General features: G+C 72.5%; 54 protein-coding genes and 1 pseudogene (1 of these 55 only partly in view). 31 read left to right on the top strand and 24 right to left on the bottom strand.

The window, feature by feature from the left end; genetic code table 11:
* Positions 1-1,265 carry the 5' portion of a carboxylate--amine ligase gene (locus tag ABT034_RS27330; RefSeq protein ID WP_502973068.1) on the bottom strand. It extends 76 nt beyond the left edge of the window, so the window shows 1,265 of its 1,341 coding nt (coding positions 1-1,265); it begins with the start codon at positions 1,263-1,265; its stop codon lies off the left edge, out of view.
* A 275-nt stretch (positions 1,266-1,540) separates the two neighbouring features.
* Here ABT034_RS27330 and ABT034_RS35350 point away from each other — a divergent pair, with 275 nt between their 5' ends.
* Positions 1,541-3,238 (top strand): glycoside hydrolase family 26 protein, encoded by a 1,698-nt coding sequence (locus ABT034_RS35350; RefSeq protein ID WP_502973067.1) that lies wholly within the window; start codon positions 1,541-1,543, stop codon positions 3,236-3,238.
* Between the two features lie 32 nt (positions 3,239-3,270).
* Here ABT034_RS35350 and ABT034_RS27320 read toward each other — a convergent pair whose 3' ends face one another.
* The 8 genes from ABT034_RS27320 to ABT034_RS27285 form a co-directional block, all read right to left on the bottom strand.
* Positions 3,271-4,419, bottom strand: a complete 1,149-nt coding sequence (locus ABT034_RS27320) for a GNAT family N-acetyltransferase (RefSeq protein WP_502973066.1) — start codon at positions 4,417-4,419, stop codon at positions 3,271-3,273.
* Positions 4,416-5,108, bottom strand: coding sequence for a YveK family protein (locus ABT034_RS27315; RefSeq protein ID WP_351219695.1), 693 nt, complete (start codon positions 5,106-5,108; stop codon positions 4,416-4,418). The genes ABT034_RS27320 and ABT034_RS27315 overlap by 4 nt, the downstream gene beginning before the upstream one ends.
* A 41-nt stretch (positions 5,109-5,149) precedes the next feature.
* Complete coding sequence (locus tag ABT034_RS27310) at positions 5,150-6,295, bottom strand: glycosyltransferase (protein WP_351219694.1); 1,146 nt, start codon at positions 6,293-6,295, stop codon at positions 5,150-5,152.
* Complete coding sequence (locus ABT034_RS27305) at positions 6,292-7,095, bottom strand: polysaccharide deacetylase family protein (protein ID WP_351219693.1); 804 nt, start codon at positions 7,093-7,095, stop codon at positions 6,292-6,294. Before ABT034_RS27305 ends, ABT034_RS27310 begins: the two co-directional genes overlap by 4 nt.
* Positions 6,992-8,761: a murein biosynthesis integral membrane protein MurJ gene (gene murJ / locus ABT034_RS27300; RefSeq protein ID WP_502973071.1), complete on the bottom strand. Its 1,770-nt coding sequence runs from the start codon at positions 8,759-8,761 to the stop codon at positions 6,992-6,994. The genes ABT034_RS27305 and murJ overlap by 104 nt, the downstream gene beginning before the upstream one ends.
* A 151-nt stretch (positions 8,762-8,912) precedes the next feature.
* Positions 8,913-10,253: an O-antigen ligase family protein gene (locus tag ABT034_RS27295; RefSeq protein ID WP_351219692.1), complete on the bottom strand. Its 1,341-nt coding sequence runs from the start codon at positions 10,251-10,253 to the stop codon at positions 8,913-8,915.
* Positions 10,254-10,255: 2 nt separating this feature from the next.
* Entirely contained in the window at positions 10,256-11,704 is a 1,449-nt protein-coding gene (locus ABT034_RS27290; protein ID WP_351219691.1) for a sugar transferase, read from the bottom strand.
* Positions 11,701-12,879, bottom strand: a complete 1,179-nt coding sequence (locus ABT034_RS27285) for a glycosyltransferase (RefSeq protein ID WP_351219690.1) — start codon at positions 12,877-12,879, stop codon at positions 11,701-11,703. Before ABT034_RS27285 ends, ABT034_RS27290 begins: the two co-directional genes overlap by 4 nt.
* A 633-nt stretch (positions 12,880-13,512) precedes the next feature.
* Between ABT034_RS27285 and ABT034_RS27280 the strand changes: the two genes are divergently transcribed.
* From ABT034_RS27280 to ABT034_RS27260, 5 genes are all read left to right on the top strand, one after another.
* The gene (locus ABT034_RS27280) at positions 13,513-13,923 is read left to right on the top strand and encodes a hypothetical protein (protein ID WP_351219689.1); all 411 of its coding nucleotides are present in this window, start codon (positions 13,513-13,515) and stop codon (positions 13,921-13,923) included.
* A 231-nt stretch (positions 13,924-14,154) separates the two neighbouring features.
* The gene (locus ABT034_RS27275; protein ID WP_351219688.1) at positions 14,155-14,424 is read left to right on the top strand and encodes a hypothetical protein; all 270 of its coding nucleotides are present in this window, start codon (positions 14,155-14,157) and stop codon (positions 14,422-14,424) included.
* A 275-nt stretch (positions 14,425-14,699) separates the two neighbouring features.
* On the top strand, positions 14,700-15,773 hold the full coding sequence (locus ABT034_RS27270; RefSeq protein WP_351219687.1) for a hypothetical protein: 1,074 nt from the start codon (positions 14,700-14,702) through the stop codon (positions 15,771-15,773).
* Positions 15,774-15,974: 201 nt separating this feature from the next.
* Positions 15,975-16,451, top strand: coding sequence for a hypothetical protein (locus ABT034_RS27265; protein ID WP_351219686.1), 477 nt, complete (start codon positions 15,975-15,977; stop codon positions 16,449-16,451).
* 293 nt (positions 16,452-16,744) lie between these two features.
* Entirely contained in the window at positions 16,745-17,026 is a 282-nt protein-coding gene (locus tag ABT034_RS27260) for a chaplin (protein WP_351219685.1), read from the top strand.
* A gap of 79 nt (positions 17,027-17,105) precedes the next feature.
* On the opposite strand, the gene ABT034_RS27255 is transcribed toward ABT034_RS27260, so the two are convergent.
* Both ABT034_RS27255 and ABT034_RS27250 read right to left on the bottom strand, forming a co-directional pair.
* Entirely contained in the window at positions 17,106-17,972 is an 867-nt protein-coding gene (locus ABT034_RS27255; RefSeq protein ID WP_351219684.1) for a tyrosinase family protein, read from the bottom strand.
* Positions 17,956-18,372 (bottom strand): tyrosinase family oxidase copper chaperone, encoded by a 417-nt coding sequence (locus ABT034_RS27250; RefSeq protein ID WP_351219683.1) that lies wholly within the window; start codon positions 18,370-18,372, stop codon positions 17,956-17,958. Before ABT034_RS27250 ends, ABT034_RS27255 begins: the two co-directional genes overlap by 17 nt.
* Positions 18,373-18,544: 172 nt before the next feature.
* On the opposite strand from ABT034_RS27250, the gene ABT034_RS27245 reads away from it, so the two are divergent.
* From ABT034_RS27245 to ABT034_RS27235, 3 genes are read left to right on the top strand one after another with little or no spacing between them, the layout of a single operon-like run.
* Positions 18,545-19,048 (top strand): DUF5949 family protein, encoded by a 504-nt coding sequence (locus ABT034_RS27245; RefSeq protein ID WP_351219682.1) that lies wholly within the window; start codon positions 18,545-18,547, stop codon positions 19,046-19,048.
* Positions 19,049-19,081: 33 nt separating this feature from the next.
* Entirely contained in the window at positions 19,082-19,738 is a 657-nt protein-coding gene (locus ABT034_RS27240) for a vitamin K epoxide reductase family protein (RefSeq protein WP_351219681.1), read from the top strand.
* 1 nt (position 19,739) lies between these two features.
* The gene (locus ABT034_RS27235; protein ID WP_351219680.1) at positions 19,740-20,750 is read left to right on the top strand and encodes a glycoside hydrolase family 26 protein; all 1,011 of its coding nucleotides are present in this window, start codon (positions 19,740-19,742) and stop codon (positions 20,748-20,750) included.
* Between the two features lie 2 nt (positions 20,751-20,752).
* Here the strand turns inward: ABT034_RS27235 and trhA are convergent, their stop codons facing one another.
* Positions 20,753-21,427 carry a PAQR family membrane homeostasis protein TrhA gene (trhA, locus tag ABT034_RS27230; protein WP_351219679.1) on the bottom strand — a complete coding sequence of 225 codons (675 nt, stop codon included), beginning with the start codon at positions 21,425-21,427 and terminating at the stop codon, positions 20,753-20,755.
* Positions 21,428-21,622: 195 nt separating this feature from the next.
* On the opposite strand from trhA, the gene ABT034_RS27225 reads away from it, so the two are divergent.
* Complete coding sequence (locus ABT034_RS27225) at positions 21,623-23,446, top strand: phosphoenolpyruvate carboxykinase (GTP) (RefSeq protein WP_351219678.1); 1,824 nt, start codon at positions 21,623-21,625, stop codon at positions 23,444-23,446.
* Between the two features lie 98 nt (positions 23,447-23,544).
* On the opposite strand, the gene ABT034_RS27220 is transcribed toward ABT034_RS27225, so the two are convergent.
* From ABT034_RS27220 to ABT034_RS27205, 4 genes are read right to left on the bottom strand one after another with little or no spacing between them, the layout of a single operon-like run.
* Positions 23,545-24,162: a hypothetical protein gene (locus ABT034_RS27220; protein WP_351219677.1), complete on the bottom strand. Its 618-nt coding sequence runs from the start codon at positions 24,160-24,162 to the stop codon at positions 23,545-23,547.
* Positions 24,149-25,783 carry a substrate-binding and vWA domain-containing protein gene (locus ABT034_RS27215; protein WP_351219676.1) on the bottom strand — a complete coding sequence of 545 codons (1,635 nt, stop codon included), beginning with the start codon at positions 25,781-25,783 and terminating at the stop codon, positions 24,149-24,151. The genes ABT034_RS27220 and ABT034_RS27215 overlap by 14 nt, the downstream gene beginning before the upstream one ends.
* The gene (locus ABT034_RS27210) at positions 25,780-27,000 is read right to left on the bottom strand and encodes a toxic anion resistance protein (RefSeq protein WP_351219675.1); all 1,221 of its coding nucleotides are present in this window, start codon (positions 26,998-27,000) and stop codon (positions 25,780-25,782) included. The genes ABT034_RS27215 and ABT034_RS27210 overlap by 4 nt, the downstream gene beginning before the upstream one ends.
* Positions 26,997-28,133: a hypothetical protein gene (locus tag ABT034_RS27205; protein ID WP_351219674.1), complete on the bottom strand. Its 1,137-nt coding sequence runs from the start codon at positions 28,131-28,133 to the stop codon at positions 26,997-26,999. Before ABT034_RS27205 ends, ABT034_RS27210 begins: the two co-directional genes overlap by 4 nt.
* Before the next feature lie 98 nt (positions 28,134-28,231).
* Here ABT034_RS27205 and ABT034_RS27200 point away from each other — a divergent pair, with 98 nt between their 5' ends.
* Positions 28,232-28,684 carry a hypothetical protein gene (locus ABT034_RS27200; protein ID WP_351219673.1) on the top strand — a complete coding sequence of 151 codons (453 nt, stop codon included), beginning with the start codon at positions 28,232-28,234 and terminating at the stop codon, positions 28,682-28,684.
* 86 nt (positions 28,685-28,770) lie between these two features.
* Here the strand turns inward: ABT034_RS27200 and ABT034_RS27195 are convergent, their stop codons facing one another.
* Together ABT034_RS27195 and ABT034_RS27190 are read right to left on the bottom strand one after the other, a co-directional pair.
* Positions 28,771-29,172: an SCO4983 family protein gene (locus ABT034_RS27195; RefSeq protein WP_351219672.1), complete on the bottom strand. Its 402-nt coding sequence runs from the start codon at positions 29,170-29,172 to the stop codon at positions 28,771-28,773.
* 90 nt (positions 29,173-29,262) lie between these two features.
* Positions 29,263-30,474, bottom strand: coding sequence for a pyridoxal phosphate-dependent aminotransferase (locus ABT034_RS27190; protein WP_073809366.1), 1,212 nt, complete (start codon positions 30,472-30,474; stop codon positions 29,263-29,265).
* 118 nt (positions 30,475-30,592) lie between these two features.
* Here ABT034_RS27190 and mptB point away from each other — a divergent pair, with 118 nt between their 5' ends.
* Positions 30,593-32,026, top strand: coding sequence for a polyprenol phosphomannose-dependent alpha 1,6 mannosyltransferase MptB (gene mptB / locus ABT034_RS27185; RefSeq protein ID WP_351219671.1), 1,434 nt, complete (start codon positions 30,593-30,595; stop codon positions 32,024-32,026).
* A gap of 100 nt (positions 32,027-32,126) precedes the next feature.
* Here mptB and ABT034_RS27180 read toward each other — a convergent pair whose 3' ends face one another.
* A complete protein-coding gene (locus ABT034_RS27180; protein WP_351219670.1) occupies positions 32,127-33,719 on the bottom strand; it encodes an N-acyl-D-amino-acid deacylase family protein in 1,593 nt (530 codons plus the stop codon).
* A 10-nt stretch (positions 33,720-33,729) separates the two neighbouring features.
* On the bottom strand, positions 33,730-34,995 hold the full coding sequence (locus ABT034_RS27175) for an alanine racemase (protein ID WP_351219669.1): 1,266 nt from the start codon (positions 34,993-34,995) through the stop codon (positions 33,730-33,732).
* Positions 34,996-35,194: 199 nt separating this feature from the next.
* Here ABT034_RS27175 and ABT034_RS27170 point away from each other — a divergent pair, with 199 nt between their 5' ends.
* From ABT034_RS27170 to ABT034_RS27160, 3 genes are read left to right on the top strand one after another with little or no spacing between them, the layout of a single operon-like run.
* Complete coding sequence (locus tag ABT034_RS27170) at positions 35,195-36,337, top strand: sugar kinase (RefSeq protein ID WP_502973065.1); 1,143 nt, start codon at positions 35,195-35,197, stop codon at positions 36,335-36,337.
* Entirely contained in the window at positions 36,334-37,098 is a 765-nt protein-coding gene (locus ABT034_RS27165; RefSeq protein WP_351219667.1) for an IclR family transcriptional regulator, read from the top strand. The genes ABT034_RS27170 and ABT034_RS27165 overlap by 4 nt, the downstream gene beginning before the upstream one ends.
* Positions 37,095-37,508 carry a RidA family protein gene (locus ABT034_RS27160; RefSeq protein ID WP_351219665.1) on the top strand — a complete coding sequence of 138 codons (414 nt, stop codon included), beginning with the start codon at positions 37,095-37,097 and terminating at the stop codon, positions 37,506-37,508. Before ABT034_RS27165 ends, ABT034_RS27160 begins: the two co-directional genes overlap by 4 nt.
* Before the next feature lie 93 nt (positions 37,509-37,601).
* Here ABT034_RS27160 and ABT034_RS27155 read toward each other — a convergent pair whose 3' ends face one another.
* Positions 37,602-38,963, bottom strand: a complete 1,362-nt coding sequence (locus ABT034_RS27155; RefSeq protein WP_351219663.1) for a M14 family metallopeptidase — start codon at positions 38,961-38,963, stop codon at positions 37,602-37,604.
* 91 nt (positions 38,964-39,054) lie between these two features.
* Between ABT034_RS27155 and ABT034_RS27150 the strand changes: the two genes are divergently transcribed.
* The gene (locus ABT034_RS27150) at positions 39,055-40,326 is read left to right on the top strand and encodes a serine/threonine-protein kinase (RefSeq protein WP_502973064.1); all 1,272 of its coding nucleotides are present in this window, start codon (positions 39,055-39,057) and stop codon (positions 40,324-40,326) included.
* Between the two features lie 67 nt (positions 40,327-40,393).
* Here ABT034_RS27150 and ABT034_RS27145 read toward each other — a convergent pair whose 3' ends face one another.
* Entirely contained in the window at positions 40,394-42,121 is a 1,728-nt protein-coding gene (locus ABT034_RS27145; protein WP_351219659.1) for a chitinase, read from the bottom strand.
* Between the two features lie 355 nt (positions 42,122-42,476).
* On the opposite strand from ABT034_RS27145, the gene ABT034_RS27140 reads away from it, so the two are divergent.
* The 12 genes from ABT034_RS27140 to ABT034_RS27085 all read left to right on the top strand — a co-directional run bounded on the left by ABT034_RS27140 (position 42,477) and on the right by ABT034_RS27085 (position 51,930).
* Positions 42,477-43,532, top strand: a complete 1,056-nt coding sequence (locus tag ABT034_RS27140) for a hypothetical protein (RefSeq protein ID WP_351219657.1) — start codon at positions 42,477-42,479, stop codon at positions 43,530-43,532.
* A 64-nt stretch (positions 43,533-43,596) separates the two neighbouring features.
* Positions 43,597-44,304, top strand: coding sequence for a Flp pilus assembly protein CpaB (gene cpaB / locus ABT034_RS27135; RefSeq protein ID WP_351219655.1), 708 nt, complete (start codon positions 43,597-43,599; stop codon positions 44,302-44,304).
* Between the two features lie 7 nt (positions 44,305-44,311).
* Positions 44,312-45,577, top strand: a complete 1,266-nt coding sequence (locus ABT034_RS27130) for a CpaE/TadZ family protein (RefSeq protein ID WP_351219653.1) — start codon at positions 44,312-44,314, stop codon at positions 45,575-45,577.
* A 21-nt stretch (positions 45,578-45,598) separates the two neighbouring features.
* Complete coding sequence (locus ABT034_RS27125) at positions 45,599-45,958, top strand: TadE/TadG family type IV pilus assembly protein (protein WP_351219651.1); 360 nt, start codon at positions 45,599-45,601, stop codon at positions 45,956-45,958.
* Positions 45,955-46,338 carry a TadE/TadG family type IV pilus assembly protein gene (locus ABT034_RS27120; RefSeq protein WP_351219649.1) on the top strand — a complete coding sequence of 128 codons (384 nt, stop codon included), beginning with the start codon at positions 45,955-45,957 and terminating at the stop codon, positions 46,336-46,338. The genes ABT034_RS27125 and ABT034_RS27120 overlap by 4 nt, the downstream gene beginning before the upstream one ends.
* Positions 46,339-46,354: 16 nt before the next feature.
* Complete coding sequence (locus ABT034_RS27115) at positions 46,355-47,701, top strand: TadA family conjugal transfer-associated ATPase (RefSeq protein WP_351219647.1); 1,347 nt, start codon at positions 46,355-46,357, stop codon at positions 47,699-47,701.
* Between the two features lie 40 nt (positions 47,702-47,741).
* On the top strand, positions 47,742-48,683 hold the full coding sequence (locus ABT034_RS27110; protein WP_351219645.1) for a type II secretion system F family protein: 942 nt from the start codon (positions 47,742-47,744) through the stop codon (positions 48,681-48,683).
* Between the two features lie 16 nt (positions 48,684-48,699).
* Positions 48,700-49,587: a DUF5936 domain-containing protein gene (locus ABT034_RS27105; protein ID WP_351219643.1), complete on the top strand. Its 888-nt coding sequence runs from the start codon at positions 48,700-48,702 to the stop codon at positions 49,585-49,587.
* Between the two features lie 228 nt (positions 49,588-49,815).
* Entirely contained in the window at positions 49,816-50,046 is a 231-nt protein-coding gene (locus tag ABT034_RS27100; RefSeq protein WP_351219641.1) for a Flp family type IVb pilin, read from the top strand.
* A gap of 56 nt (positions 50,047-50,102) precedes the next feature.
* Positions 50,103-50,678: a pilus assembly protein TadG-related protein gene (locus tag ABT034_RS27095; RefSeq protein ID WP_502973063.1), complete on the top strand. Its 576-nt coding sequence runs from the start codon at positions 50,103-50,105 to the stop codon at positions 50,676-50,678.
* A 28-nt stretch (positions 50,679-50,706) separates the two neighbouring features.
* The gene (locus tag ABT034_RS27090) at positions 50,707-51,288 is read left to right on the top strand and encodes a hypothetical protein (RefSeq protein WP_351219639.1); all 582 of its coding nucleotides are present in this window, start codon (positions 50,707-50,709) and stop codon (positions 51,286-51,288) included.
* Between the two features lie 9 nt (positions 51,289-51,297).
* Positions 51,298-51,930, top strand: coding sequence for an OmpA family protein (locus ABT034_RS27085; protein ID WP_351219637.1), 633 nt, complete (start codon positions 51,298-51,300; stop codon positions 51,928-51,930).
* On the opposite strand, the gene ABT034_RS27080 is transcribed toward ABT034_RS27085, so the two are convergent.
* Entirely contained in the window at positions 51,927-52,859 is a 933-nt protein-coding gene (locus tag ABT034_RS27080) for a hypothetical protein (RefSeq protein ID WP_351219635.1), read from the bottom strand. The two genes, ABT034_RS27085 and ABT034_RS27080, sit on opposite strands and share 4 nt — an antisense overlap.
* A gap of 121 nt (positions 52,860-52,980) precedes the next feature.
* On the opposite strand from ABT034_RS27080, the gene ABT034_RS27075 reads away from it, so the two are divergent.
* The gene (locus ABT034_RS27075) at positions 52,981-53,430 is read left to right on the top strand and encodes a hypothetical protein (protein ID WP_351219633.1); all 450 of its coding nucleotides are present in this window, start codon (positions 52,981-52,983) and stop codon (positions 53,428-53,430) included.
* Positions 53,431-53,461: 31 nt separating this feature from the next.
* Positions 53,462-54,643: a mannosyltransferase family protein gene (locus ABT034_RS27070; RefSeq protein ID WP_351219631.1), complete on the top strand. Its 1,182-nt coding sequence runs from the start codon at positions 53,462-53,464 to the stop codon at positions 54,641-54,643.
* Here ABT034_RS27070 and ABT034_RS27065 read toward each other — a convergent pair.
* Complete coding sequence (locus ABT034_RS27065) at positions 54,615-54,956, bottom strand: DUF192 domain-containing protein (protein WP_351219737.1); 342 nt, start codon at positions 54,954-54,956, stop codon at positions 54,615-54,617. The genes ABT034_RS27070 and ABT034_RS27065 overlap by 29 nt on opposite strands.
* Before the next feature lie 131 nt (positions 54,957-55,087).
* Between ABT034_RS27065 and ABT034_RS27060 the strand changes: the two are divergent.
* Positions 55,088-55,275: pseudogene (locus ABT034_RS27060) on the top strand (hypothetical protein); the annotation flags it as partial.

The following is a 55,275-nucleotide window of genomic DNA, read 5'->3' as shown; positions in this document are numbered from 1 at the left end:
GACTGCGGCGGCGACGGAAGGGCGGTCGCCGGACCGGTCGCGGGCCGGAAGCCGTCGGACCGGCCGGGGAGACGGAGCGCCGGCAGCCCCTTGCGCAGGGCGTGGCGGAGCCAGGCCCAGGTCATGGCGAGGCCGGGCGCGGGATCGTCGGCGGCGAACCAGGCCGTCTCCACGCGCCGCGACACGTCGCCGGACTCCGCGGCCGGTTCCGCGGCCGCTTCCGCAGTCGGTTCCGCGACCGGTATCGCGTCCGTCTCCGTACCGCCTGCGCATCCGTACCGCGCACCGCCCTCGCTGCCGCGTTCGGCGTCGGGGCGGCGGCGCGGGGAGGTGAGCACGGCCAGCGCCGCGTAGTTCTCCACCACGAACCGGCGCCCGTACGCGGGGGAGTACGGCGGGACCTGGCGCCCGGTCAGGTCCAGATGCATCGCGCGGACGACGTCGAGTCCTTCGCGGTCGGCGAAGAGCCGGAACTGGGCGCCGGGGCGCGGGTTGAAGTCGAGCAGGTGGTACGTGCCCGTCGACCGGTCGAGCCGTAGGTCGAGGTCGACCACGCCCCTATGGCCGAGCGCGGCGAGCAGTTCGCGGGCGATGCGCTCGACTGCGGGATTCGGCGTCCACCGGCCGACGGCCGTGAGCCCGGCTCCGTGCGGCCAGGAGCGCTCCTTGCGCCCGGTGGCGGCGGCGGAGCAGCCGCCGGTGGAGTCCGCGTACCCATGGAAGAACCAGTCCAGGTGCCGCCCCGCGGGCAGCAGCCGCTGGAGCAGCAGCCGGCTGCCGGCCTGCGGGGTACGGGCGTACAGCGCGCGCACCTCGGCGAGTGATCGCACGATCGACGTGCTGCGTAACCCGCTTCCGGTCGGGAGCAGCCAGGGGCGGCTCCACTTGGCGACGACCGGCAGCCCGAGCGACCACGCCATGGCGGCCGCCTCGTCGGGGCCGGTGGGGATCTCGGTACGGGGGTGGGGGAGGCCCAGGGCCCGGCAGGTCTCGACGAGGGCCGCCTTGTCGGCCACCCGTACGAGCCGCTCGGCCGTCTGGTCGGGCAGCAGGTACCGGCTCGTGAGTGCGGTGCGGTGCTCGGCCAGCGCGAGGGCGGTGATGTCGTCCATGGGGACCAGGAGTGCGGGGCCGGTGCCCGAGAGCCTGTCGGACAGCGTCAGCAGGAAGCGGGCGAGCTCGGCCGGGGAGGGGGCGTCGGGGCTCAGGTGGACGCCGCGGACGTAACGCGAGCGGGCGACGGGGCTGGTGAGGGATTCGATCACCGCATGGACCGGAACGCCGGCCCGCCCGAGGGACCGGGCGGCGCCGAGTGTGCCGTGATGGAAGGGATTCCGGTCGATTCGCACAAGGAGCGCGGGGACGCTGGTGTCAAAACCCGGCACGGCTTTCCTCATCTCGGGTGCCCCAAGTGGGCGATGAAATCCACCAATGGACTACGGATCAGATCGTCGCCGCGTTCACGGTCGGCTTATTAGGAATACTTTCTGAACATCGGAGTGACGGGTCATCAAGTCGCGCGGGACGAGAAGGAGTGGTCATGGCCAAGGGACGACGGAACGTATCGAGAACGTGGTTGGGGGTGTTCACCGCGGGGCTCCTCGCCTCGGGTTCGGTCGTGTTGTCCTCTCCGGCTCACGCCGCCGAACCCCTAACGACCAGGGCCCCCGAACCGACTCTGTCCAGCGCGATGGGCGCGTTCCTCGAATCGGGCCCCGTCGGTGTCGACCGCATCGGCATGCTGGAGCGGTGGCTCGGCGGCAGGGAGCTGCGGGTCGGGCACACGTACCTCCCCGGCGACCTCTGGTCGAACATCGAAGGCCCCCCGGGGTTCCTGGACGCCTGGGCGGACTGGCGCAACGAGCAGGAGGACCGGCTCTTCGTCCTGAACGTGCCGATGCTGGAGCGCAACGAGGCCGGGGTCTCCGACCGCGAGGTCGGCCGGCAGCTCAGGCTCGGCGCCGCGGGGTACTACGACCACCACTTCAAGGCGCTGGCCGAACGCCTGGTGGGTCTGGAGGCGAAGGACACCGTCATCGTCCTCGGCTGGGAGATGAACGGCACCACCTACACCCACCGGTGCGCACCCGACCCGGAGGCGTGGAAGAAGTACTGGAACCGGATCGTCACCACGATGCGTTCCGTCCCCGGTCAGGAGTTCCGCTTCGACTTCAACCCGAGCCGGGGCAGGGACGCGATTCCGTGGACGCAATGCTATCCGGGTGACGACGTGGTCGACATCATCGGAATGGATTCGTACGACCAGCCGTCGGGGTCCAGTTTCGAGAGCCACGTCAATGAGCCGTACGGGCTGCGCAAGCAGGTGGAATTCGCGGCCGAGCACGGAAAGGAGATCTCGTACCCGGAGTGGGGGCTCTTCCGGAACGGGGACAACGCCGAGTACATGCGGCGCATGATCGAATGGATGGACCAGCACAAGCCGCTGTACCACACGATCACCGACTACTGCCCGCACGGCGTCTGGCAGTGCGACGACAACCCGAAGTCGTCGCAGGTGTTCCGGCAGATGCTGTACGGCGTCGAGCCCGAGGTGCCGGAGGTACCCGAGGTACCCGAGGTACCCGAGGTGCCCGAGGTGCCTGAGGTGCCTGAGGAGCCTGAGCCTGAGGTTCCGCCGAAGCCCGAGGTGCCGCCGAGGCCGGAAGTCCCGCCTAAGCCCGAGGTGCCGCCGAAGCCTGAGGTGCCGCCGAGGCCGGAGGTTCCGCCCAAGCCCGAGGTTCCGCCGAAGCCGGAGCCGAAGCCGGAGGTCGAGCCCAAGCCGGAGCCGAAGCCGGAGGTCGAGCCCAAGCCGGAGCCGAAGCCGGAGGTCCCGCCGGAGCCGAAGCCTGAGCCGAAGCCCGAGCCCAAGCCCAAGCCCGAGCCCAAGCCGGAGCCCAAGCCCGAGCCCAAGCCCGAGCCCAAGCCCGAGGTCCCGCCGAAGCCCAAGCCCGAGCCCAAGCCGGAGCCCAAGCCCGAGCCGAAGCCGGAAGTCCCGCCGAAGCCCAAGCCCGAGCCCAAGCCGGAACCCAAGCCCGAGCCCAAGCCCGCGGCGGACTGCTGGACCCTCAATCTCGGTTCCTGGGTCGAGAGCTGGATCGGTGGGCCGATCTGCATCGACATCGACAAGGGCGCCCCGAAGGACGCGATCGACGACATCGTCGACGTCGTCGACGAGAACGACGTCGACGTCATCGAGCCCTGGGAGGAGATCATGGACAGCGAGAACTGGCCCTTCTGATCACCCGAGGGTCACCGCGGCGGCGGAGGAGCTCATCCTCCGCCGCCGCCCGGCCGCCCGCGCAGGCGTCCGACCGCCCGCCCCACCCACGCCCGCTCGCGCGCCTCCCGTGCCAGCCGGGCCCGCCCGTCCGCCGCGCCCGCCCGCAGCCACAGCAACGGAGCCGCGCCCGGGCCGGACAGCATCAGCCGCTGGTTCGGCACGGTCTCGGGGCGCCAGTGCCGCTTGTACGGTTCCGTGCCCCGCAGCAGACTCAGCGTCGCGCGCCCGCTCGCGCTGGTCTCGCGCGCCCCGTGCCGCAGCAGCATCGTCGCCACATCGACCTTCCGGGCCCGCAGCACCGGATCCGCGCCGTACAGATAACCGCCCGCGAGCCGTGGTGACATCAGGGTGAGGTCGGCCGCGACCACGTCCCCGGCCAGCCGGAACTCGGTCACCCGCGCGTTCCCGCACTCGACCATCGGCCGGACCGCCCGCGCCAAGTGCTGCGCGAACCGGTCGCTGGTGTGCTCGGCGGTCACCCCCCTGCCCTCCCACTGGAGCTGGTGGAGCCGCAGCAGCCGTTCCAGCGCCGCCGGCACCTCCTCCCCGCTCACGACCCGCTCGTCGATGCCGAGCGCGTCGAGCTTGCGCAGCTTGGCCCGCACCCGCTGGGCCTTGGCCGACGGGATCCGCTGGAGCAGGTCGTCCATCGGCACCGCCGGCAGCTCCAGGCAGAGGGAGTCGGCGAGCCGCCTGCGCGGACCGCGCCAGTGGCCGAAGACCTGCTCGGCCGCCGCCCCCGGCCGCACCTCGCGCAGATCGATCACCGCGCCGCGCGCCGCCCGCGCCAGCCCCTCGACGAGGGCGGGGACCGCGTCCGGGCAGGAGTCGTCGAGGAGGACGTCGGTGAAGTCGGTGATCGCGCCGCCGAGCTGGGTGAGGACCGGGAGCGGGCCGCGGGCGCGCATCAGGGGCGCCGCCGCGACGAGTTCGCCGTCCTCCCGCCGTACGAGCACCACGCGCAGCGCGCCGGGCCTGCCGTACGACAGCCACCAGGAGTGCAGCCACGCGTACGACTGGAACGGGGTCGCCGTCGAGCAGCGCGCGTACAGCGCTTCCCACCGGTCCGCGAGGCCGCCGAACTCCGCGCCGTCCCGGCAGATCTCGGCCCGCAGGCCGCCCGCGCCCGCGGTGCTCACACCGTCTCCGGTTCCGGCCGGTGCTGGGCGCCCGCCGGACCGGGGACGGCGGCGGCGGGCTGCCCCGAGAGCCGCGCCTCGGCGCGCGGGGCCCGCCCGGGGCGGACCAGGAGCGCCAGACCGCCGAGCAGACCGCCCGCGCAACCGCCGACGAGCGCCGCGAGCGGTGCGGACGGCGAGACCGGCGCGGAGGGGTTGGTCGCCCGCGAGAACTGCACCACCTTCACGCCCGTGCTTCCCGAGACGTGCGAGCTGTTCAGGACCAGTGCGCGGGCCACCCCGTCGGCCATGGACACGGCCCGGGCCGGCTTGGCCGCCCGGGCCGTGATGGAGATCATCGGCGCGTCCGGGCTGGTGGCCGCCTGCACGCTGGAGCGCAGGGTCTGCGCGGAGACCCCGGCCCACACCTGGGCGTCGCCGGTCACCGCGATGTCGGTGGCGACCCGCCCGTACGCCTGGGCGAAGCCGAGGGCCGCGGCCGGGTCCGACTTCCCGGCCGGGACCACGATGACGTAGCTGGTCGCCGCGTACTCCGGGGCCTTCAGCGCTCCGTAACCGCCGCCGATGACGGCGCCCGCGAGCACGGAGGCGGGCAGTACCCACCAGCGGCGGGGGGTCCGCAGAGCCGTCGGGAGGAAGGGGCGGCGGGACGGCGGCGGGCCGGGGTTCGCGGAGCCCGCCGAGCTCACGGAGCCGGGAGAGTTCGCCGGGTGTGAGGAGGGTGAACGGTTCATCGGGTGTCTCGCTTCGCGGGGAGAGGGGTGCCGTGAACGGCCTGTTCGTAGAGGGACATCAACTGCCGCGCGCTGCGGGTGACGTCGTAGCGGGACGCCGCGGCGGGCGCCGGGAGCCGGGCGAGCCGGGCGCCCTGGATGCCGTGCAGCGCCGAGACGAGTTCGTCGGCCGACTCGCCGACTCGGCGGGCGCCAGGGGCCGCGTCGGGCGGCAGGTCGTCGATCGCCGGACACGCCGCGTACAGCACCGGCAGTCCGGCGGCCAGCGCCTCGACGACCGCCAGGCCGAACGACTCGTCCGGCGAGGTGGAGACGAAGACGTCCATCGCGGCGAGCAGCGACGGCAGGTCGGGCCCCTCGGCGCCCTCCGGCGGCGGGTCCTCGCAGGCTCCCGCGAACAGCACCCGGTCGGCGGCCCCGCACGCACGGGCCAGCGCCGTCAGCCGCTCGCGCTCCTCGCCGTCGCCGACGAGAAGCAGCCGCGCCTCCGGCACCGACGCCACCGCCCGTACGAGACGGTCGAATCGTTTCGCGGGCGCGAGCCGCCCCACCCCGCCGACGACGAACGCGTCCTCGGGCAGACCGAGCAGCTTCCTGGCGAGCCGTCGGCGGTCCTCCGTGTACGAGAAGCGGGCCGTCTCGATGCCGTTGGGCACGACGTGGATACGGGACGGGGCCACCCCCCACTCCTCCAGGCGGCGCGCGACGCTGGGGGAGACGGCGACGGTGGCCGTACCCAGGCGCTCGCCGGCCAGATAGAGGGCGCGGGTGCCGGCGGACAGCGGGCGGCCCTCGATCTGGGTGTCGCCGAGGGAGTGCTCGGTGGCCAGGACCGTACGGACCCCGGCGACGCGGGCGGCGAGCCTGCCGTACAGGCAGGCCCGGTACAGATGCGTGTGGACGAGGTCGTACCCGCCTCGCCGGATCAGTCCGGTGAGGCGGGGCAGTGCGCCGAGGTCGCGGTTGCCGGCCATGCCGAGGTGGGTGACGGGGGTGCCGTCGGCCTCGATGCCGCGGGCGACCGCGCCCGGGTTGGTGAGCGTCACGACCTCGGCGCGGACCGGCAGATGGCGCAGCAGCAGCCTCAGCTGCTGTTCCGCGCCGCCGATGCCGAGGCCGGTGATGACGTGCAGGACCTTCATGAGACGTCCGCTCCGACCAGCCGCTGCGGGGCGGGCACCAGATCGGCGGGGCGACGGCGGCGCAGCGGGTGCAGGACCCGCTTGGCGGTGAGGCGCAGGGCGGCGTCCCGCTCGTCGATGTGGATGCGCGGCAGGGCGAGCGCGCTGGTCAGCGGGCCGGGGTCGATGGCGCAGGCGTGGCGGTAGCCGGCGGCCCGTACGGCGCGGATCGCGCGCGCGTCGACATGGCCGTACGGGTAGCAGAAGCCGTCCACGGTGGTGCCGGTCATCTCCTCCAGGAGTTCACGGCTCCGCCGGGTCTCGGCGGCGAGCACCGCGTCGTCGGCCTCGGTCAGGTCCACGTGGGTGAGTCCGTGCGAACCGATCTCCATACCGGCCTCGGCGATCCGCAGGATGCCGTCCTCGGTGAGCAGCGACCTGCGCGGCCCCGCCGTGTCCCAGCCGTTCTCGCCGCCGAGCCGCCCCGGCAGGACGTACACCGACGCCGTGAAGCCGTGCCGGCGCAGCAGCGGCAGCGCCGAGTCGACGAAGTCCGCGTACCCGTCGTCGAAGGTCAGGCCCACGAGCCCCTTCGCGCGCCCCTCGGCGGCGGCGGCGAGCAGCTCCCGCACCGAGACCCCGCGCAGCCCCCGGTCGCTGAGCCAGTGCAGTTGCCGGGCGAAGCGCACGGGGGAGACGGTCACCCGGTACGGGTCGTCAGCGGTGTCCGTGATCGAGTGGTACATCGCCACCCACAGGGGCGGTTTCATCCACTGGGGCGGCTTCGGGAGCAGACGGCGCAGCGCGGTGGCGGCGGGCATGGGGGGTCCTCCGGAAGGCGGAGCGGGGCAGGGGCGGGATCTCGGGCGCCTTGGCGGCGCAGGCGACGAACAGCAGGAAGACACCGGCGACGACCAGGCCGGCGACGGTGACGGCGAGGGCGGCGTGGCCGATGGCGGTCGAGCACAGCCAGCCGGCGCCGGTGGCCCAGGCGCCCGCGGTGGCGAGCCGCAGCAGCCCCTCGCCGAGCCGGTCGGCCCGGATCGGGACGGCCTGCCGGTGGGCGCCGCGCAGCAGCAGGACGGCGGTCAGGGTGATGCCGAGGGCGTTGGCGCCGGCGATGCCGACGGCGCCCCAGTGGTGGGCGCCGGGGACGCCGGCGGCGGCGGTCGTGACGAGCCCGGCGGCCATGGCGGCGGCCGGGTACCAGAGCGGGCGGGCGGCGGAGAAGTAGCAGCGGACCAGGGCGCCGACCATCGTCTGGCCCAGCAGGCCGAGCGCGTACACCCGCATGACGGCGGCGGTGGCGGTGGTGTCGTCCCCGGTGAACTCCCCTCTCTCGAAGAGCAGTTCGATGATGCGGGGGGCCGCGGCGATCACCGTCGACGCGCCGACGAGGACCACGACGGCGGCCAGCAGCAGATCCCGCTCGACCCGGCGGCGCGCCGCCTCGCCGTCGCCCGCCGCGAGCGCGCGGGCGACCACGGGGAAGCTGACCGTGCACAGCATCAGGGAGAGGATCATCGGGATCTGCGCGACCTTCTGCGCGTAGTTCAGATGCGAGATGGCGCCGGCGGGCAGCGGCGAGGCGAGAAAGCGCTCGATCAGGGTCTGCGACTGCCGGGACAGCGAGAACGCCACGACCGGCGCGATCAGTCCGAGGACCAGGATCCGTCCCTCACCCGTGGCGGCGGCCGTGAGCGCCTCGGGTTCCCGCGACGGTACGGGCCGGGTCCGCAGCTCACGGACGAGCGAGGGCGCCTGGACCAGGACCATCAGGATCCCGCCGACCGCGACCCCGGCGGCGGCCGAGCGCACCCCCCACGGCTCGCGCAGCACCACGATGGTGCCGATGATGCCGATGTTGTACGCCACGTAGATCGCGGCCGGGGGCAGGAAGCAGCCGTGCGCCCGCAGCGCCGCCGAGCAGTAGCCGACCAGGGCGAACGTCAGCACGCAGGTCCCGGTGAGCCGCGTGCAGTCGACGGCGAGCCCCGGGTCGGGCAGCCCCGGCGCGAGCGCGGACACAAGCAGCGGCGCGGCGACGATCAGGAGCGCGGCGACGACACCGAGCGCGAGCACGATCCGGGGCAGCGTGCCCCGCACCAGGGCGCGCACCGGGTCGCCGGACAGGATGCTCGAACGGCGCGCCAGGGCACGGGAGAAGGCGGGCACCAGGATCAGCGCCATGGCGTCCTCGATGAGCAGCGTCGAGGCGAACTCGGGCACCGTCCACGCCACCAGGAACGCGTCGGTCTCCGCCCCGGCCCCGAAGTACCCGGCCAGGATCTGGTCCCGTACGAGCCCCAGCACCGCCCCGGCCGCGGTGAGCCCCGCGGTCACGGCGGCGGCCTTCGCCAGGAACCCCCGCCCCTCGGACGCCCCGGTACGAGGAGCCCGCCCCCGCGCGTGCGACCGCCGCCCGGGGACACGAGGGGCGCGGGGGGCATCCTCGGCGGGAGTGGTGGGTCGGGTCCCCGGCAGCACGACGGCCCCCGGCGGCCACAGGGAGTCCGTGGGCCCCGGAGGCGCGGTCGGCCAGGGGTCGGTCAGCGGCGTGCCGCCGGGCGGGCCGCCCGAGGGGCCCGGTTCACCGGCCCGCGGGGTGTCCGTGGGCTCCGGTTCCCCGGCCCACGGGTCACGCACGCCTCACCTCCGCCAGCGCCCACCAGGCCGCGAGGCCCAGCACGACCGACATGAGGACCGTCGAGGGGCCGCCGATGTCCGCGTAGAAGAAGTCGATGAGCTGCCAGGCCAGCAGGCCCGTCGCGACCAGCGCGCAGTCCGCGCCGAGGCGCCGCCGCCGCAGCGCGCTCACGAGCAGCGCCACCCAGCTGCCCGCGAGGGCGAGCAGTCCGAACAGGCCCTGCTCGCTCAGCACCAGGAGGTACATGTTGTGCGGGGAGAGCAGCGGCTGCCGCTGGAACGCGGCGCCCGCGCCCGCCGTGTCGCTGCCGGAGGACAGCGCGAGGGAGGCGTTCGAGTCGCGGTACTGCGGGAAGCCCTTGAGGCCGACGCCCGTGACCGGCTCCGTGCTCCACATCCGCCCGGCGGCCGCCCACATCGTGTACCGGTCCGTCACCGACTGGTCCGGCGCGGCCGCCACCTGCGTGATGCTGGCGACCCGCTCCTTCACCATCGCCGAACCGATGCCGAGGCCCCCGACGAGGACCACCCCGAGCGCCCCCGCGGTGAGCGCCACCCGCGCCGCCCGCCGGGGCCCCGAGAGCAGCAGCTGGATCGCGCAGGCGAGGACGGTCGCGATCCACGCGCCCCGGCTGAAGGACAGCACGAGCGGCAGGAAGAGCAGCCCGGCGCAGACCAGGGCCACCGTCCGGGTCCGGCCGGGGCCGCTGCCGAGCGCGATCCCGGTGACGACGACGAGCCCGTACGACACGACGGTCGCCATGCCCATCACGTCGGTGGGCCCGAAGGTGCCGACGGCCCGGATGTCCTCGCCCTGGTACGAGGCGCCCGTGCCCGTCAGGTACTGGCCGACCCCGACCGCGCCCTGGAGCAGCGCGAGCCCGACCAGGCCCCAGGCGACGACGGCGAAGTCCCGCCGGTCGCGGATCATCAGGAGCACGGCCGCGGGGACGAGGACGAAGATCTGGACGTACCGGGCGACGCCCGGCAGGCTCGCGGCCGGGTCGTTCGAGGTGATCGCGGCCAGGCAGATCCCGAGGACCGGCAGACCGAGGACGACGGCCGCCGTCCGGGTCAGCGGCCGGGCGCCGCCCCGCAGCACCCGGACGAGGCAGATCACGACGAGGAGTCCCGAGGCCGCGTCGGCGACCGTCCCCGTGCCGCCGGTGCCGCCCGCCGCGCCGCCGCCGCCCGGGACGAGGAGCAGCGCGATCACGAGCAGTGCGGGCGAGAGCGCCCCGACCCTGCGGGCCGTGTCCCGTACGTCGGAGGCCCTCGGGGCCGGCTCCCGTACCTCGGGGACGACCGCCGGCACGGTCACGGCCGTGGCCATCCTCAGCTCCCCGTGGGTCGTACGAGCCCGGCCGCCGTACGCAGCAGGATGCAGACGTCCTGCCAGAGCGACCAGTGCTCGATGTAGTGGTTGTCGAAGCGGCAGCGGTCCTCGATCGAGGTGTCGCCGCGGAGCCCGTGCACCTGCGCGAGGCCGGTGAGCCCCACCGGCATCCGGTGCCGGGCCGCGTAACCGGCGTGGGTCTTGCTGAACTGGGCGACGAAGTACGGCCGTTCGGGCCGGGGGCCGACCAGGCTCATGTCGCCGCGCAGGATGTTCCACAGCTGCGGCAGCTCGTCGAGCGAGGTCCTGCGCAGGAAGTTCCCGGCCGCGCTCATCCGCCGGTCGCCCGCCACGTTCCAGCGGGTCGCCGACTCGGTGTCGTCGGAGGGGCGGAGCGTACGGAACTTGAGCAGCGTGAAGGGGCGCCCGTGCTGGCCCACCCGCTCCTGCCGGAACAGGACCCCCGGGCCGTCCGAGAGCCGTACGGCGAGCGCGCAGAGCAGCAGCACCGGCAGCGCGGCCGCGAGGGCGGGCGCGGCGAGCGCGATGTCGAGGGCCCGCTTGGCGGTCAGCCCGCGCCGCTCGTCCAGCGGGACGATCCGGTGCCAGGCGTACCCCCACATGTGCTCGCCCATCGGACCGTCCTGGTGCCGTCCGCCGACCCGCCAGGTGGTGCAGCCGTACTGCTGGAAGAGCGTCACGAGACCGGGGTCGTCGTCGAGGAACACCGCGTCGCGCACGGTGTTCTGGATGACGGCCCGGTGGATCTCCTCGGTCGTGGTGAGGACCGGGAGACCGACCTCCCCGGCCGCCCGGGACGTACCGCCCTGCTCGGGCACGCCGACGATGCCGACCGGCCGCATCCCGTACTCGGGGTGCTGCGAGGCCGCCGCGGCGAACCGGCGCGCGGCCCCCGCCCCGCCGATGACGAGCGCCGACCGGGGATGGGCCCGCGCGACCCGGCGCCGCCGGGCGAGCAGCACGGCCCGGACCAGGGTCACGACGCCGACATGCACCCCGTACGCGGCGCAGAGCCGCAGCGGCCCGAACGCGAGGGCCGGGGAGTACGCGGCGATCCCGGCCGCCGCCAGACACCAGGCGAAACCGGCGCGGGAGGCGAGCGCGGGCAGTTCGTCGAGGAGCCGGGTGCGGGCTGCGGGCCGGTACAGCCCGCCGTGCCCGTCGAGGACCAGGACGACCGCCACGACCGGCAGCAGGAGCCGGGCGTCGTGGTGCGCCGCGCTCAGCAGCGCGGCGGCGGCGAGGACGGCCAGGCAGTCGACGGCCACGAGCGGCAGTACGCCGGACCGTGGCGGCGCGGGGCGGCGCGGCAGCGTGAGCCGGTCGGTCGTGCCGGGGCGCGGCGCGAGGGAGGCGAGGCCGAAGGCCTGGCCCGCCGAGGGCCAGGGGCCCGGCGAGGAGGGGACGCTGGTGCTTTCCGTGGTCACTGCGCAATCGGCTCTCTGTGCTCGGTGCCCCGCACTCCGGCCAGCTCGCGGTAGACGTCCGCGACGGCCGCGCCGGTGCGTCGGACATCGAATCTGTTGAGTACGTGCTCGTGGGCCTCTCGGCCCAGGCGGTGCCGCAGCTCCCGCTCGCCGAGGAGGCGGCCGAGAGCGGTGGCGAGCGCGGCCGGGTCCTCGGGCGGGACCAGGCACAGGGGCTCATGGGCGGGTGGCAGGCTCTCGCGGGCCCCGTCGACGTCGCTGACGACGACCGGCCGGCTGCTCGCCATGGCCTCCAGGGGAGCGAGCGCCATGCCCTCCCAGCGGGACGGCAGGACGACCACGTCGGCGGCCCGATACCAGGGGGCGGTGTCGTCGACGGAGCCGGTGAACCGCACCGAGGGGCCGGCGGCGGCGCGCAGCCGGTCGCCGTCGGGGCCGTCACCGACCAGGACGAGACGGGCCGTCGGCACCTCCGCGAGGACGGCGGGCCAGGCGGCGAGCAGCACGTCCTGCCCCTTCTGCCGGCAGAGCCGGCCCACGCAGACGACGACGGGCCCGTCACCGGTGTCGGTGGCGGTGCCGGTGCCGGTGTCGGCGGGGGTGGGGGTGCCGGCGGGGGTGTCCGCGAACCTGGCCAGGTCCACCCCGTTGTGGATGACGGACCAGGAGGCGCGCACGCCGGCCTCCTCACCGGTGCGGCGCTCGGCCTCGCTGACGCAGACGACGCGGTGGGTCCAGCGCGCCGCCCGGCGTTCCCAGCGCCGGGCCAGCGCGGCGACCGTGCCTTCGACCGCTTCGAAGGACCAGGCGTGCGGCTGGTACACCGTCGGCCGGGCGCCGCGCAGTGCCAGCCGGGCGCACAGCCCCGCCTTGGCACTGTGGGCGTGGACCAGGTCAGGGCCGGTGGTACGGATCAGCCGGGCGAGGTCGATCGTCTCGCGGACCAGCCGGGGGCCGGGGTCGCGCCCGGCCCGCCACGCGTACACGTCGGCGCCCTCGGTGCGGACGTCCGCGGCGAGCGGTGTGCCGGGCGGACAGGCGACGGTGACCCGCATCCCGGCACGGAGCTGGTCGCGGACCAGGTCCGCGACGACACGGGCGACGCCGCCGTCCCCCGGCTGGACCGCGTGCAGGACGGAGAGGGGGGAGGAGTCCGGTTCTCGTGGAAGCAGCATGTCAGCGTCCGGCATCCGCCCGGAGGGAAAGCGCCGCCCGCCGGGTGGCGCCGGGCTTCCTCACACCGTCGTGGGAAGAGGCGGAAAAATTCCGCATACAGGTTCTCCGCTTTGATGAGAGAAACAAGGAAACGCCCGTGAAGATCGGGGAAGAGGAAGCTGTCGACCGTGCGAAAAGGGTCCCCGCGCGGCTGGACCGTAAGCGACGTCGGGGAACGTTATAACGCTGATGACGCGCGATAGTAAGCATTAGATGCTCACAAAGACTAACTTTCGTATCCGAGTGGCCAGTTCCTCGTTGGGCGTGTTGCGCACTTCCCGGCTCACTCGCTCGAATACCCCTCCGATGGCCCAAAGGCAGGTCGGGCATCACCCATTCGGGAGAGCGACCGAAGAAATGGAGCACCTGCGTCAACGCCTGATCCCGCACACGGACCGCGGTCCTTCCGCTCGTTCGGACGCACCCTCGTGCGCCGCCCGGTGCAACGGCGCACGCCCCCGGGAGGAGCAGGTCAGAGGGGTGGATTCACTCGAACGAATGCGTGGCGCTCGGTAGTTCTCCCGTTGCGGAGCGCTATACCCGCAGGCACGGTGAGGGGGATGTTGTCCGACGCATACGGAAAAGGAACAAATATGCGTCTCCAGGTCCCACTCCGCCCCACCGTCCTGGCTGCAGCCGCCGCCCTCGCCCTCGGCGCGGCGGGACCCGCCGCCGCCACCACCGACATAGATCAGCCGCCCCGCGCGGCCACCGTCGCGCCGCCCGTCCGGTCCGACGCCCTCAGGGGCGCGGTGAGCAGCGCGGTGGCCGAACTCCTCGCGACGATCAAGGCTGACGGCCGGCTCTCCGAGGCGGCAACCGAGGCGTTCGACGCCAAGATCGCGAAGGCGGTGGCCGCCATCAAGGACGACGCCATGAAGGACTGGCCCGTGGACACCCCGCAGGCCGACCCGCCCGCGCTCGACCCGCCCGTGCTCGACCCGCCCGTGCTCGACCCGCCTGCGCTCGATCTGCCGGCCGAGTCGTCGGCGCCCGTCCGCTAGCGGCGGCGCGCGGACCACGCCGTACCGGCCCAGCACCCCTGGGCCGGTACGGCGTTCGCGTATCCGATCGGCAAATAGGACCGGGACCTTCGTTCGGGTGCAGTGTCGAGAAATCCCCTCTCCCGGAGTTTCCGGGGAGCGCACCTCTCGTTACAGAAGCAGTACGACGCGCGGGAAACGCCCAACTCCCCCGCGCAGCAAACGACTTGCTTGCGAGGAAGGACTCTCTCCATGAAGCCCATCAAGGTCGCCGCGATCGTCGCCGGTTCCGTCATGGCCCTGGGTGCCGCCGCGCCCGCCATGGCCATGGGGCCGGCGGAGCTTCCCACCAGCCTGGACGGGGGCCTCGGCGCGATCTCCAGCGAGGGCCTGGAGACGGACGCGCTGAGCAGCACCACGAACGGCTCCCCGGTCAAGACCGTCGGTGAGGCCGCCGGGAAGCTGAGCGAGACCGGCAAGAAGACGCCGCTGCTCGGCGGCATGCCCCCGCTGGGCGGCTGACGCTCCCTCGGTTACGGGATCCCCCGCGCCCCCTGTGATCGGCTGATCGAATGATATTCCGATCGGACGCCGTGTGGGGCCGGTTCTTCGCCGTGTACCGCTCCTTACGCTCTCGCCAACCATCCACGGAAGGTTGGCTCACGGAGAGACCGAATTCCCGCGTTCCATAACCGGTTCGTCAGCGACTGACGCACTGACGCACCGGCGCGCGGAAAGGCCGGTCGGAGCGAGGGGGATCCCCGCCGGTCTCTCCCTTTCTCCAGAGGAAGAGCGGTATGCGATCCATCATCACCAGGAAGCTGCTCACTGCCGCAGCCGCGACGGGCATTCTGTCGCTGACCGGAGGCTTCGCCGTGGCGGCGAACTCCGCGGGCACGGGCGATACGCCGGGGACCGGCGCGGGCCACCATCGTCAGGCACCCCTCTCGGTGAGCCTGTGCGGGGCCTCCGTGGAGCTCGGCGACATCGCCGGCAAGGCGGTCCGTGACCTCTGCGCCCAGGCCGCCGACGACCCGGACGGCTACGGCGACGGCCCGGACGACGACACCCCCGACCACCCGGGCGGAAACCCGACACCGCCCGGCCACCCGACGGAGCCGGGCCATCCGACGGAGCCGGGTCACCCGACGGAGCCCGGCCATCCGACGGAGCCTGGCCATCCGACGCATCCGGGTGAGCCCACGAAGCCGGGGCATCCCACGCACCCGGGTGAGCCGAGCAATCCGGGCGAGCCGACGAAGCCGGGCCATCCCACGAACCCGGGTGAGCCTACGAAGCCGGGGCATCCCACGAACCCGGGTGAGCCTACGAAGCCGGGGCACCCCACGAACCCGGGTGAGCCTACGAAGCCGGGGCATCCCACGAATCCCGGTGAGCCGACGAAGCCGGGGCACCCCACGAATCCCGGTGAGCCGAGCAATCCCGGTGAGCCCACGAAGCCCGGCCACCCCACCCACCCCGGCCACCCCACCCACCCCGGTGAGCCGACCAAGCCACCGACCACTCCGCCGACACCTCCGGGCCAGCCCGGCGAGCCGGGTGAGCCGGGAGCGCCCGGTGAGCCGACCAAGCCGCCCACCAAGCCGCCCACCCACCCCGGTGAGCCCACGAAGCCCGGCCACCCCACGCACCCCGGTGAGCCCACCAAGCCCCCCACCCACCCCGGTGAGCCGACCAAGCCGCCGACCACCCCGTCCCAGCCGGGGCCGGGTGGGCCGGGGGAGCCTCAGCTTCCCGACACCGGGAGCGACACCGCCGCGCTGGCGGGCGCCGCGGCCGTCAGCGTCGCGCTGGTCCTCGGTGGAGCGGTCATCCGTTTCCGCGCCGGTCGCTCCGAACGCCTGCACTGACGCGTCGGGCTGACCGCCTGTCAACCAGGGTCCTCACTCTCACCGGTGAGGACCCTCGGCGTTGCTGCACAAGGGCGAACTTTCGCGACGTTCTCGCCTGAGGGCTCGTTCACAGGACACAGCTCCACCGCTCCGATCGTCACCCTCCGAAGGGCACACGCAGTGATGAACCTGCGATCACACGCCGGCATGGGAATCCTCATGACCGCTCTCGCCTCCGCGGCCATGGCCGCCCCCGCTTCCGCCGCCGAGGCTCCGGTGGTCGTTCCGCTCCAGGGCCTGGAGCCCGTGATCCCGATGGACGCGCCCACCGTGGCCAGCGGTGTCCCGCTCGTCATGCCGGGCGCCCCCACCGTCTTCCACGAGGGGCGTACCCGGGCCCTGCCGGACGTCGGCCTGCCGCGGGTCCCGGTCGTCAGCACGCTCCCGACCACCCTCGTCTCCGCCCCGCTCCCCGAGGTCCTCGAGGGAAGCCAGCTCGGCACGGCTCAGTTCACCACCCCGCGCTCGCCCCTGACGGCGGCCACCCCCGGGGCCGCGGTCGGCAACCCGGTCGGCATGCCGCGCGGTGACAGGCTCGGGCTCCCGGACGTCACGCCGTCGAACGCCGGCCTCCTCACCCCCTCGGTTCAGGGGACGCTGGACCCCCAGCTGGGGCTGGCGCAGCCGACGGCCTGACCGGCGTCCCTTTGCACGACCAATGGCCCGGGTGGGTGAAGACACGATTCTTCCCCGCTACCCGAGGGGTCGTTGTTCGTTACAACAGAAGGCTTGTCGCATGGCCGTGGCCCGCGGGTCCGGCGGTTCGGCCCGTCGTATCCGACGGCGGGCGGACCACCGGTCCGCGGGCCTTCATCTTTTCATTCCGCCCATCCGGTCTAAAGGCCGTTACTCGTGCGCCTTTTCGGCGTTGAACGGAACTGTGCGGCCGTGAATCTCGCGGTCGACTTTCCACGTCCAAGGAGTTCTTGATGTCTCGCATCGCGAAGGCTGCCGCTGTCCTCGCCGGCTCGGGTGCCGTTGCCCTCAGCGGAGCCGGCATGGCCGTCGCCCACTCGGGCGCCGAGGGCGTCGCCGCCGCGTCCCCCGGTATCGTCTCCGGCAACGTCGTGCAGGTCCCGGTCCACGTGCCGATCAACCTGTGCGGCAACACCGTCACCCTCGTCGGTCTGATCAACCCGGCGTTCGGCAACACCTGCGTGAACACCGACGGTCACGGCCAGGAGCACCGCGACGGCGGCTACGGCGCCTGATCACCTTCCCCACGGAGCGGCCCCCGGCACATCCGCCGGAGGGCCGCTCCCGTGTGTGCGGGGCGCCCGCCCGCGCGCCTCAGGCGTACCGGTAGATCGCGCTGTGGTCGAGCATCTGCGCCGGGGTGACGCCCCACGGGCCCATCCGCTCGTCGCGGGCCGCGACCCGGCCGTGCTGCGGGTCGCCCAGTGGCGGGGGGTCCGCCGGCAGGTAGCCGGAGCGGGGGTTGCGCTGCTGCCAGCGTGACCAGAGCAGGTCGACGAAGGAGTGGTGGAGCCAGAAGACCGGGTCGTTGACCGAGGCGCCGCCCAGCATCAGGCCGCCGATCCAGCGGTGCACCCGGTTGTGGATCCGGAAGCGCTCGTTGCCCCGGCCGGGGGCCCAGCCCTCCAGGCGGTTGCGGAAGCCGGAGGCGCTCGTGGAGTTCCAGGGCGCCACGTCGTACACCGTCTCGCGCATCACCTCGTCGAGCTCCGCCCCGGTGGGGAGCGTGATCGGGTCGCGGGGGCGGCCGAAGTCCCTGGTGAGGAAGGCGCCTTCGGTCATCGCGTGGGTGATGGTCCAGCGTCCGCCCGCGTGGGCGAAGGGCCCGGTCATCACCTGGAGGTCGCTGCGCCGGCCGTTGCCGCCCATGAAGTCGTCGTTCCAGAGGGAGGCGGCCGGGGTGTTGTCGCGGGTCCAGTCCCAGTACGGCACGGTGACCGTCGGGTCGATCCGGCGCAGCGCCCGTTCGAACTCCAGCAGGAACTTGCGGTGCCAGGGAAGGAAGCTGGGCGCCATGTGGGCCACGCGCAGACGGCCGTCGCCGTCGGCCGTGTAGTAGTCGATGTGGGTGCGGACGAAGTCGTCGTACGTCCCCCTGCGCTTCAGCTCCAGGACCGCGGCGACGAACTTCTTCCGCTCGGCGCTGGTCAGATCGCGCTGGTTCTTACGTGTGTAGGCCACGCGGGCTTCCTCCCGGGTGGACGCCGTGGGCGGCGGCGAAGCGGGACAGCGGCGCGGACCCGAGCTCGTCCACGGCCGCGCGCGTGGCCGCCAGCGGCGTCGGATGGGTCTGGTAGTGATCGATGGGGGTGAGATAGCCGCCGTCCGCGCAGCGCATCAGATGCAGCGGCCGGTCGTCGACGAGGACCTCGATCCCGTCGGCGGGCGCCGGCCGCGCCTGGATGCGGCGCCCCCGGTACATCTCGTCGAACGTCTCGCCGGGGGCCGCGTCGGTGGCGGGCGGACCGCCCGCCGCTCCGCTCCGGGCCGTCGTGGCGATACGGGCGAGCGCGCCACCGGTGAAGGCGGCGACGGTCAGGGTGAAGAGGGACCGCAGTGCGAGGCGGCGCGGGACGGTCATGAATGATCTCCTGGTGGTGCGGAGGCCCCGCCGAAGGCGGAGGGAAATGCCCTGAGGGAACAACGAGGAGAAAGCCGATTCGTTGCGGGGGAAATTTCAGCCGCGTGAATGTCGGCCGATCGGGTGAATCGGGCGCGGAAGGGTGGGCGTGCGACCACTAGCATCCGGACCCATGACTTCTTCCAATTCCGTTTCCGAGGCGCGCAGCGTCTCCCCGCTGGGTACCCTCTCGACCGTCTTCTGGACCACCGGCCCCACCGAGGAGAAGCCGGCCGCTCCGTATCTGATGGTGTATTCGGTCGGCAACGGCAGGGACGGCCGCGAGGCCGGTGAGGAAGCGATGCGGGCCGCCATCGAGGGCATGGGCCTGACCGTCGGCGGGCCGGTGATCGACGCGACCCAGGAGTCCGGTGTCGACGCCCACCTCCTCGTCGAGGCCCAGCGGGCGGTCCTCACCCTGCCGTTCATCAAGGTGCAGTGCTCGGTGCCGGCGGAGTGGGAGGCGGCTGCCATCAAGCTCGGACACGCCTACCTGGTCTGCTCCGTCCGCCCCTGGCCCGAGGTCGCGCCCGGCGAGCCGGTCTCGGAGGAGCAGCTGCGCTCCTTCTTCGCCGGCGAGGACCCCCTGGCGGACGGGGCCCACGTGGTGCTGCCGGTCCGGCGACTGCAGGGCTGAGCGGAGGGCGGACGGAGGACGGAGGGCGGCGACATGGCGACGGTGGATGTCCAGGACGGAGTGCCGGGGCAGCGGCGGCTCACGCGGGACGACGGGACGCGCGAGCCGGCCGGGGCGGTCGGGGCGGGCCGGGCCCTCGCCTGGCTCCTCATGATCACCGGGGCGGCCGGCGTGCTGTCCGGCTGGGTGATCACGATCGACAAGTTCAAGCTCCTGGAAGACCCCGGTTTCCAGCCCGGGTGCAGCCTGAACCCGGTCGTCTCCTGCGGCAACATCATGAAGAGCGAGCAGGCGGGGGTCTTCGGCTTCCCCAACCCGATGCTCGGGCTCGTCACGTACGCCGTCGTCGTCGCCCTCGGGGCCGGACTGCTCGCCGGGGCCCGCTACCGGGGCTGGATCTGGCTCGGCCTCAACGCCGGCATGCTCTTCGGCGTCGGCTTCTGCACCTGGCTGATGTACCAGTCGCTGTACGAGATCAACTCGCTCTGCCTGTGGTGCTGCCTGGCCTGGGTCGCCACCATCGTCATGTTCTGGTACGTCACCGCGCACAACGTCCGGCACGGGCTGATCCCCGCCCCGGCGGGCCTGCGGAGCTTCCTCGGCGAGTTCACGTTCGCCCTGCCCGTCCTGCACATCGGGATCATCGGGATGCTGATCCTGACCCGGTGGTGGGAATTCTGGACCAGTTGACGTGACCCCCTCCTCCTGGCCGCGGGCCGCACTGATCGTGCTGCTCGCGGCCGTTCTCGTGCTCGTCCTGTCGTACGACCGGATCGCGCCCGGCTCCCGGCACACCGCGGAACGGGCCGCGCCCGAACCCGCTCCGGTGACGGTGCCCTCCGGCTTCTTCACCGGCTCCGACGCGACCGGGGTGCGGCGGATCGCCGAGGTGCAGCGCTGGCTCGGCGGAGCGTCGCTGACGGTGGGGCACACCTATCTGCCCGGCGACCGCTGGACCAACATCGAGGGCCATCCCGCGCTCTTCGAGCCGTGGGCCCGGTGGAAGGAGGAGCGGCCGGGGCGGCTGTTCGTCCTGAACGTGCCGATGCTCGACCGCAGCGAGGATGCCCTGCCGGACGGCGAGGTCCGCGCGGGCCTGCGGCGCGGGGCGGCCGGGGCGTACGACGCCCACTTCCGCACCCTGGGCGAGCGGCTCGTCGCCCACCGGCTCCCCGACGCGGTGCTCGTCCTCGGCTGGGAGATGAACGGCACCACCTACAGCCACCGCTGCGGACCGGACCCGGAGGCCTGGAAGGCGTACTGGCAGCGCGTGGTGAGCGTGCTGCGCGCCGTCCCCGGGCAGCGTTTCCGCTTCGACTTCACCGCGAGCCGGGGGCGGGACGCGGTGGAGTGGCCGCGCTGCTACCCGGGCGACGGGTACGTCGACATCATCGGGCTCGACGCCTACGACCAGCCCGAGGGGCTCGGCTTCGAGGAGCAGGTGGCGGAGGAGTACGGGCTCGCGCACCACGTGGGCTTCGCGGCGGCGCACGGCAAGCCCGTCTCGTATCCGGAGTGGGGGCTCTTCCGCAACGGCGACAACCCGGCGTACGTGCGCGGGATGCTCGACTGGTTCGCCCGGCACCGGCCCGTCTACCAGACGTTCACGGACTACTGTCCGCACGGCGTGTGGGAGTGCCCGGACAACCCCGAGTCGGCGCGGGTCGTCAGGGGAGCGCTCGGGGCGCCGGGCCGCCCCTGATGTCAGGAGTGCTGGTAGGCCACCAGCGAGATGCCGACGTAGTGGGCGATGAAGGCGGCCAGGGTCAGCGAGTGGAAGACCTCGTGGAAGCCGAAGTAGCGCGGCGACGGGTTGGGGCGTTTGATGCCGTAGATGACGCCGCCCGCGCTGTAGAGCAGTCCGCCGACGACGACCAGGACGAGGACGGCGACGCCGCCGGCCCGCAGGAAGTCGGGCAGGAAGAAGACGGCGGCCCAGCCCATGGCGATGTAGCAGGGCGTGTACAGCCAGCGAGGGGCGCCGACCCAGAAGACCCGGAAGGCGATGCCGGCGAGGGCCGCCGCCCAGATCGCCCACATGAGCGGCACGGCCGTGGAGTCCGGGAGCAGCAGCAGGGTGAGCGGGGTGTAGGTGCCCGCGATGATCAGGAAGATGTTGGCGTGGTCGAGGCGCCGGAGGACGGCCTCGCCGCGCGGACCCCAGTTGCCGCGGTGGTAGAGCGCGCTGATCCCGAAGAGCATGCAGGCGGTGAGGGCGAAGACCGCGCAGGCGACGCGGGCCCGGGGGGAGTCGGCGAACGCGACCAGGACGACACCCGCCACGATCACCGCGGGGAACATCCCGGCATGCAGCCAGCCTCTGAGCCTGGGCTTCACGAACTGCTCTATCTCGTTCACCGACGGCATGGCGGAAGTCATACCCCGCATGCTACCTACGCGCCCGTAGGTCCCCGATATGAGTGGCGATGCTCACGTGGGCGGCCCCCTGGACATATGGGCGGTTCCATCGGATGATCAAATGAGTGCGGTCGGCACCGGATGAGCAGCTACGAAGCATCCGGGTCGCGGCCCCCACGGGGCACACACCTAAAAACCCCTCTACAAGGAGCAATCGTGGCGCGCGACAACGCGGCTCCCCAGACCCTTCCGACCCAGCACCAGGAGCTCGTCTCCTGGGTGAACGAGATCGCCGAGATCACCCAGCCGGACAACATCGTCTGGTGCGACGGCTCCGAGGCCGAGTACGACCGCCTGTGCGAGGAGCTCGTCGCCAAGGGGACCTTCACGAAGCTCGACCCGGCCCTGCGCCCGAACTCGTACTACGCGGCCTCCGACCCGACCGACGTCGCGCGCGTCGAGGACCGGACCTTCATCTGCTCCGAGAAGGAGGAGGACGCGGGCCCGACCAACCACTGGAAGGCCCCGGCCGAGATGAAGGAGCTCTTCGCGGGCTCCGAAGGCATCTTCCGCGGCTCGATGCGCGGCCGCACCATGTACGTCGTGCCCTTCTGCATGGGCCCCGTCGGCTCCCCGCTCTCCGCCATCGGCGTCGAGATCACCGACTCCGCGTACGTCGCCGTCTCCATGCGCACCATGACCCGCATGGGACAGGCCGTCCTCGACGAGCTCGGCACCGACGGCTTCTTCGTCAAGGCCGTCCACACCCTCGGCGCCCCCCTGGAGGAGGGCCAGGAGGACGTGCCGTGGCCCTGCAACTCCACCAAGTACATCTCGCACTTCCCCGAGAGCCGCGAGATCTGGTCGTACGGCTCGGGCTACGGCGGCAACGCCCTGCTCGGCAAGAAGTGCTACGCGCTCCGCATCGCCTCCGTCATGGCGCGTGACGAGGGCTGGCTCGCCGAGCACATGCTCATCCTGAAGCTGACCCCGCCGCAGGGCGAGGCGAAGTACGTCGCCGCCGCGTTCCCCTCGGCCTGCGGCAAGACGAACCTGGCCATGCTGGAGCCCACGATCTCCGGCTGGACCGTCGAGACCATCGGCGACGACATCGCCTGGATGCGCTTCGGCGAGGACGGTCGTCTCTACGCCATCAACCCCGAGGCCGGATTCTTCGGCGTCGCGCCCGGCACCGGCGAGCACACCAACGCCAACGCCATGAAGACCCTCTGGGGCAACTCCGTCTTCACCAACGTCGCCCTCACCGACGACAACGACGTGTGGTGGGAGGGGATGACCGAGACGGCCCCCGCGCACCTCACGGACTGGAAGGGCAACGACTGGACGCCCGCGTCCGAGACGCCGGCCGCCCACCCGAACGCCCGCTTCACCGTCCCGGCCGGCCAGTGCCCGACGATCGCCCCCGAGTGGGAGGACACCAAGGGCGTCCCGATCTCCGCGATCCTCTTCGGCGGCCGCCGCGCCACCGCCGTACCGCTGGTCACCGAGTCCTTCGACTGGAACCACGGCGTCTTCCTCGGCGCGAACGTCGCCTCCGAGAAGACCGCCGCCGCCGAGGGCAAGGTCGGCGAGCTGCGCCGCGACCCCTTCGCCATGCTGCCGTTCTGCGGCTACAACATGGGCGACTACATGGCCCACTGGGTCAAGGTGGGCGCGACCGCCGACGCCGCGAAGCTGCCCAAGATCTACTACGTGAACTGGTTCCGCAAGAACGACGCCGGCAAGTTCGTCTGGCCCGGCTTCGGCGAGAACAGCCGCGTCCTCAAGTGGATCGTCGAGCGCCTGGAAGGCAAGGCCGAGGGCGTCGAGACCCCGATCGGCATCCTGCCGACCGCGGAGTCCCTCGACACCGACGGCCTCGACCTGCCGGCCGAGGACCTGGAGTTCCTCCTCAAGGTCGACCGTGACGTGTGGCGCGAAGAGGCCGCCCTCGTCCCCGACCACCTCAACACCTTCGGCGACCACACGCCGAAGGAGCTGTGGGACGAGTACCGCGCGCTTGTCGAGCGCCTGGGCTGATCCCGCACCGCAGACTCGTGGTGGGTTGCCCCGAGATACCGCCCTGACCAGTGGGGTCACGACGGCCCACCACGATCCGCCCGGCCCCCGGAGCCCCCTCAGGCTCCGGGGGCCGGCGCATACCCTCCGTCGCCGCGCCCCTCCACGTACCGCGTGATGATCTCCTGGCGGATCGCCTCCGCCTCCCACAGCGCGGTGGCGATCGCCGTCGCCTCCTTGTGGAGTGCGGCCAGCTGCCGTTCGAGATGGGTCTCCGGCGGCTCGGTGCCCGGTGCGAACCGCGACCACCACCGCGTCCGTACGAAGGTGTCGACGGCCTCCGGGATGTCCTGGCGGACCGCGCGGGCCAGGACGTGCAGATGCTCCGGATCGCTCACCGAGCCCGGTTCGAGCAGGGCCCCGACGAGGGTGTCGAGCGCGGTGAGCCGCTCGCGGGTGGCTTCCGGCAGCTCCACCTCGGCCAGGTACGCGCGCAGGGTCGTGAAGTCGGCCCGCAGCGCCCCCAGCTGCTCGCCCGCGTCCGGGAAGTCCGGGGTGTCGGGCCGCTCCGGCGGCGCGATCAGCGCCCCCGCCCCGTACAGGCCCGCGATCACCAGGGGCCAGAGGCCGCCGGCCGCGCCGGTGAGGGCGATGCCCACTCCCGCGAGGCCGCCGACGCAGCCGGCGAGGTTCTTGCGGGACTCGGCGTATCTGAGCAGCGGGTTACTGGTAGCCACGGATCTCCTCGAATGCGCCGTCCAGCGAACCGCGGGTGGCGTCGAAGAGCTTGCCGCCGGTCAGGCTCGCGAGGTGGTCGAGCTCGGCCCGGTCGGAGTCCCCGAAGAGGATCGGGAAGACCGGGGTGCCCTTCTGCCCGGCGGGCAGCGAGCGGTAGAAGCTGTCGAACGCGGCGGCCGCGTCGCCGTCCGTGTTCTCCCCGTCCGTCATGAGCACGACCGAGGTGAACGTGTCGGCGGGCGCCTTGCCGAGGAAGCGGTACGCCTCCTGGACGCTGGAGTAGATCGCGGTGCCGCCCGAGGCCGACAGCTTCTGCGCGTCGGACTTGATCGCGCCCAGCGCCGCCTGGGGCGAGGCCGGGTCGACCGTGTGCGTACGGACCTCGCTCTGCTTCACCGCCGAACCGAACGGCATCAGGGTGACCTCCTCCCGGTCCCGGAAGTCGCCGGTCAGCTCGACCAGGGCCGACTTGAGCCGTTCGAGGCGCTCACCCGCCATGGAGCCGGAGGTGTCGAGGACGTAGACCGTGCGGGAGGGCCTGCGCAGGGTGTTGTCGTACGCGTCGAGCAGCCCGTCCGCCACGGCCCGGCTGCCGGGGAACGGCAGCTCGCGCCGCTGGTCGTGGGCGAGCGCGGGGGCGGGGCGGACGCCGGCGACGACCGGGCGGCGGAGCGTCCCCTCCGTGATCCGCTCCTGCGCCTCCGGGCCGCGGAGGTACTCGGTGAGCCGCCGCGCCGTGTCCTTCGCCTCCGGGCGGGCGGAGGTGAGGAGGCTGAGCGGGTAGTCGGCGGTGACGACGCCGTCGATCGGCCGGATCACGGTCAGGTCGTCGGGCTGGAACGAGGACCGCAGCACCGACTCGTAGTTGACGAGCGCGTCGACGTCGCCGCGGCGCCCGTAGGCGTCGGCCAGCCAGCCGGAGGAGCCCGACGTCAGCTTCTGCCCGGTGAAGAACTCCTTGAGCTTCGGGGTGGCCCGGCGTACGTCCGCCTCGGTGAGCGCGGACTGGGCGCCGGAGAGCCCCGAGGCCACCGAGACGAGGGCGGACAGACCGGAGTTGGAGCGCATCGGGTCGGTCATGCCGTACGTCAGCTTCCCGGCGGCGACCGCCTGGTGCAGCTGCGACCAGGTGACCTTCGCCGGGTCCCAGCCGAGCCGGGTGACCGCGGCGGGCCGCACCCCGAGGGCGACCGGCGAGGTCATGATCGGCGTCTCGCTGGTGATCTTCTTCGCGGTGGCGGGGTCGAGCCGGAGATAGTCGTTGGAGGAGAGCCAGACCGCGTCGTAGTCCTTGTCGGCCTTCCCCGAGGCGATCAGCTCGACGGCGTCGAGGGTGCCGACGTACGTGGGCCGGACGGTGACGCCGGTCGCGCGGAGGGCCGTGTCGAGGACCGGCTCCATGTCGGACAGCTCGGAGGAGGCGAGGACGCGGAGCGTGCCGGGGACGGCGGTGATGCCGTCTGGGCTGTCTGTGTGGTCTGTGCGGTCTGTGCGGTCTGTGGTGTCGCAGGAGCTGCCGGTCGCCGTCACGAGGAGGGTGAGGGCGAGGGCGGCGATCGTGCGGGCGAGGAGGCGGGGGGCCGTCCGGGGGTTCTTCCGGGCGGGGCGTGTGGTCGTCATGCGGGGCCGCCACCCTCCAGGGCTCCGGTACGGCGGCTGCGCTCCAAGTGGGTGCTCGCCTCCCGGAGTTCGGCCGTCAGCGACTCGACCGTCGCCGCCATCGCCTCCGTCGCCTGCGCCTTGTACGTGTCGATGGCGTCGAGCGTCCGGTAGATCTGCTGGAACGCGGTGCGGAGCGTCTCCGCGCCCACCGCCGGGTTCGCCGCCAGGATCTGGATCTCGCCCGCCTGCTCGGCCAGCATCTCGGAGTTGCCGCGGATCAGGTCCTCGGTGGTCGACCGCAGCACGTTCACCTGCTCGGTGACCTTCCGCTGGTGTTCGAGCGCGGAGGCGAGCATCACCGCGATCCGCAGCGCCGACAGGGTCGTCGTCGCGGCCCGCTCCACGCCCTTGATCAGTTCGTCGTTGTTCCGGCGGACCACGTCCATCGCCAGGTACCCCTGCGCGCAGACGGCGAGCTGGGTCAGCAGGTCCTGGTGCTTCTGCCGGACCGGGAAGAGGAGGTCGGCGCGGAGCGCGTCCGCCTGCGCGGGGTCGGGCGCGAGGGCGATGCGCCGCTCCACGGCCGCGTCGAGGGCGTCGGTGAGCACCGCGTACTCCTGGAGCTTGCCCATCGTCTCCCACAGCCGGGCCCGCTCGGTCAGCAACGCGGCGTTGTCGCGCCGCAGTTCGTCCTGGCCGCTGCGCAGGGCGCCGACGATCCGGTTCAGGGTGGTCTGCGAGGAGGCGTACTTGGCGACGTGGTCGCGCAGCTTGTTGCCGCCGGGGAGCTTCGCGAGGAGCCCCTTGAGGCCCTTGCCCGGGGTGTCCCTCGGGTCCAGGTCCTCGACGGTGCGCCGGAGTTCGACGAGCGAGGTGCCGACCCGGGCCTTGGCGTCGCCGCCGGAGGCTCCGGAGCCGAGGGAGCGGACCGTACGGTCGAGCATGCGGTTCGACTGCTGCGCTGCGGTGCGGATCTCGCCCGCGCCGAGCGCCGCGATCTCGCCGACGCGCCCGGCGAACTCGGGGGAGCGCGGGTCGAGTCCTTCGATCGAGCCGACGTACTCGGCGGCCCGGCGGGACATCTCCGTACGCACCGCCTCGTCCATCGGCACCAGGCCTGAGGCCTGCGCGGCGCGGACCGGGGGTACCGGCTCGGGCGGGGTGAGGACGAGCGGGGTGTCGTGCTCGGGCGGTGTCAGGGCGATCGTCCTTCTCGGGTCCTCGGGCGTGGTCATGCGGTGTCCCCCTGGTCGCGGGCCCGCAGGGCCATGTCGTGCAGCACCTTGCTGGTGGGCACGGGCGCCTGGCGGACTCCGGTCAGCGTCTGGTTGAGGTAGGCGGTGTGGCTCTGGGTCGCGGTGGTGAACTCGCTCGCCGCGCCCTGCGGCCGGAAGCCGTGGCGTACCGCGAGCTTGCGCAGCTCGGGGTCGGTGGAGAGGAGTTCGCCGAGGGCCCGGCCGTTCGGGGTGATCGGTACGAGGGTGTGGTCGCTGTTGACCGTGGTGTCCGGGTAGAGGACGACGAGGTCGCCCATCGGGCGGCCGGCCAGGAGCTGCGCGGCTACCTGGGACTCGTACACGAGGACGAGCGGGTTGCCGACGCCGCTGATGAAGTCGCGGAAGGGGGCGTCCGAGCCGGACTGCTGGGCGCCCTGCACCTGGACGAGCTTGCGGAGCAGCGGGGCCGTGCGGGTGACGGCGGCCTTGTCGCCCGCGACCCGTCCGCCGTCGGCGACGTAGCTCGCGGCGGCGAGATAGAGGGCGCCGGAGTTGGAGGCGACCGGGTCGGTGGAGGTGATGAAGACGGTGCCGCTCAGCTCCGCGTGGCCCGCGGAGCCCTTGAGCTGTTGCCAGGTCCGGTCGCCGCGGGCGGCCGCCAGATAGGCGTCCATCCTCAGGGTGCCGCTGGTGCCGCGCGGGCCGAGGGTCGCCAGTCCGTTTCCGGCGAGGACCCGGGCGGCTGCGCTGTGCGCGACGACGACGAGCGGCGAGTAGAACGGCCGCAGCGGGGCGGTCGTCGCCGTCTCCTCGGCCAGTTTCCGGGCCTTCGCGCGGAGCTCGTCGGCCGGTCCCTTCGAGGACGGGAAGGCGAAGTCGTAGCCGTCGAGGGGCAGTTCCTCCATGTCCCAGGACCCGGAGGTCTCGGACTGCACGGTGAAGCCCTTCGCGGCCAGGGCCTTCACCACCTGCGGGTCGGCGAAGAACTCCGCCTTCTCCGACCCGATGACTCCTCGCACGGTCTTCGTTGCCGTGCCCGTGTCCTTGTCGCCGCCCGTCACGAGGACGGCGGCCACGCCGCCGAGGAGCAGGACGGCCAGGACGATTCCCAGGATGCGTCTCACGGGGGCAGCGTGCTCGCGGAAGCCCACATTCCAGGGGGAGTTGGGTGGACGAGGGGTGAAGGAGCGATCCCGGTACCGAACCGGAGCGGGATGTACCGTGGCTTCACCGAATGGGGGGTGACGCGATGCCGCGCTGGGTCGTCGTAGTGCTGGGGGTGACGGGCTCGCTCGTCGTGCTGATGCCGGTCGGCGGGATCGTCGCGTACATGTACGCGGTCGGCAGGAACCACGAGACCCTGAGGTTCCCGTCCGAGGATGTGACGGTGGCGCGGTGCGCGCTCGACCCGGTGTCCGGGCGGCCCGTGGCGGAGCTGTCGGTCATGAGCCGGGCGGCCCACCGGGGGACGTACACGGTGACGGTGGAGTTCCAGGACGAGCGGGAGAAGGCCGTCGACCGGGGGACCGGGGTCGTCGAGGACCTCGCGATCGGCGCGACCGGCCGGACGGTGGTCGTGGGCGCCGAGGCGTACGGCGGGGGAGTGCCGCGCTGTGTCGTGTACGAGGCCGACTTCGGGTCTACGGAGCCGGCGAAGGCGGAGGCTGAGCCGACGACGGCCGGGGCGACGGAGGCCGGGTGACGCGGGGGCGATGGTGAGCGCTGCCCCTCGAAGGTGGGGGGGTGGCAACCCGGTCCGCGCGGTTCGTGCCGCGCGGACCGGGGCCGTCAGGGGGTGCCGGCGGCGGCCAGGGTGGATTCCCCGGCCAGCGCCTCGGTGTGCGCGTCCATGCGCCCGGCGGCGAGGATCGCGGCGGCCGTGTCGGCCCGGGAGGCGGCGACGACCAGGGCGCGGCCCGCGAGGGCGTGGGCCCGGCGGTGCAGGTCCTGCGCGGACGAGCCGCTCAGGCCCGCGTGCCGCGCGGGCGGTGCGCCGCGCAGCCGCGCCACCTGCCGGGCGATCTGCTCGCCGGCCTCCGTGTCGCCGAGCTCGTCGGTGACGGCGAGCAGGGCGGAGAGGTGCCCGGCGAGCTGGATGTCCAGCTCCTCCTCGCGGGAGCGGTGCGGGTACGCGTCGTGGGCGTCGTCGGCCATCCGGTGGACCGACTTGGTGCGGATCGGTTCGTACATGGGACGGCCTCCTAGTGCTCTGGAGCCATCCTAGCTTAGATTCTGTCTAAAGTTGATTCGGGTCCGGGGCGCACTCCGGCGTACGCCCGCCTAGGGCTGGCTGTAACCGTCCAGGAAGCGGCCGATCCGGGTCACCGCGTCCGCCAGGTCCGCCGCCGCCGGCAGCGTGACGATCCGGAAGTGGTCCGGCTCGTGCCAGTTGAAGCCCGTCCCGTGCACGACCATGATCTTCTCCGCCCGCAGCAGGTCCAGGACCATCTGCCGGTCGTCCTTGATCTTGTAGACGTTCGGGTCGAGACGCGGGAAGAGGTACAGCGCGCCCTTCGGCTTCACACACGTCACCCCCGGGATCTGGGTCAGCAGTTCGTACGCCGTGTCCCGCTGCTCCAGGAGCCGCCCGCCCGGCAGCACCAGGTCCTCGATCGACTGCCGGCCCTGGAGCGCGGCGGCCACCGCGTGCTGCGCCGGCATGTTCGCGCAGAGGCGCATGTTGGCGAGGATCGTCAGGCCCTCGATGTACGAGGACGCGTGGTGCTTCGGGCCGCAGACCGCGAGCCAGCCGGAGCGGAACCCGGCCACCCGGTAGTTCTTGCTCATCCCGTTGAACGTGAGGACGAGGAGGTCGGGGGCGATGGCGGCGGTCGGGGTGTGCGTGGTGCCGTCGTAGAGGATCTTGTCGTAGATCTCGTCCGAGCAGACGACCAGGTTGTGCCGCCGGGCGATCTCCGTCAGGGAGCGGAGCATCTCGTCGTCGTAGACCGCGCCCGTCGGATTGTTCGGGTTGATGATCACGATCGCCTTGGTGCGGTCGGTGATCTTCCGCTCGATGTCCGCGAGGTCAGGCATCCAGTCCGCCTGCTCGTCGCAGCGGTAGTGCACGGCCGTACCGCCCGCCAGCGAGACCGACGCGGTCCACAGCGGATAGTCGGGGGCCGGGACGAGGACCTCGTCGCCGTCGTCGAGCAGCGCCTGCATCGACATCTGGATCAGCTCGGAGACGCCGTTGCCGAGGTAGATGTCCTCGACGGAGAGCGGGATGCCCTTCGTCTCGTAGTGGCTCATCACCGCGCGGCGGGCCGAGAGCAGCCCCTTCGCGTCGCCGTAGCCGTGCGCGTCGGAGAGGTTGCGCAGCACGTCCTCAAGGATGGCGGGAGGGCACTCGAAGCCGAAGGCGGCCGGGTTTCCCGTGTTCAGCTTGAGGATGCGATGACCCGCGGCCTCAAGCCGCATCGCCTCTTCGAGCACCGGACCCCGGATTTCGTAACAGACGTTGGCGAGCTTCGTGGACTGGATCACCTGCATGACGAGAGCTTACGGCCGGGTCGGCCGGGGCGCCTCGTGTTTTGGGACACGTCGGACAGGCCGGACGGGTGGCGGGCGGGGCCGGAGGCCTCCGTCGGGCGGGATAGGTTGGCACGTCATGTGGGTTCTTAGTGCTTCCGGATGCCGGTGGCTCGGTGCGGTCGGGGCGCTTGCCGTCGCCGTGGGCGGATGGGCCGCGGGGACGCTGCCCGTACGCGGCGGCTGGGGGCTCTGGGAGCCGCGGGGCTCGGCCCTCACCGCGGCCGGGGCGGTTCTCGCGTACCTGGGGCTCACGCTGCTCGTCGGGGCCTGGTGGCGGCACGGGGTGCTCCTCGGGCGGGGGCTGGGGGACGCTCGGGGCGGGGTGGTCGGCACCCTTGCGTGCTGGACCGCGCCGCTGCTTCTCGCCCCGCCCCTGTACAGCGCCGACGTCTACAGCTACATCGCGCAGGGCGCCATGGTCCTCGAAGGGCACGACGTGTACGGCGGCGGGCCCTCCGTCCTCGGCCCCGACGAGCTCGGCGCTGACGCGGCGGCGAGCGTCGGCGGGAACTGGACGGACACCCCCGCCCCGTACGGACCCGTCTTCCTGCTCCTCGCGGCGGCGGTCGTGAAGGTCACCGGCGGGGCGATCGTTCCCTCCGTCCTCGGGATGCGGCTGATCGCCCTCGCCGCGCTCGCCCTGATCGTCTGGGCCGTACGGGGACTCGGCGGCGGGCCCGGCGGCCGCGCCGGCGCGCTCTGGCTGGCCGCCCTCAACCCGCTGCTCCTCATCCACGTCGTCGGCGGCATGCACAACGACGGCCTGATGATCGGCCTCCTGCTCGGCGGCGTGCTGCTCGCCACGCGCGGGCGGTGGGTGCTCGGCTCCGTCCTCGTCGGCCTCGCGGTGATGATCAAATCTCCGGCGGCGGTCGCGCTGCTGTTCATCGGCGTGATGATCGCCCGCCGGGACGGTGGCGTACGCGGCCTTGCCAAGGGCCTCGTCCTGCCGGGAGTCGTCGCCGGCGCGGTGGCCGCGGGGGCGACGGTGCTCGCCGGGACCGGGTTCGGATGGCTGCGCACCCAGAGCGTCGCCGGGTCGATCCACACCGCGCTCTCGGTGACCAGTGACCTCGGGCTGGGGCTCGGGCTGCTCCTCGGGGACGACCCCGCGCCCGTGAAGGGCGTCGTGCAGACGGCGGGGCTCGTCGTCGCCGTCGCGGTGATCCTGGTGCTCGCCTGGCGGGCCTGGCGGGGGCTGCTCGACCCGGTGCTCGGGCTCGGGCTCTCGCTGGTGGCGCTCGTCGCCCTGTCGCCGATGGTGCAGCCCTGGTACGTGCTGTGGGGGACGGCGGTCGTCGCGGCGGCCGCGTGGAGGAGTCGGGCGGGGCAGGTGCTCGCGGTGGTTTCGGCGGCGCTGGTGTACGAGACGGCGCCGTCTGGGCGCACGCCCTGGTTCGGGTTCGTGGTGGCGGGGGTCGTGCTGGTGGCGGGGCTGGTGTGGGCGCGGAGGGAGCCGTGGGCGGGCGGCACGTCGGAGGGTGCCGCTCCGGTGGGCGCGGGGCGGTAGAGCGGAGGCGCCCGCTGGGGCGCCGTTCCGTTGTGCCCACCCTCCCCCAGACTCCGTCCGGGGGGACCCCCACGCCCCAGCGGAACGAATGCCCACGACGTCAGTGCACGCGGCGGATTGCGCGGCCCGGCAAGGCGTCCGTGCGGGTGCCGTTTTCCATGACGAAGGTGCCGTTGATCAGGACGTGGGGGATGCCCGTGGGGAGGGTGCGTGGGGTGTCGTACGTTGCGCCTGGGGTCACCGTTTCCGGGTCGAAGAGGACCAGGTCCGCCACGTAGCCCTCCTTCACCAGGCCCCGGTCCGGGAGGCGGAGGCGGGCCGCCGGGCGGGCGGTCAGGTGGGCGACGCACTCCTCCAGGGAGAGGACGCCGAGCTCCCGTACGTATCGGCCCAGGTACCGCGGAAACGTCCCGTACGCGCGCGGGTGCGGTTTCAGGCCCTGGAGGATGCCGTCCGAGCCGCCCGTGTGCACCCGGTGCCGCATGATCGCCCGTACGTTCTCCTCGTGGCCCACGTGCTGGAGGATCGTCGTGCCGAGGCGGTCCTCGACCAGCAGCCGGCGGGCCGTCGCCCAGCCGTCGACGCGGCGGCCCGTGAACTCGGCGAGCGCCGGATCCGACACCCCCGAGACCTCGATCGTGTCCCACTCGACCGGCACCCCGTGGCAGCCGTCCGAGCCGAGGACTTCGAGGTGGTGGCGGATGCGTTCGGCCGTCCCGTCGTCCCGCAGCCGCGCGAGCACCGCCTCCGGGCCGCCCTCGCTCGCCCAGCTCGGCAGCACGGCGACCAGGGTCGTACAGCCAGGCGTGTACGGGTACGTGTCGAGGCTGATGTCCGCGCCCGCGTCCAGGGCCTCGTCGAGGAGGGCGAGGAGGTCGGGGGCCCTGCCCCTGTTCACACCGAAGTTCATGGTGGCGTGCGCCAGGTGCAGCGCGCAGCCCGCCTCCCGGGTGAGCGTGATCATCTCCTCGTACGCGCGAAGCGCCCCCGCCCCGTACGAGCGGTGGTGCGGGCAGTAGTAGCCGCCGTACTCCGCCACCACCCGGCACAGTTCGGTGAGCTCGGCGTCCGGCGCGTACATCCCGGGGGTGTACGTCAGGCCGGACGACATGCCGACCGCGCCCTGTTCGAGGCCCTCGGCGACGAGCCGCCGCATCCGGTTCAGCTCGGCCTCGCTCGCGGGGCGGTCCTCCCAGCCCACCGCCTGCATCCTGACCGTGCCCTGGGGGACCAGATAGGCGGCGTTGACGGCGATGCCCCGGCCGCCGTGGGCGCGGTCGAGGCGGTCCAGGTATCCGCCGACGGTCCGCCAGTCGAAGTCGATGTCGTCGCCGTGGCCGTTCCAGCCGGTGATCGCCCTGCGCACCTCCGCGAGCGTGCGGTCGTCGACCGGCGCGTACGAGAGGCCGTCCTGGCCCAGGACCTCAAGGGTCACGCCCTGCGCGGCCTTCGCGCTGTGGTCCGGGTCGCGGAGCAGCGCGAGGTCGCTGTGGGCGTGCATGTCGATGAAGCCGGGGGAGAGGGCGAGGCCCTCGGCGTCCACCACGCGCCGGGCGGTGGGGCGCTGGCAGCCCGCCGCCGCGCCCTCCTTGACGATCGCGGCGATCCGGCCGCCGTCGATGGCCACGTCGGCGCGGTAGGAGGGGCCGCCGGAGCCGTCGACGACCTCCGCGTCACGGAAGACGAGATCCATGGCCCTCCCCCTAGAAGAAGGTGCGGATGTGGTCGACCACCGTGCCGTCCGCCTCGACGAGCGGGATCAGCTGCCACTTGTCGAAGGACGTACAGGGGTGGGAGAGGCCCATGCCGACCCAGTCGCCGACCTCCAGGTCCGCACCGGCCTCGGTGGCGAGCCAGGCGTGCTGGTCGGAGAGCCCCGTCACGGTGATGCCCTCGGCGGCGCGGACCTCACCCGTGCGGGCGTCACGGACGACCTGTGCCTCCGGGAGGTGGAGGTCGTGGGCGGCGTCGCGCTTGCCCGCGTTGGTGAAGGCCTGCTCGGCGGTGGGGCGGGAGACGACCTGCGACCAGAGGCGGAACGCGGGCTGGAGCGCGCCCTCCTCGGGCATCCGGTTGAAGGGGGTGAGGTTGCGGTACTGACCGTCGTCGTGGGAGACGTACGCGCCGGAGCGCAGCAGCCTGAGGACCGGCAGCGAGAGTTCGGGCAGCTCCGCGAAGACCTCCGCGACCGTGTCGAACCAGGCGCTTCCGCCCGCGCTGACGACGATCTCCCCGATGCCGGCGTCGAAGCGGCCCTCCTTGTCGAAGGCGGCGGCGAGCGCGGTCAGCCGGAGCAGCCAGGCGCGGACCCGCTCGGTGTCCGGCTTCGGCACCTCGCCCTCGTACCCGGCGACGCCGACGAGCCGCAGCGTCGTGACGGCGGCGACCGCGTCCGCGACGGCGGCGCACTCGGCCTCCGTACGCACGCCGGTACGGGCCCCCTCGCCGGCGCCCAGCTCCACGACGACGTCCACGGCGCGACGGGCGCCCGCCGCGCGCAGGGCCTCGTCCATCAGCTCCACGCCACGGACCGAGTCCACGTAGCAGACGAGGCGGAAGTCCGGGTCGGCGTCGAGTTCGGCGGCGAGCCAGCGGAGGGCGGCGGCGTCGACGACCTCGTTGGCGAGGAAGATCCGGGCGATTCCGTGCGCCCGGTAGACCCGGGCCTGGTGGGGCACGGCGGCGGTGATGCCCCAGGCGCCGTGCGCCAGCTGCCGGTCGAAGAGCTGCGGGGCCATGGAGGTCTTGCCGTGCGGCGCGAAGGCGAGGCCGTGGCGCTCGGCGTACGTCTCCAGGAGGCGGAGGTTGTGCTCGACGGACTCGGCGGAGAGGGCGAGTACGGGGGTGGTGTAGCCGCCGGTGAAGAGGTTGCGCCGCTGGGCGGAGAGCTCGCCGACGGTCAGGCCCTCGGCGTCCGGGGGCAGGGCCTTGAAGCGGTGGTCGACGCGCTCGTTCGCCAGGTCGGGCATGAGGCCTCCTCGTCGGTGCGGGGTTGTGTTGCAGGGTGTGCAACACTCATTGCGCATACTGCTCATGGCTGTCTAACATCCGGGCCAAGGCCGGGTCAATGGACCCGGAGGAGCGAGCAGGGAGCCCGGAGTGAGCGCACACGTGCCCGTGGACGCGCCCTCGCACGCCCCGCCGGACGTTGCATGCCTCGGTGAGTCCATGGTCACCTTCCTTCCCGGCCGCCCGGGCCGCCTCGCCGACGTCCCCGCCTTCACCCGCGCGATCGGCGGCGCCGAGTCCAACGTCGCCTGCGCCCTCGCGGCCGCCGGGCACCGCGTGAGGTGGGTCGGCCGCGTCGGCCGGGACGGGTTCGGCGACCACCTGGTGGAGACGATCGGCGCGTACGGGGTCGACGTCGGCGCCGTCCGCCGCGACCCGCACCGGCCGACCGGCGTCTACTTCCGCACCGCCACCGACCGGGCCTCCGACACCCACGAGGTCGTCTACTACCGGGCGGGCTCGGCCGCGTCGGCCATGTCGCCGGACACCGTCCCGTACTCCTCCGTCGCCGACGCGCGGATCCTCCACCTCACCGGCATCACGGCCGCGCTGTCCGCCGACTGCCTGTCGCTGATGCGGGAGCTCACGGCGCCCCGGCCCGGGCGCCCGCTGGTCTCCTTCGACGTCAACCACCGGCCCGGGCTGTGGGGGAGGGGTCCCGGCGTCGCCGCCGAGGTACTGCTCGAACTCGCCCGGCGGGCGGACCTCGTGTTCGTGGGGGCGGATGAGGCGGAGGTGCTGTGGGGTGTCGCCGATCCGGCAGCGATACGGCGGATGCTGCCGGAGCCGGCGGGGCTCGTGGTGAAGCGGGGTGGGGAGGGGGCGGTGGTGTTCGAGCGCTGCGCGGCTTCTTTCCCCACCCCGCCCCTTCCCGAACCGGGGCTCCGCCCCGGACCCGGGTCCTCACACGCCGGACGGGCTGGATCTGCCGCCCAAGGGGCCCCCGACACCGTCACCCACGCCCCCGCCCCCCGCGTCGGCATCGTCGCCCCCGTCGGCGCGGGCGACGCCTTCGCCGCCGGGTACCTCTCCGCCGCCCTCCGCGGGCTCGACCCGCGGGCCCGGCTCCGGCACGGGCACCTCATGGCCGCCGCCGCCCTCACCGTGCCCGGCGACCTTGCCGCACCGCCCCGCCGCGACCACGCCGACCGGCTGGCCGCGCTCGACGAGGCCGCCTGGGGGACACTTCACCTCGGCCCCGGCTGGACGGTGCGCCAGGGCCCCGACCAGGCCGGGGACGACGACGGCCCGGACCCGACCGGGGGCCACCATGGCCCCGACCAGGAGGTACGTACGCCATGAGCCAGACCGTCGACCGGGCGCTCAGCATCCTGCCGCTGCTCGCCCAGGGCCCCGCCGACCTCGGACAGGTCGCCGAGCGGCTCGGCGTGCACAAGTCCACGGCCCTGCGGCTGCTGCGCACCCTCCATGAGCACGGTCTCGTCCACCGGCAGCAGGACCACCGCTACCGCCTCGGGGCCCGGCTCTTCGCCCTCGCGCAGGAAGCCGTCGAGAACCTCGACATCCGGGAGATCGCCCACCCGTACCTCACGGCCCTCAACGAGCGGATCGGGCACACCGTCCACCTCGCCGTGTACGAGGAGGGCGAGGTCGTCTACATCGACAAGGTCGAGAGCCGCTACCCGGTCCGTATGTACTCGCGCATCGGCAAGCCCGTGGCGATCACCGTCGCCGCCGTCGCCAAGCTGCTCCTCGCCGACCTGCCCGAGCCCGAGCGCCGCGCCGTCGCCGGCAAGCTCGACTACCCCCCGTACACCCCCCGTTCGACCCCGAACGCCGCCGCCTTCCTCCAGGAGCTGGCGACCGTACGCGAACAGGGGTGGGCCACCGACCTCGGCGGCCACGAGGAGTCCATCAACTGCGTGGGCGCCCCCATCCGCGGCGCCGACGGACGCGTCGTCGCCGCCATGTCGGTCTCGGCGCCCAACGTGGTCGTCACGGCCGAGGAACTCCTCTCCCTCCTCCCGCAGGTGCGCGGCACCGCGGACGCCATCAGCCGCGAGTACTCCGGCGAAGCCCCGACGAAGGAAGCCAGCGCATGACCATCGAGAAGACCGCCCTCACCCCCGCCACCCACACCGCCCCGCCCGCGAAGTTCTCGCACGGCGTGAAGAAGGGGAACATCCTCCAGGTCGCCGGCCAGGTCGGCTTCCTGCCCGCCGTCGAGGGCCAGGCCCCCACGGTCGCGGGCCCGACGCTGCGCGAGCAGACCCTCCAGACCTTCGCCAACGTCAAGGCGATCCTGGAGGAGGGCGGCGCGAGCTGGGACGACGTGATGATGATGCGCGTCTACCTCACGGACGTGGACCACTTCGCCGAGATGAACGCGGTCTACAACGACTACTTCGAGGACCAGAACCTCAAGGCCCCCGCCTCCGCCCGCACGACCGTCTACGTCGGCCTCCCCACCGGCCTCCTCATCGAGATCGACGCCCTCGCCGTACTCGGCTGAGCCCGCGGGGCGGGTCCGGAGCGGCGGCGGCCACGGCAGGGCGCCCCGGCGGATCACCGCCGGGGCGCCCTTTCCCACGTACGTACGGGCCCGTCAGGTCGTGCAGTACTGCGCCTGCTTGCCGATCGAGCGGTACATGCAGTCCGCGTTCTCCAGGAGTTGGAGGACCGCGTCGCGGTTGCGGCTCGTCTCGCGTTCGATGACCTCGTCGGGCGGGTAGAAGCCGCCGCCCGAGGACGACGCCGGGTACATCTCGAAGGTGTAGCCGAAGATCTTGTGGACGCCCCACAGGTAGTCGTCGATCGAGCCGTCCGTGATGTAGAGGTCGCTGGACTGCTCGGGCGTGTAGCCGTTGCTCGCGGCCATCTTGCCGCCGACGGTCGCGAAGGCGTCCCGGTCGTCCTGGGTCATGCCCGGGGCGGTGTTCGCGGTGGTGTAGCCGAAGGGCCAGAGCACCAGTTCGCTGTACGTGTGGAAGTCGATGGCCGCGGTGATCTGCTGCTTGCCGCCGACCACCCGGGAGCGCACGAAGTCGGCGACGACCTTCACCTCGGGGGCCGACTCGGGGGCCGTGCCGCGGTACGTCTCGGAGCTCTTGGAGCTTGAGGAGCCACCGCAGCAGCCCCACTTGTAGTTCCAGTTCCGGTTCATGTCCGTGCCGATGTACGACGAGCCGGAGTTCGGCTGCCGGTTCTTGCGCCAGCTGCGGTAGGAGCCGCTGGCGATGTCGTACTCGCCGCCGTCCGGGTTGAGGTCCGGCACGATCCAGATCTCGCGGCCGTTCACGGCGCCCGTGACCCGGGAGTCGCTGCCGTAGCCCGCGCCGAGTTCACGCAGCAGGTAGAGCGCCATCTCGACGGTGAGGTGCTCGCGGGCGTGCTGGTGGTGGGTGAAGAGGGCCTCGGGCTCGTTCTCGTCGGTGGCGACGTTGTCGCTGATCTTGATGGCGATGATGTCCCGGCCCTGGTAGGACTTCCCGATCACCTGCTTGCGCATGATGGACGGATAGGCGGCGAGCCGCTGGTCGATCTCCGCGTTCATCTCCGCGTAGTTGTGGTACCTCGCGTCCGCGGAGGGGAAGTCGAGCGGGCCGACGGAGTGGTCGTGTTCGCCCTCGGTCGCGCGGTTCGGCGGGCCGGGCAGCGCGACCGGCTTGTAGCCGAGCGCCTTGAGGTTCCTGAGCTGTTCGGTGTTGGCGCTGACGACGACCGACCGGGCGTCGACCTCGTCGATCGAGACGCCGGTGGCCAGGAGCGCGGTGCGGGCGGCCGGGGTGGAGGGCCCGGCGACCTCGTACTGCCGGATCACCTCCTCCGCACCGGCGGCGATGCGGGCGGCGGTCGGCGCCGGGTCGGCCCCGGCGGGTGAGGAGAGGGCGGAGAGGGGCGCCGCGAGGGCGAGCGCCACGAGGGCCGCGAGGGTGGCGGACCTTCTGCCGCGGGTGGGACGTCGCATGCTGTCTCCTGGGTGGGGAGTGTGGGGGTGTGCGACAAACTCGTGCGGGTGTCCGGCCCACATGGTGGCGCCATGTCATGGACCGGTCAAGATGACGGGTTCGGCCATACTGTCCCGCGTGGGGATCCTCATCGGCAGATACGTCATCGAACACAAGCTAGGCGAAGGCGGCATGGGCACCGTCTATCTGGCCCGATCGCGCGGCGGGCGTGCCGTCGCCGTCAAAGTGGCGCGGCCGGAACTCGCCGCCGACCCGTCCTTCCGCGCGCGCTTCCGCGCCGAGGTCGCCGCGGCCCGGCAGGTCGGCGGCTTCCACACCGCGCAGGTCGTCGACGCCGACCCCGACGCCGAGGCGCCCTGGCTCGCCACCGCCTACATCCCCGGCCCCACCCTCTCGGCGCTCGTCCTCGCCCAGGGACCCATGGGCGGGGAGCGGCTGCGCTCGCTCGGCGCCGCGCTCGCCGAGGCCCTGGAGGCCATCCACGCCTGCGGGCTCGTCCACCGCGACCTCAAGCCCGGCAACATCGTCATGGCCTCCGACGGGCCGCGCGTCCTCGACTTCGGCATCGCCCGCGCGGTGGAGTCGACCCGCCTCACCGCCACCGGCTCCGCCTTCGGCACCCCCGGCTACCTCGCCCCCGAACAGGCCCTCGGCGAGGAGGTGACGGGCGCCGCCGACGTCTTCGCCCTGGGCGCGGTTCTCGTCGCGGCGGCCGGCGGACGGCCCTTCGGGGACGGCACGCCGATGGGCCTCATGTACCGGGCGGTCCACGAGGCCCCGGACCTGGCCACCGTGCCGGAGGCGCTGCGCGGGCTCGTCGGCCGCTGCCTCGCGAAGAACCCGGCCGAACGGCCTACGCCGGAGGAGATTCTGGACGAGCTGGGGGTGGGGGTGATGTCTGTTTCGGTGGCTGATCCCGCGCCTGTTGCCGCCTCTGATCCTGTGCCCGGGCCTGCTCCCGCTGACGCCGTTCCCCTGCCTTCCTACGCGCTGCCTACGCAGCCTGCCGACGTCGCCGTCCCCGGCTTCGTACCGCATCCCGCCACCCTCCTCGTACCCCCGCAGCCCTCCGTACCGCCGCTGCCCGCGCCGGACTTCGTCGCCGCCGACCGGAGCTCCGGCATCGCCGTCGACGCGGACGGGGTGTCCCTGCACCTCGTCGGCGAGGAGGCCGACTTCGGCTGGGCCGAGATCGGGGCCGTACGGTACGAGCGCGTCCGGCGCGGCCGGGCGCTGCGTGTCACCGTCCACCTCCACGACGGTTCCGTCTTCGACTGCGAGGTCGACGGCCGCGGGGCCGCCCGGGTCGACGAGTGGATCCTCCGGCTCGACCCGGTGCTCGCCCGGTACCTGCCCGTGTGAGGGTACGGAAATGACGCAGCGCCGCCGGGTGAGCGGCGGCGCTGCGGTTCCCGTACGGGAGGAAGCGTTACGGCAGGTTGTGGACGTGCGGTCCGACCGCGTTCGACCAGGCGTTGCCCGCCGTCGCGTCCCAGTTGGTCGACCAGGTCATGGCGCCGCGCAGCGACGGCCAGGTCTGGGCGGGCTTGAAGGTGCCGCAGCCGGTGCCCCTGGTGAGGCAGTCGAGCGCGTTCTTCACGATCTGCGGGTCGACGTAGCCGCTGCCCGCGCCCCGCGTGGAGGCGGGGACGCCCAGGCCGACCTGGGACGGGGCGAGGCCGCCCTGGAGCTGGATGCAGGCGAGCGCGGTGAGGAAGTCGACCGAGCCCTGGCTGTACACCTTGCCGTCGCAGCCCAGCATCGAACCGCTGTTGTAGTACTGCATGTTGACGACCGTGAGGATGTCCTTCACGGCGAGCGCGGTCTTGAAGTACTCCGTGCCGGTGTTCTGCATGTCGATGGTCTGCGGGGCCATCGTCAGGACCATGGAGGAGCCCGCCTTGGCGGAGAGCTGGCGCAGCGCCTTGGTCAGGTAGGTGGAGTTGATGCCGTGTTCGAGGTCGATGTCGACGCCGTTGAAGCCGTACTCCTGCATCAGGGCGTACGTGCTGTTGGCGAAGGCGGTCGCGGAGGCGTCACTGTTGATCGTGACGTTCCCCTTCTCGCCGCCGACCGAGATGATGACCGACTTGCCGGCGGCCTTCTTCGCGGCGATGTCCGCCTTGAAGTCGGCGACCGAGGCGTAGCCGACGGCCGGGTCGAGGTTGAAGACGATCTGGCCGGGCGTGGCCGTCGAGTCGGCGAAGGAGACGGCGATGATGTCGTACTGCGCCTGGACGTCCCGCAGCTTCTGGACCGCGGCGCCGTTGTTGAAGTTCTGCCAGTAGCCGGTGAGGGCGTGCTTCGGGACGGCCGGGCCGGGGCCCGGGTCGGTGGTCTTCGCGGTCCGCGCCGACACGGCCGAGGACTTCGCGGACTCGCCCGCGGAGTTCGTCGCGGCGACCTGGAACTGGTACGCGGTGTCGGCGCTGAGTCCGGTGACGGTCGTCGACGTACCGCTGACGGTCTGCGGGTTGGCGCCGTCGCGGTACACCTTGTAGCCGGTGGCGCCGGAGACCGCGCCCCAGCTGAGGGCGACCGAATTCGTGGTGACCGTGCCCGCCGCGAGGCCGGCCGGGGTGGCCGGGACGACCGGGTCGGGGTCCTGGCCGCCGCCCCCGTCGGGACCGAAGACGCTGACGTCGTCGACGAGGTAGGGGGAGGTGCCGTACCAGCCGTGGGTGTAGATCTGGACGGAGGTCGTGCTCGCCCCGGTGGTGAAGGTTGTCGTGAGCTGCTTCCACGCGGCGCTGTCGGGCGTCCAGGTGGAGACGTCGGTGGTGCCGGTGCCGGTCGCGCCGAGGTAGGCGTAGCCGCCCTGGACCCAGGCGCTGAGCTTGTACGTCGAGTTGGGCTTCACGGCCACGGTCTGCACGCACTTGGCGTTGTCGAGCCCGGCCGGGGTGGCCCTGAGGGCGCCGGCGCCGGTGCGGACCGGGGAGGAGACGGCGGCGCCGCTCCCGGCGGAACAGGCCCAGTTGGTGAGGCCGCTCTCGAAGCCGGCGTTCTTGGCGACGTTGACGTCGGCCGCCTGCGCGGTGCCGGCTCCGCCGACGAGGACGAGCCCGGAGCCGACGGCGAGCGCGAGGGCTCCGCCGAGCCAGCGGCGGCCTTGCGCGGTGGCCTCGCGGCGGGTGGTGGTGCGGTCCACGTGCATCCTCCGGTGGGGGAGTTGGGGATGTGGAGGTGCCGTACGTCTTCGTCGTCGTACGGAGGGGCGGATCAGTGGGAGGTGCGGACGGTGGCCACCGTTGTCGGAACAAGCTGGTCCAGACCAATCGCGTTGTCAAGACCTCTGGCAACAAGCGCTGTTCGGGCGGAACCCGGGCGCGCCGCGCGGCTCGAACCCCGAGCCCAAAGAAATGGGGACAGCTTGGCGGATTGTGTGTTCACCACCCCGGGGGACGTGGATAGGGTGCAGAGGCGGCAGCACCCTGCGGTGATGCCGTGAACGCGGTAAGTGATCCACGGCCCCCGTGAGCCCGGAGGCCGGAGGGGACGGGGGGTCCGACGTGGCGACAGCGATCGCGGTCACCAGCGCCGACCTGGTGCTGCCGCCGACCGACCCCGGAACCCCGCACGCCGCCGTCCTGCCGGCTCCCGGGACGCAGTCGCTCGACGCGTCCGTCGCCGACATGCAGCAGCTCCTCGCCCGGTACGGGCACGTGGTCGTCGTCTGCCCCACCTCCGCCCCTGCCGCCGTCGAGAACCGGCTGCACGCCGTCCGCGCCCTGCTCGAAAGCGACCGGATCGCCCTGGTCCGCACCGACCTGCCGCCCCTCGGCGCCGCCGTACTCGTCCGGCAGCTGCGGCAGTTGGCGGGCTGCGACTTCAGCCCCGGCGTCCTCGCCTCCGCCGCCCGGCTGCTCGCCCACTACATCTACGCGGGCGCCGTCCTCGGCTCCGTCTCCCGGCTCGACCGCGTCCCCGTCAGCCTCGGCTCCCACCTCAAGAGCTGGCTGCCCGGCGCCCACTTCGCCGTACTCGCGGGACCGACCCCGCAGATCACGCGCGTCGGCAACGGCGAGACGCCCCTCGCGGGCCCCGAGTTCACCACCGAACTCCTCCTCGCCCGCGGCCAGCTCCAGACCGACTGGCCCACCACCACCCTCGTGCCCCGCTGGCGGATCCAGGGCGCCACTCAGGAGACCCCGCTGCCCGAGACCTCACCCGGCTGGTGGGGCACCGGAAAACTCGTCGAGTTCGCCGCGTACCTCCCCGACCTCCCCGTCCTCTACCAACTCGTCTCCTCCGTACGGCGCGAGACCTGCCACTGGTGCACGATGGACCTCATCGGCGACCGCTGCGGCTTCTGCGGGTCCCCGCTGAGCGCGGGGGCGGCGCCGCCGGAACCGGGCGCGCGCGGCATCGGGTCGGGCTCGGGTCTCGGGTCCGGCTCGGGTGTCGGGTCCGGCTCGGGTAGTGGCTCCGGCTCCGGTATCGGCTCCGGCTCCGGCTCCGGCGGGCACACCGGCACGCGCGCCCTCGGGCCCGGCGCGCACACCGGCGCCCGCGCCCTCGGCTCCGGCGGGCACACCGGACCTCCCTCCGTCCGCGCCCTGCCGTGAAGCGCCCCTCGCCCCGCCCGCCCCGCCCGCCCGGACCCACGTCTCCGACCGAGGAAGTACGGCCATGAACTCCCGCCAGCGCCGCGGCGTCATCCTGCTGCTGCTGTCCGTCCTGTGCGCCCTCGGGGCCTTCGCCGGTGTCCTCGCCGTCATCAGCGACGTGAACTCCAAGGTCGGCCCGGAGACCACCGCGTACCGGATCAAGAAGGACGTGGCCCCCTACGCACCGCTGACCGCGAGCTCCTTCGAGAAGATCACCATGCCGAAGCGCTGGCTCTCGGAGACCGCCGTCACCGACCTCCGCCAGATCCAGGGCAGGATCGCCGTCACGAGACTCAAGGCCGGCTCGCTCCTCCAGACCGACATGATCGTCGAGCAGCCCGAACTCCAGCCGGGACAGCAGGAGATCGCGATCATGGTCGACGCGGCGACCGGCGTCGCCGGAAAGATCAACGCCGGCGCCACCGTCAACATCTACGCCACCTTCGCCGGCGAGAACAAGGGCGACGCCTCCCAGTCGCGGATGATCGTCGCCGGCGCCCGCGTCCTCTCCGTCGGCAAGCTCACCCCCATCCGCGACAGCTCCGACAACTCCAGCCGCACCTCCCAGGCCGTCCCGATCAGCTTCGCGCTCTCCACCCTCGACACCCAGCGCGTCGCGTACGCCGAGTCCTTCGCCGAGCACGTACGCCTCGCCCTCGTCGCCCCCACCACCGGCGGCGCCCCGGCCGACCAGAGCGACCGCACCTACACGCTCGAAAAGGACAAGTGAGGCCGGTATGACCACCAGGATCCTGCCGGCCGTCGGCGACCCCGACGCGGCCCGGTCCGTCACCACCCTGATCGGCCAGCTCCCCGACGCCGAACCCGCCCCGCCGGTCACCGACTCCACCCAGCTCGTCGACACCCTCGCCCGCCTCGCCGCCGCCTCCCTCGACGAACTCCCCGAGGTCGTCCTCGTCCACGAGCGGATCGGGCCCGTCCCCGCGCTCGAACTCGTCCGCGAGGTCGCCCTCCGCTTCCCCGCCGTCGGCGTCGTCCTCATCACCGCCGACGCCAGCCCCGTCCTCTTCTCCGCCGCCATGGACTCCGGCGCCCGAGGACTCGTCACCCTCCCCCTCGGTTACGAGGAGCTCGCCAGCCGCGTCCAGGCCGCCGCCCAGTGGTCCGTCGGCGTCCGCCGCCACCTCGGCGGGGCCGCCGAGCAGGTCACAGGCCCCGGCGGCACCGTCGTCACCGTGAGTGGCGCCAAGGGCGGAGTCGGCACCACCGTCACCGCCGTCCACCTCGCCCTCGCGGCCCGCGCCTCCGGCCGCACCGTCGCCCTCGTCGACATGGACCTCCAGAGCGGCGACATCGCCTCCTACCTCGACGTCCAGTTCCGGCGCTCCGTCGCCGACCTCGCCTCCATCAACGACATCTCGCCGCGTGTCCTCCAGGACGCCCTGTACGTCCACGAGACCGGCCTCTCGCTGCTCCTCGCCCCGGCGGAGGGCGAACGCGGCGAAGAGGTCACCGACCGCGCCACCCGCCAGATCGTCAGTGCCCTGCGCGGCCGGCACGAGGTCGTCGTCGTCGACTGCGGCTCCCAGCTCAACAGCGCCAACGCCGCCGCCATCGAGATGGCCGACACCGCCCTGCTCGTCGCCACCCCCGACGTCGTCGCCGTCCGGGCCGCCAAACGGACCGTACGCATGTGGGACCGGCTCCAGGTCCGCAAGGCCGAGGAGACGGTCACCGTGGTCAACCGCCACCACCGCTCCGCCGAGATCCAGCCACCCCTCGTCCAGAAGATCACCGGCACCCGGATCGCGGGTGTCGCCGTCCCCGCCCACTTCAAGGAACTCCAGGCCGTCGTCGACGCGGGCCGGCTGCACGAACTCGACGCCAAGTCGACCGTCAAGCAGGCGCTGTGGGCCCTCGCGGGCGAGCTGGGCCTGGTCGGAGCCCCCGCCGCCGCGACCCACGGCAAGCCCGGCAAGCAGCTCGCGCGGGCGGGCGACCGGGGCTCGCTGGGGCTGCGGCGCCGCGCCGGAGGACGCTGAGCGATGCGTACGCACCGGGACGTGAGCAGGGACGACAGGGGACAGGTGGCCATCGAGTTCCTGGGCATGGTGCCGTTGATCCTGCTCACCTTCGCACTGCTCTGGCAGGTCGTCCTGGTCGGCTACACCTACACGCTCGCGGGGAACGCGGCGGACGAGGCGGCGCGGGCGTGCGCCGTCGGCGACGACGGTGAAGCTGCTGCCCGCCGCCACATCGACGGCGCCTGGAGCGTCTCCGGCGGAGGTTGCGGCGACACGAGCGGCGGCATGGTCCACGTCCGGATCTCCGTGGACGTGCCGGTCCTCGTCCCGGGCGTGGGAGGTCTCTTCCCCGTCGTGAGCGAGGCAGGGGCCGTGGACGAGAGGGACCTCACGCCATGAGCAGAGACCTGCGCAGGAATCGGCGCGACCGTGGCCAGGTCGCCATCGAGTACCTCGGCTTCCTGCCGATCCTCCTGCTCGTCGGCCTCGCCGGGCTCCAGCTCGGCATCGCCGCGTACGCCGCGCAGCAGGCGGGCACGGCGGCCCGTGCGGCCGCGCGGGCGGCGAGCACTGATGCGGAGGACGGTCCCGATGCACAGACGGCCGGTGCCGCCGCCGTGAGTGGCTGGATCGACCCTTCCGTCTCGGTCGACTCCACGGGCGGCGGCGAGGTCACCGTCACCGTGATCGTGACGATCCCGTCCGTCGTCCCCTTCGTGGAGAACTTCGGCGACGTGCGGAAGACCGCCACCATGCGCCTGCCCGAGGAGGACGAGTGAGAAGGGACGACGAAGCATGAGCCTGCGCAGCCGCATCAACGCCCCCGAGGAGCGCGGCGGCACCGCCGCCGCCCGGGAGGACGGGCACCTCGTCGCCTCCTTCCGCGCCAAGCTCCTGGAGGAGATCGACCTCACCGAGATGTCCGCGCTCGCGGCCGCCGAGCGCCGGGCCCGCCTCGAACGCGTCCTCGGGCACATCATCAGCCGTGAGGGCCCGGTCCTCTCCACGGCCGAGCGGGCCCAGCTGATCCGCCGCGTCGTCGACGAGGCCCTCGGGCTCGGCGTACTCGAACCGCTCCTCGAAGACGCCTCCATCACCGAGATCATGGTCAACGGCCCCGACCAGATCTTCATCGAGCGCAACGGCCGCGTCGAGCTCCTCCCGCTCCGCTTCGCCTCCCACGACCAGCTGATGCAGACCATCGAGCGGATCGTGTCCACGGTCAACCGGCGTGTCGACGAGTCGAACCCGATGGTCGACGCCCGGCTCCCCTCCGGCGAGCGCGTCAACGTCATCATCCCGCCGCTCTCGCTCACCGGGGCCACCCTCACCATCCGCCGTTTCCCCCGCGCGTACACGCTCCACGAGATGCTCGGCCTGGGGTCCCTCGACGAGCAGATGCTGCTCCTCCTGTCGGGACTGGTTCAGGCCAAGTTCAACCTGATCGTCTCGGGCGCAACCGGCACCGGGAAGACCACCCTCCTCAACGCCCTCTCCGGTCTCGTCCCGGACGGCGAACGGATCATCACCATCGAGGACTCGGCGGAACTCCAGCTCCAGCAGTCCCACGTGATCCGCCTGGAGGCCCGCCCGCCGAACATCGAGGGTCGCGGAGCCATCTCCATCCGCGACCTCGTCCGCAACTCGCTCCGCATGCGCCCCGACCGGATCATCGTCGGAGAGGTACGCGGCGGCGAGACCCTCGACATGCTCCAGGCCATGTCGACGGGCCACGACGGCTCCCTCGCCACCGTCCACGCCAACTCGGCGGAGGACGCCTTGATGCGGCTCCAGACCTTGGCGTCGATGTCGGAGGTCAAGGTGCCGTTCGAGGCGCTCCGGGACCAGATCAACAGCGCGGTCGACGTCCTCGTCCAGCTCACCCGGCACCCCGACGGCACCCGCCGCATCACCGAGATCTCCGTCCTCGCCTCCCACGGGCGCGAACGCTTCCTGCTCGCCACGGTCTGCCGCTTCCACGCCCAGCCGGTCGCCGCCGACGGACGGGTGTACGGGCAGTTCACATACCACCCGCTGCCGAGGCGGGTCGCGGAGCGGCTCTACCTGGCGGGCCAGCCCATCCCGCAGGCCTTCGGGGTGGCCGCGACCGACGCCCACCTGGCCACCCGAGAGGCGGAATGACGATGACCGGCGTCCATCTCGCCACCCGAGAGGCGGAGCGATGACCGACCCCTTCTGGCTGACCACGGGCGCGACCCTGCTCGCCTGCGTCCTGGGCATCGTCGGCGTCCAGGTGTACGCGAACGGGGCCCGCCGGCACGCGGAACTCGTCGCCCGACTCGACGAGTCCGCCGCGCCCGACGCCGCCGGCCGCCGCAGACGGCGCTTCCGGGGCATCGACCGGCGGGTCCGGCGGACGGCCCTCGGCCGGAAACTGGAGCTGCGGATCGCGGCCACCGGCCTCGACGTCACCCCGGGCGAGTTCACGGTGGCCCTGGCGGCGACGGTGGCCGTCCTGTGGATCGTGGGCCAGGCCGCGCTGTCGCCGTTCTTCGGCCCGATCTGCGGACTGCTCGGCATCTGGGTCGCCCTGGGCTACCTCAGCTGGCAGCGCCAGAAGCGCATCGAGAAGTTCATCAACCAGCTCCCCGAACTCTCCCGCATCCTGGCCAACGCCACCCAGGCCGGGCTCGCCCTCCGGATGGCCCTCAGCCTGGCCGCCGACGAGCTGGAGGCCCCCGCCGGGGTCGAACTGGAGAAGGTGGCCCAGCAACTGGCCGTCGGCACCTCCCTCGACGACGCCCTCGGGGAACTGGCCGAACGGCTCCCCTCCCGCGAACTCGTCGTCCTCGTCACCACCCTCGTCCTCGCCAACCGGGCCGGCGGCACCGTCGTCTCCTCCCTGCGGAACCTCACCGAGACCCTGGAGGAACGCAAGGAGACCCGGCGCGAGGTCCGCACCCAGCTCTCCCAGGTGAGCATGACCGCGTACTCCGTGCCCGTCATCGGCGTCGGTTCGCTGCTGCTCATCGACAACATGCAGCCCGGCGCCCTCGACCGGATGACCGGCTCGGGCATCGGACAGTTCGCCGTCGTCGCCGCGTTCGCGCTGTACGTGGTGGGCTTCATCGCCATCCGCCGCTTCTCCAAGATCGACGTGTAGGGACGGGACAGCCGCCGTGGACCTCCTCCTCGCCCTCCTCGCCGGGCTCGCCGTGGCCGGGGCCGCGTACGGCGTCCGCCTCTACCGCGCGGACGCCAAGATCCCCGACGACCTCAAACTCGCCCTGGAGGTCGGCGCGACCCGTACCGGAGCCGTCGACTCGGCGGTCGACCGCCTGGGCATGCGCTGGTCGCCCGCGGTGCTCCGCCTGATGGGCCCGAAGAGGGTCAACGCGGTCCGCCGACGCATCGACCTGGCGGGAAACCCTGGCGGCCTCACCATCGACCGGTACGGGGCGAGACGGGCGGTCTACGGCTTCCTGGGCGTACTGGGCGGCCTGCTGATGCTGTCGCGGGGGTCGTTCCTGGTCGCACTCCTCCTGTTCGCCTTCGGCGCGTTCTGGACGGAGGTCGGGATCTGGTCGGCGGTCCGCATCCGCAAGGACCAGATCGAACGCACGCTGCCGGACTTCCTTGACGTCCTCGCCGTCGTCGTCTCGGCGGGGCTCGGCTTCCGCCAGGCCCTCGAACGGGTCGCGGAGAAGTACGAGGGCCCCTGGTCCGACGAACTCCGCATCACGCTCCGCCAGATGGACATGGGCGTGAGCCGCCGCCAGGCCTTCGACGAACTGCGCCGCCGCAACGACTCGGAACAGGTCGCCCAGTTCGTGACGGCGCTCCAGCAGGGCGAGGAGCTGGGCGCCCCGATCGTGGACACCCTCATCCAGATCGCCAACGACATGCGCCGCACGGACGCCCAGAACGCCCGCCGCAAGGCCGCGAAGGCCGTCCCGAAGGCCACGATGGTGATCACGACGCTGATGGTCCCGGCGACGATGATCCTGCTGGGCGCGGGCCTGTTCCTGGGCACGGGCACGGACTTCGGGTCGGTGACGGGGGAGTGAGCGCGGATGCGCGGTGACATATTCGGGGGAAAGGCCTTCGCGCGCGCAACAGGATGTGCCAGAGTGCGGACGGAGTGTGAGGGAGGTGGAGTGATGGACGCGAGGGTGACGTGCCGCGCCATCCGTCAAACCACCCCCGGCGCAACGGCCGAGGCCATAGCCTCCTGGCAGGGCACCGGGCCCACCCGATGACCCAAGCGCAGGCGTCTGTACGCGGAGGGGACGACGATGAACGACGCGATGCTGAAGGCCTTGACCAGGGCCAGGCTCGAACTGACCACCTGGACACGACCGGGGCACCGGGACCGGGACCGGGGGCAGACGGCGGTCGAGTATCTGGGGATCATTGTGGTGGTGGTGGCGATCGTGGTGGCGATCACGGGTACGGATATCGGCAGCTCGATCAAGAACGCCATTACCCAGAAGATCACCGAACTCACTGGCGGGGGCGGCGAGTAGTCGCAGGCCGTCTGCGGACAGATGAGGGACAGGCCTTTCCTGTCTACATCGCGGTCGTGGCTGGTCTGCTCTTCCTTGCCTTCGCCTACTTCGCCGTAGGGCAAGCTGCTTCTACGCGAAACAGTGCCCAGACTGCCGCCGACGCGGCGGCCCTCGCGGCGGCGCAAGACGCTAGGGAGCAATTGCGCGAGGGATGGCTCGGGGTGATCCTCGACCCAGACCAGTGGGGCGGATTCCTTAAGGGTGACACGTACGTCGACGCCTCTGCGTGTGACAGCGCGGCGGACTTCGCGTCCCGCAACGGGGCTGAGCTGGCCGAGCCTGGTTGTGAGCCACTGTCCTCGGAGGAGAACGGGTTCAGAGTGACTGTGCTTACGACGGGCGGCGAGGCGAATCCTGCCACGGCTTCCGCCGGGGCGGTGATCGAGCCGCGCTGCATGTTCGAGAAGCCGGAACCCCCTCCGGAGCCCCCGACTGCGCCTCCGTCCCCGCCACCGTCGGGTGAGCCTGAGGAAGAGGAACCCGGTCCGATCCTCGGGCTCACCTGCGGCGGTGAGCCGTGGGACATCGATCCCGAGGATCCCCATCTTCCCGGCGCCACCGATTTGTTCACCGTTCGACTGTCCGAATGACCTTCGACGAGCAAAGGAAGAGCGGTACATGAGCGTGCGGTACGCATGGAATCGCCGGGGAGCGGTAGCCCTCGTCGCCGTTGCGTCGGTGGCACTCTTGGTGGCTGGCTGCGGTGCGGAGGAGAAGCCGAAGGCGGACAAGTCGGCTACGACGACGGCTGTTCCTTCAAAGGGCGAGGCCACACAGGACTCACAGCCGGTCGAGGAGCCTTTGGAGACGCTGGCGGTTCTGAAGGGACAGAAGGGCTTGGAGCTTGCTCTCAACTCTGCGGAACGTGATCCAGGAGGCTTCCTGACTGTTAAGGGCCGATTGAAGAACACTTCAGACTCAGCCATCGCCCTTCCTTCGCAGATGCGGGGGGACGAAACCGAGGTTGTGAAGCACGGCAACTCGATGGGCGGAGCCACCCTCGTCGATTCCGTCGGCAAGAAGCGTTACTACGTCCTGCGAGACACCGACGGCCGACCGCTGACCACCTCGGCGCTCGACAGCCTCGGCCCCGGCAAGTCCACCGCCGTCTTCATGCAATTCCCCGCACCCCCCGCCTCCACAACCGAGGTCTCCTTCCAGCTCCCCACCTTCGAACCCGCCACCCTCAAACTCTCCTGAGGCGACGCCATGACGACGACCTACCGCCGCCTCGCCGCCCTTGTCATCGCCTCCGTCGCGCTGGGGCCCCTCGCCGTGCCCATGGCCTACGCCGACGATCCGCCCGGCTCCGCCGGCAGCGCGGCCCCGCCGCCCGCCATCGATGCCAACTCGCCCGGGCTCATGCTTCCCGACGGTGCCACCCTCGCCGCCGCCAAGGTCCTCGACATCAAGCAGATCGTCGAGGAGGAGGGCGGGCAGCAGCGGCGGCAGGACACCAACGTGGACGTGACGTTCGCGCTGCAGGCCGAGGTGCTCTTCCCGAAGAACAGCGCCAAGCTCGGGCCCGCCGCCCACGCCCGCATCGCCGCCATCGCCGCCGAGATCAACAACCTCGGGTCCGGACGCGTCCGGGTCTTCGGGTTCACCGACAACCTCGGGACGTACGAGCACGGGCTCAAGCTGTCGAAGCAGCGGGCCGTCGCCGTGCAGCAGGTGCTCGCGCGGAGTCTCGACCCGGGGACGAGCTTCGACATCCGCGGGTACAGCGAGGACTACCCGATCGCCGACAACGGAACCGAGGAGGGCCGGAAGAAGAACCGCCGCGTCGAGATCTCCTTCCCCCGTACCTCTTCCTCCTCCGGCTCCTCCTCCGTTCCCTAGGGCGACAGCGACGCCAGTGCCGTCCGGATCGTGGCCGTCATGCGGTCCGGGCGGTGGAACACCTCCCCCGCCGTGAACCGCAGCACCCGCCGCACCTCCGGGCAGGACTGCAGCGCGTTGAAGCGGGCCACGTCCCGTTCGTGGGCGCGGCGGGTGCCGTGGAAGGCGTAGCCCTCGACCTCGACCGCCAGGCCCTCCGCCCGGAAGAGGAAGTCGGGGCGGAGCCGGAGCCGGCCGTCCGCCGTGCGCAGTGGTGGCTGTGACTCCGGGAACAGTCCGACGTCCCGTATCCGCAGCCTCGCCACCGTCTCCGCGGGGGAGCCCGACGCCGCCTCCGCCAGCCGCAGCCAGGTCCGGGCGCGGGCCGCTCCCCGCCGGGGCGCGGCGAGTTCGGCGCCGAGTTGCTCGTACCGGACGAGCGGCTCCCGTCGTACTCCTCCGACCCACCGCCGCGCGAGCGCCGAGTCCGCCGCCACGACCGCTTCCTCGCGGCTGCCGCAGCCCCGTATGAGGTCTCCGACCGTCCTCGCCGGCGTCGTCGTCCGCAGGCCGCGGCGGGTCGTGCGGTCATGGTCCGTCAGATATCTCGTCGCGTGGACCCGTATGAGGTCGCGGTGGGACGAACGGGTCGGTCGGAGCGCGGTGAACTCCAGTAGGTCGACCCACCGGGCCGCTCCGAGCCGTTCGATGCGGTGCAGCCCCGCCGCCGTCCCGTGGCTGCACACCAGCTCCGGGCGCAGGAGTTGGAGCGCCGTGGCCCGCACCCTCCAGTCCACCTCCTTCCCCGGGGCCGCCCACGCGCCCCGGCAGATCCGCTGCCACCCGTCGCGGCGCAGGCGGGCGGCCAGGCCTCCCGGCGGACAACCCGCCGCGACCGCCCAGACCGTCAGGAGGACCCCGCCCCTCGCGAGGATCGCCAACTCGTACATACGCCCAACGATCCACGGAAGAGGGATACTTCGCACCCCCTGTGGAAAACCTCCCGAAAGCCGTCGTCAGGAATGTGCAAAGGCGGGGGACAGGTACCGCGGGCAGGAGCATTCTGGACAGATGGCGACGATTCCCAGCGAGACGCCGAGCCCGACCGCCGGCCCGCCCCCAAGTCCCACGCCCAGCGTGCAGTTGGTCAGTGATCTCGTCTGCCGGATCCCCGAGTTCCGGGACGTGTACGAGAACCACGTCCTCCACCAAGGCGGTGTGCAGCCGCACGTGTTCTTCTGGGACGTCGTCCAGAACACCGTCCGTTCCTTCCTCGGCGAGGCCCCGGTCGAGGCCCCGGTCGAGGCACCGGGCGAGGCCCCCGCCCCCGCCGCCGACTGGCGGCGCACCCTCGCCTTCCTGGAGGAGCAGAGCTGTCGCGGTGTCCTCGGCATCGACGAAGTCATCGTGACGTCCTTCCTCGGCGACCTTCCCTCCCCGCAGGAGCCCGGACACGCCATCGTCCATCAGCTCGGTCCCGTCATGGCCGCGCGGTTCGTCCGCATAAGGCCCCTCGGCTGACCCTGCCGACCACCTCGGGATAATCGGGCACATGTTCGTGCCCAGTCCCACCCGTTCCACCATTCCCACACGTCTCACCCGCCCCACCCCTCCCAGCCGCCCCGCCCGGCCGAGCCTCCCCGCACGGCCCACCCACCCCACCCTCCTCGCCCTCGGCGGATACGCCGCCACCCGCCTCATCGGCCTCGCCGTCCTCGCGATCGCCGCCGCCGCGACCGGCGAGGACGGGCTGCACCGGCTCAAGGGGCGCTGGGACTCCGTCTGGTACGTGCGGATCGCCGAACACGGCTACGGGTACGAGATCACGGTGCCGAACGGCGACGTCCACTCCGACCTGGCCTTCTTCCCGCTCCTCCCGGCCCTGGAGCGCGGCCTCTCCACCGTCCTCCCCATGGACGCGGCCACCGCAGGACTCCTCGTCTCCTGGACCGCCGGGCTCGTCGCCGCCTGGGGCATCCACCGATGCGGGGCGCAGGTCTTCGGGACCCGCGCCGGTGTCGTGCTCGCCGTCCTCTGGGGTGTGTACCCGACGGCGTTCGTCCAGTCGATGGCGTACACGGAGACGCTGTTCACCGCCCTCGCCGCCTGGTCGCTGTACGCGGTCCTGCGCGGGCGCTGGATCCTGGCCGGCGCCCTCTGCGTGGCCGCCGGGCTCACCCGGCCGACGGCCGCCGCGCTGATCGCCGCCCTCGGGATCACGGCGCTCGCCATGCTCGTACGGGACCGGCGGCTGCCCCTGCGGACCGTGGTCGGGGTCCTGATCGCCCCACTCGGCTGGCTCGGCTACATCGTCCACGTCGGTGTCCGTGAGGGCAGCCCCACCGCCTACTTCGACGTCCAGGCCGCCTGGGGCAACTCCATAGACGGCGGTGTCGCCCTCGCCCAGTTCATCGTCGGGCTGCCGTGGCCCGCCGCCCTCGGTCTGTGCGCGGCCCTCGCGCTGCTCGGCTTGCTCGTCGCGCTGTGCATACGGCAGCGACAGCCGTTGCCGCTGCTCGCCTACACGATCGGTGTCGTCTTCGTCTCGCTCGTCGGCGCCGCGTACTTCGGCTCCCGGCCGCGTCTGATGATGCCCGCCTTCGGGCTGCTCCTCCCGCCCGCCGTGGCCCTGGCGAGGGCCAGGACCCGTACCGCCGTTCCCGTCCTCGCCGGGCTCGCGCTGGCCTCCGGCGCGTACGGGGCCTTCACCCTGCTCGGTTCGGGCCCGCCGTGAGGTGTACGGAGACCCGCGTCCCCGGCCGCAGCCCCCAAGCCGCCATCGCTCCCGCCTCCGCCTCCAGGACGTGCCGGCCGCGCGGCCGGACCATGCCGAGGCGCCCCGGCCGCATCGTGACCACGGACAGGACCCTGAACGAGCGGTCGAGGTAGGCCACGTCGATCGCGAAGCGCATGCCGAAGGTGTGCACGCTGTTCGTCGGGGTGATCAGCAACGCCCCCTTGATCCCGTCCCGGCCGAGCAATCCCCGCCGCCTCGCCCGGTACGAGGCCGCGACCTCCAGCGGCACCGTCGTGGACGCGGCCGTCAGCGTCCCCCGCCCGTCCGCCCATCTCCCGGAGCTCCATCTCCCCGAGCTCCATCCCCCCGTGCGCCATCTCCCCGTGCTCCATTTCCCCATGCGCCAGACCGTAGCGGCCCGCCGACCCTAGGGTCTGGTCCGTGTACGTCACGTTGATCGCCCTCGCCGCCCTCTGGGGCGCTGCCGTCGGCCTGCTCGTGCCGCGCGCCGCGTACCGGCTCGCCGTGGCGTCCGAGCGGAACTCACACGTGCTGGAGGCGGTCTATGCCGGAGATCTCGGGATCCCGCAGCTGTGCCGGGCGGATCTCGATGTCGCCGATGACCAGAT

Source organism: Streptomyces sp. NPDC002773 (assembly GCF_040295605.1).
Taxonomy (GTDB): Bacteria; Actinomycetota; Actinomycetes; order Streptomycetales; family Streptomycetaceae; genus Streptomyces.
The sequence above is the reverse complement of the archived record's forward strand: the minus strand, read 5'-3'. Positions and strand labels throughout refer to the sequence as shown.

Bases quoted from the DNA above. Each gene is read 5' to 3' on its own strand.
- ABT034_RS27180 (WP_351219670.1), bottom strand. From the start codon at position 33,719: ATGGATCTCGTCTTCCGTGACGCGGAGGTCGTCGACGGCTCCGGCGGC.
- ABT034_RS27110 (WP_351219645.1), top strand. From the start codon at position 47,742: ATGACCGACCCCTTCTGGCTGACCACGGGCGCGACCCTGCTCGCCTGC.
- ABT034_RS27120 (WP_351219649.1), top strand. From the start codon at position 45,955: ATGAGCAGAGACCTGCGCAGGAATCGGCGCGACCGTGGCCAGGTCGCC.
- ABT034_RS27170 (WP_502973065.1), top strand. From the start codon at position 35,195: ATGGTCACCTTCCTTCCCGGCCGCCCGGGCCGCCTCGCCGACGTCCCC.
- ABT034_RS27270 (WP_351219687.1), top strand. From the start codon at position 14,700: ATGCGATCCATCATCACCAGGAAGCTGCTCACTGCCGCAGCCGCGACG.
- ABT034_RS27240 (WP_351219681.1), top strand. From the start codon at position 19,082: ATGGCGACGGTGGATGTCCAGGACGGAGTGCCGGGGCAGCGGCGGCTC.
- ABT034_RS27210 (WP_351219675.1), bottom strand. From the start codon at position 27,000: ATGACCACGCCCGAGGACCCGAGAAGGACGATCGCCCTGACACCGCCC.
- ABT034_RS27215 (WP_351219676.1), bottom strand. From the start codon at position 25,783: ATGACGACCACACGCCCCGCCCGGAAGAACCCCCGGACGGCCCCCCGC.
- ABT034_RS27195 (WP_351219672.1), bottom strand. From the start codon at position 29,172: ATGTACGAACCGATCCGCACCAAGTCGGTCCACCGGATGGCCGACGAC.
- mptB (WP_351219671.1), top strand. From the start codon at position 30,593: ATGTGGGTTCTTAGTGCTTCCGGATGCCGGTGGCTCGGTGCGGTCGGG.
- ABT034_RS27245 (WP_351219682.1), top strand. From the start codon at position 18,545: ATGACTTCTTCCAATTCCGTTTCCGAGGCGCGCAGCGTCTCCCCGCTG.
- trhA (WP_351219679.1), bottom strand. From the start codon at position 21,427: ATGACTTCCGCCATGCCGTCGGTGAACGAGATAGAGCAGTTCGTGAAG.
- ABT034_RS27165 (WP_351219667.1), top strand. From the start codon at position 36,334: ATGAGCCAGACCGTCGACCGGGCGCTCAGCATCCTGCCGCTGCTCGCC.
- ABT034_RS27100 (WP_351219641.1), top strand. From the start codon at position 49,816: ATGAACGACGCGATGCTGAAGGCCTTGACCAGGGCCAGGCTCGAACTG.
- ABT034_RS27280 (WP_351219689.1), top strand. From the start codon at position 13,513: ATGCGTCTCCAGGTCCCACTCCGCCCCACCGTCCTGGCTGCAGCCGCC.
- ABT034_RS27285 (WP_351219690.1), bottom strand. From the start codon at position 12,879: ATGCTGCTTCCACGAGAACCGGACTCCTCCCCCCTCTCCGTCCTGCAC.
- ABT034_RS27200 (WP_351219673.1), top strand. From the start codon at position 28,232: ATGCCGCGCTGGGTCGTCGTAGTGCTGGGGGTGACGGGCTCGCTCGTC.
- ABT034_RS27310 (WP_351219694.1), bottom strand. From the start codon at position 6,295: ATGAAGGTCCTGCACGTCATCACCGGCCTCGGCATCGGCGGCGCGGAA.
- ABT034_RS27075 (WP_351219633.1), top strand. From the start codon at position 52,981: ATGGCGACGATTCCCAGCGAGACGCCGAGCCCGACCGCCGGCCCGCCC.
- ABT034_RS27115 (WP_351219647.1), top strand. From the start codon at position 46,355: ATGAGCCTGCGCAGCCGCATCAACGCCCCCGAGGAGCGCGGCGGCACC.
- ABT034_RS27150 (WP_502973064.1), top strand. From the start codon at position 39,055: ATGACGGGTTCGGCCATACTGTCCCGCGTGGGGATCCTCATCGGCAGA.
- ABT034_RS27145 (WP_351219659.1), bottom strand. From the start codon at position 42,121: ATGCACGTGGACCGCACCACCACCCGCCGCGAGGCCACCGCGCAAGGC.
- ABT034_RS27155 (WP_351219663.1), bottom strand. From the start codon at position 38,963: ATGCGACGTCCCACCCGCGGCAGAAGGTCCGCCACCCTCGCGGCCCTC.
- ABT034_RS27295 (WP_351219692.1), bottom strand. From the start codon at position 10,253: ATGGCCACGGCCGTGACCGTGCCGGCGGTCGTCCCCGAGGTACGGGAG.
- ABT034_RS27190 (WP_073809366.1), bottom strand. From the start codon at position 30,474: ATGCAGGTGATCCAGTCCACGAAGCTCGCCAACGTCTGTTACGAAATC.
- ABT034_RS27070 (WP_351219631.1), top strand. From the start codon at position 53,462: ATGTTCGTGCCCAGTCCCACCCGTTCCACCATTCCCACACGTCTCACC.
- ABT034_RS27250 (WP_351219683.1), bottom strand. From the start codon at position 18,372: ATGACCGTCCCGCGCCGCCTCGCACTGCGGTCCCTCTTCACCCTGACC.
- ABT034_RS27260 (WP_351219685.1), top strand. From the start codon at position 16,745: ATGTCTCGCATCGCGAAGGCTGCCGCTGTCCTCGCCGGCTCGGGTGCC.
- ABT034_RS27080 (WP_351219635.1), bottom strand. From the start codon at position 52,859: ATGTACGAGTTGGCGATCCTCGCGAGGGGCGGGGTCCTCCTGACGGTC.
- ABT034_RS27265 (WP_351219686.1), top strand. From the start codon at position 15,975: ATGACCGCTCTCGCCTCCGCGGCCATGGCCGCCCCCGCTTCCGCCGCC.
- ABT034_RS27305 (WP_351219693.1), bottom strand. From the start codon at position 7,095: ATGCCCGCCGCCACCGCGCTGCGCCGTCTGCTCCCGAAGCCGCCCCAG.
- ABT034_RS27275 (WP_351219688.1), top strand. From the start codon at position 14,155: ATGAAGCCCATCAAGGTCGCCGCGATCGTCGCCGGTTCCGTCATGGCC.
- ABT034_RS27090 (WP_351219639.1), top strand. From the start codon at position 50,707: ATGAGCGTGCGGTACGCATGGAATCGCCGGGGAGCGGTAGCCCTCGTC.
- ABT034_RS27160 (WP_351219665.1), top strand. From the start codon at position 37,095: ATGACCATCGAGAAGACCGCCCTCACCCCCGCCACCCACACCGCCCCG.
- cpaB (WP_351219655.1), top strand. From the start codon at position 43,597: ATGAACTCCCGCCAGCGCCGCGGCGTCATCCTGCTGCTGCTGTCCGTC.
- ABT034_RS27175 (WP_351219669.1), bottom strand. From the start codon at position 34,995: ATGCCCGACCTGGCGAACGAGCGCGTCGACCACCGCTTCAAGGCCCTG.
- ABT034_RS35350 (WP_502973067.1), top strand. From the start codon at position 1,541: ATGGCCAAGGGACGACGGAACGTATCGAGAACGTGGTTGGGGGTGTTC.
- ABT034_RS27085 (WP_351219637.1), top strand. From the start codon at position 51,298: ATGACGACGACCTACCGCCGCCTCGCCGCCCTTGTCATCGCCTCCGTC.
- ABT034_RS27130 (WP_351219653.1), top strand. From the start codon at position 44,312: ATGACCACCAGGATCCTGCCGGCCGTCGGCGACCCCGACGCGGCCCGG.